Origin of the sequence: Providencia xihuensis (genome assembly GCF_041953405.1) — a bacterium.
Taxonomy (GTDB): Bacteria; Pseudomonadota; Gammaproteobacteria; order Enterobacterales; family Enterobacteriaceae; genus Providencia; species Providencia vermicola.
In genome coordinates this window covers 3,228,496-3,286,166 of the sequence record NZ_CP169565.1, presented here as the reverse complement: position 1 = coordinate 3,286,166, position 57,671 = coordinate 3,228,496, and the positions used below count along the sequence as shown (strand labels likewise).

The following is a 57,671-nucleotide window of genomic DNA, read 5'->3' as shown; positions in this document are numbered from 1 at the left end:
AAGCTATTGGTGAAATTCGCCATCGATTATCAATTCCAGTAATAGCGAATGGTGAAATCTGGGATTATGACAGTGCTCAGCGTTGTCTTGAAGTAACAGGCTGCGATGCTGTTATGATTGGCCGAGGTGCACTTAATACCCCAAACCTTAGCCGTGTCATTAAATATAATGAAATTAAGATGCCTTGGGAGCAGGTTGAATCTCTACTACTGAAATACACGGAACTCGAAAAGTTAGGTGATACAGGTCATTACCATGCTGCTCGGATTAAACAATGGTTGGGTTACTTACGCAAAGAATACCAAGAAGCCGATGAATTATTTTCACAGGTTAGGGCGTTGAAAAATGCAGAACAAATTGCAGCGGTAATTATGCGAGTTGTTAACCATTAATTGTAAACAATCCTGTTTAGTTACTATTTTTATTTGCGAATTTCGCTTATAAGGTCTTTACTTAAACTATATGGTAGGTATATCTAATGCCTATGATTGCATGCTTTTTTAGCTACTGTTAAATAAAACCTAGTCTTGGGAGGCTTTAAATGGGCGTGATTGCGTGGATTATTTTTGGTTTGATAGCTGGTGTTTTAGCTAAGTGGTTGATGCCTGGCACTTATCATATGGGGTTCATTATGACGACGGTGCTAGGGATTGTTGGGGCAGTCGTTGGTGGTTATATCAGCACGTTTTTTGGCAAAGGTAAGGTTGATGGTTTTAACTTTGGTAGCTTTGTCGTTGCGGTGATTGGTGCCATTGTTGTGCTATTTTTAGCAGGGATATTTGCAAAATAGTCCTTATAGACCAAAAAACTTTCTTAAATAAGCCACTTAAGTATGAGTGGCTTATTTATTATATAAGCTAAAAAATCAAGGTTCTATTGGTAAGCCATTATCTTGGCCCCATTCTGCCCATGAGCCGTCATATAGACGTATATTATCGTTACCTAATAGTGTTAACGCCATAAGAACGACCGCGGCTGTCATTCCTGATCCACAAGTAGTTATTGATGGAGCTTGAATGTCTACGCCTTGCTCTGTAAAGATAGCTTTTAGGTCTTCAGGGGATTTAAATTCGCCATTCGCAACTAACAAGTCCCATGGAACATTTTTACTTCCTGGAATGTGCCCCATGCGTAAACCTGGGCGAGGTTCTGGTGCCTGTGCTAAGAAGCGGGGGGCTGCTCGAGCATCAATAATTTGTATTTGACCTTCGTTAACAACATCAAGAACTTGCTGTTGGTTTAACGCGTTTGTATCTTTACGGGATGCTTTAAATTGCTTGCGTGTAGGAGGTGTCACTTCACCCGATTGTGTTGCAAAGCCTTCAGCTTTCCAAGCTTCGATGCCTCCAGCAAGGATTTTTACGTTTTTGCATCCCATTGTTGTAAATGTCCACCAAGCGCGTGGTGATGAAAATAAATTATTCTGTGAATAAATAATAACTTGAGTGTCATTATCAATTCCCATTGAACCAACTGCTTGGCTAAAGACTTCTGAACTTGGCAGCATATGCGGTAGGTCGCAAGTTTTATCGGCGATTTCATCTTGGTGGAAAAATTGCGCGTTTGGAATATGCTCTTCTAAATAGTGCTGTCGGCAATCATAAGGGGCAGTTGGTGGTGGAGATGAAGCATCAAGTACAATGATATTGCCATCAGATAGGTGTGTATTAAGCCATTGAGGGGTTACAAAATAATCGTTGTACATAAGTTATCTCCGTCCTGGGTTGATAAACCACTTTATACTATTGAACTTGGTTTGGTGCAGGCAGTAATGATGGTGATTGTGGTTGCCCCTGTTCTATCGGGGTTGTGGAGCGAGTGTAGATATTCATCCCTGCAAGGACGATGCCGCCTACGGAACCAAAAGCGCATAATGCGCAAAGTGCGATAACAACCTTTTTCATTTTTTATAGCCTGCGTAGAAATAAGAACCCAAAGTATAACTGGATGAGTGTTGCAAACAAGTTAAAAGCGATTTTTTCTGCCTCTGAGTTGGTGTTTTGCAAAAGGCTTCCCAATTTTTATGTATAATGGGTTTTAATACAGTAGTTTTGCGAAGCGGTTGGCAAAAGTTATTTTTCGTGTTTCCCTGCCGTTGTGGTTTTCGTTACCTTACATCTCACATTTGGTCATCAACGTAATTTATGTCCCTATCAAACAAAATTAAAGAGCAAATAACCCAGTGGTATAAAGGGTTGTCATCACAAATTGATGGGTTTGTTTCCCGAGCGCCGCAGCGCCAAATGATAGCGGAAGTCGCTAAAAACTTAGCGGATGACGGTGGACGTCATTTAGTTATCGAAGCGCCCACTGGGGTAGGAAAAACGCTTTCTTATTTAATTCCAGGTATTGCAGTGGGTAGGGAAGAAGGGAAAACGCTCGTTGTTAGTACAGCGAATGTGGCATTGCAGGATCAAATTTTTAGTAAAGATTTGCCGTTACTGAGCAAAATTATCCCAGATTTAAAATTTACGGGTGCATTTGGGCGTGCACGTTATGTTTGCCCTAGAAATTTAGAGGCTATTTGTGCCGCAGAAGGCGAACAAATTGATTTAATGTTACTGGTGGAAGATAAAACGGAGATAGCCAATAGCGAAGAACGGGCAATTTGTCAGCAATTACGTAATGACTTCAATTCCTTTATATGGGACGGTTTACGGGATCACCACAAACGGGCTTTTCCAGACAGCTTGTGGCGTAAAGTTAGCACGGACAAAATGAATTGCTTAGGTCGTAATTGCCAGTTCTATCAACGATGCCCATTTTTTATTGCAAGGCGTGAAATTGAAGATGCTGATGTCGTCGTGGCTAATCATGCTCTAGTGATGGCTGCGATGGAAAGCGAATCGGTGTTACCTGATCCTAAAAAATTACTATTAGTTTTGGATGAGGGGCACCATGTACCCGATGTAGCACGGGATGCTTTAGAGGTTGAAGGTGAAATCACATTAGTGCAATTGAATGCGCAAGTGGATAATTTTATGAGTCATGTGGGGCAATATTTAGCGCAGTTTCGGCCAGTGAAGCCCCCTAAATTGGCCAACCCAGACAAGTTACAACAGCATGCTGAAAAGCTGCGCGAGGCATTTCGTGATTTTTCTTTATTAGCAAATGCAGTATTGCCTGAAACTTCAAAAGAAAGTGAGTATCTTTTCCCGCTAGGTGTATTGCCTGAGGCGATGCAACAGTGTTGCCAAGACCTTTTTAAGCAAACAGATGCATTAAAAGGTTTAGCGGAATCAATATTGAATGATTTGACGGAGCAAACTGCAAAACAAGACATCGTACGTTTACACCGTTCTATATTAACAACGAGTAGAGCGATGGGCTATTTTGAGAATATGGCAAAACTTTGGCGATTAGCCGCGCTTGAGCAAAGTTCAGGCGCGCCAGTTTCGAAATGGTTAAGTCGCCGCTATGAAAAGAATCAGTCGCGTATTTTTATGCATTGCGCGGGCATTCGAGTGAGTGAACAACTACAACATCTATTATGGCGTAATGTGCCTCATATTGTCATTACATCAGCAACACTTCGCTCCTTAAATAGTTATTCAAGGTTTATGGAATTAACGGGGTTATCGGAAAAAAATGATGACCATTTTGTGACGTTGTCTTCGCCTTTTAATCATGTTGAGCAAGGGAAAATTATTATTCCTCAAATGGAATATGAGCCCACAATAACCACTGAATCGCAACATCTTTCTGAAATGGCAGCATTTTTTCGTGAGCAATTCACCCAAGGTAAGCACCGTGGTGTTTTGGTGTTATTTAGTAGCCAAAGGGCAATGGAAGGGTTTCTTGAACATGTAAAAGACTTGCGCTTGCAATTGTTAGTTCAAGGAGATCAGCCACGTTATCGTTTGGTTGAAACTCACTGTGAAAGAATTAACAAGGGGCAAGCAAGTGCGTTGGTTGGTTTACAGTCCTTCGCAGAAGGGCTTGATTTAAAAGGTGAGTATTTAACACAGGTGCATATTCATAAAATTGCATTTCCGCCTGTGACCAATCCAGTTATCGTGACTGAAGGGGATTGGTTAAAATCGTTAAAACGCTATCCGTTTGAGGTGCAAAGCTTGCCAAGTGCTTCATTTAATTTAATTCAGCAAGCAGGGCGTTTAATCCGTAGTCATGAATGTTACGGTGAAATTATTATCTATGATAAACGCTTACTGACAAAAAATTATGGTAAACGTTTATTAAATGCTTTACCTGTTTTCCCAATAGAACAACCTGAAATGCCTAAGGTAATAAATAAAAAGTAGAAAGCATTAAATATGTATTAGGTTATAAACAGTAAAAGGCCACAATTAAGTGGCCTTCAGGTCAATTATAATTGACTCTATGGTATGACATTACTCAATATTTGCTTCTAAAAACCAAAGGAATTTATCCATATCACGAGATGCAGCGGTAAACATATCTGCAGTATCTTCATCCTCGACTTCATCAATAGCTTTACGAATATCATTTGCGACAACAGCATAACGGTCTGCGAGCGCTTTTAAATGGTCTTGTACGCTGTGGATATTAATTGGGTAAGCTTCTAATGAAGTAAAGCGGTTAACTTCTTGTGTTGTCCCAATCGCGACCCCTCCTAATTGGACAGCACGCTCTGCAAACTCGTCTAAATGTTCAACTAAAGTGGTTCTAAAACCATCTAACATTTCATGGACAGCAATGAAATTGCGACCACGCATATTCCAGTGAGCTTGTTTTGTCATTAAAGAGAGATCCGTAAAGTGAACAACCATAACATTTAAAATGCCAATGGTTTCTAATTTTACGCTATCTTCCAAGTCGTTACGTGTATATAAAAGTTCAGTTGAAGATGTTTTAAATAATTTAGCTGTGCTCATGGTTCATCCTCTTTTTAAATATTGAAACTGGTTGATAACCTCATCTGTTAATAAATATAAAGTAATCGGTTTAATTTGTCATAGTGTAATAAACGATTAATTTAATAGGCCGATTCGATATGGTTTATTCTACTTGATTTTATTGTGGCTGCTAGGGATTTATTATTTTTTGCAATAAGTGCGATAGGTCAAGGTTATATTAATTTAAAACAATTTTAATAAATAAATATGACAAGAAAATGAAATGTTAATGGCAAGATAACAGGTTAATAAACCGAATGAATAAGTTTATTAACCTAATTAATGCTTCAAAAAACAAGATATTATTTGTTTTTTATGAGACTTCTTCAATTTTTGATTTCGGTGAGGCTGTGGATGTTGACCCGATAGAGGCACAAACAATACACAGCAGAGCCAGCCATTGGGTTAATGTCAGGTGCTCTTGCAAGAAAACAATACCGAGGAATGCGCCCATGCATGGCTCTAGGCTCATTAATGTGCCAAACGTTTTTGCTGGTAGGCGTGTTAAGGCAATCATTTCAAGGGTATAAGGAAATGCTGTCGATAAGATGGCAACGGCTAAAGCGAGGGGTAAAATTGCTGGGTCAAACATCACCTCAAAGCCTGTCTGCATAAGTCCGATAGGGAAGAAAATCAGAGCAGATATAAAGGAACCAACTGCCACGGTTGCTGCGCCGTAACCAGCACCTGCACGTTGGCCAAATATAATGTAAATTCCCCAACATACGCCAGCCCCTAGCGCATAAATAGCGCCGAGTGGGTCGATGGAATTAATGTTATCACCGATAGGTAGCAAAAAGAGTAACCCAGCAATAACCAGCCCAATCCACAAAAAATCGATAGGTCTGCGAGAAGAAAACATCGCAACCGCTAATGGGCCTGTAAATTCCAGTGCGACAGCAATCCCAAGAGGGATGCGCTCAAGTGATAGATAAAATAGGTAATTCATTGTTCCGAGAGATAGCCCGTACGTTAACAATGGAACCAATGAGCTTCTTCTAAACTTCAAGCGCCAAGGTTTAAAAATAACAAACAAGATGATGGTGGCCAGCAATAAGCGTAAGCCTGTTACACCTGGAGCGCCGATAAGAGGAAATAGTGTTTTAGCTAAAGAAGCACCACTTTGAATTGAGGTCATTGCTAGCAATAATAACCCTATTGGTAATAGTGGAAATGCGCTCTTTTTGGTATCGGCAGACATAAATAATAAAACCTCAGAAAAACGTCACTAAGTCAGTAAACACGCGATAACAGTGATTCGTGTTAAATAAAAATTAAAATATTACAATGAAAAATAATTTCACAGGATTATCGCATAAAATAAGACTGCTTTATATTTGTTTATTACCTTATAGCACTCGCTGATGGGGGATAAAATGTGATATAGGGAAATCGATATTGGTTTAGTGAAATAGCAATGGTATAAAAAGAGATTAATAGGGTTTTATTATGGCAAATAATCTGGGTTGAGCTTCTTTAACGCTCCCGTATAATCCTTTTTTTACCAAAAAGTCATAATAAAATGAAAAACGAGGACGTAATGGGAACAATTAAAAGTATTGCAGTATATTGTGGTTCTAGCATGGGTAAACATGAAATCTACCAGCAAAAAGCCATTGAGTTTGCTAAAGAGATGGTCAAGCGTGATATTGCATTAGTATATGGTGGTGCCAGTGTCGGTATCATGGGGACAATCGCAGATACTGTTTTATCGTTAGGTGGAAAGGCAATAGGTGTTATACCGTCATTGCTCGAAGAGCGTGAAATTTCACATAAGAACCTGACTGAACTGTATAAAGTTGAAACAATGCATCAGCGAAAAAATAAAATGATTGAGCTGGCGGATGCTTTTGTTGCTTTACCAGGCGGATATGGCACGTTAGAAGAATATGCGGAAGTGTTTACATGGAGTCAAATTGGCCTGCATACCAAGCCTTGTGCGTTGTTTAATATCAATAATTATTGGCAGCCATTAATTGATATGACAAATAAAATGGCGGATGAAGGTTTTTTACACGAAAAGTATCGTCATATGGCGATTGTCAACGATTCACCAGCAGCGTTAATTGATAGTTTTGAATCTTATATTGCACCACCAGTAAAAACATACGATTAAACTGCGTAAAAATAATGGGAAAATGATGATAAGAGAAGCTACACGTGATGATTTAAATGCTGTTTTATCCCTCTATCAAACCTTGTTTACGGAAATGGCCTTACTTGACTCTGAGCGTATGAAGCCTGCAGAACAATCACAAGAATTTATTGAAAATGCTATTGTTGATGATAAGTTTCATCTATTAGTCGCGGAATTTGAAGGCGAAGTTAAAGGGTTTTGTATTGCCGAGCACCAATCTGCGGCTCCTTATAATTGTATGGTTCCACGGGATTTTGCTTACGTTTTTGATTTGATTGTTTCCCCAGATTCTCGTGGTGAGAAAACAGGGCATCAATTACTTGATGGTATGAAAAATTGGGCGAAAAACAAGCAGTTTAGCCACTTGGAGCTATCGGTGTTAGCACAAAACCATAATGCGATTCGTTTTTATGAGCGTGAAGGTCTATCTGAAATTACTCGCACCATGGGCATTAAGTTATAATTTACCTCATATCGGCCGAATACGGCCGATATATCCTATTTTACATATAAATTAGCAATCTATTACTAAGATAATTATATTTCTAATATATTGTTTTATATTAACTTTATTTTTTTTGATATTTTTAAAAAGCCTAATTTAGATTACTTTTATTTTTACATTAAAACTGAAGTGATTAGGAATTATATGGAATATCCTTTTAAAATAAAGCGAGTCTCACCCGCATTAGGCGCTCTCATCAGTGGTATCGATTTATCTCAACATATTGATGATAAACAGTTTACAGCGCTGAACTATGCGTTGCAGGCATATCATGTCCTTTTTTTTAGAAACCAACCTATACAACCTGAACAGCAAAAACAATTAGCTGAGCGGTTTGGTTTATTACACACACATCCCATTTACCCTCATACGCCTGAATGCAAAGAAATAATGGTACTTGATACGGATGAACAGAACCCACCCGATAACGACAATTGGCACACTGATGTTACATTTATTGAAACACCGCCAATGGGGGCGGTATTAGCGGCAAAACATATTCCAGAATTAGGTGGTGACACATTATGGGCCAGTGGTGTGGTGGCTTATAGTGCATTATCTGCTCGGTGGAAACATATGCTAGCGGGTCTTCAGGCAGTACATGATTTTACAAAGTCATTCCCAGAGTATCGTTTTAGCCATTCAGAAGAAATTCATTCGAGATGGTTGAAAGCCAAAGAAAATAGCCCACCCGTATCACACCCTGTCGTTAGAACTCACCCAATTTCAGGGCGAAAAGCGTTGTTTGTTAATGAAGGCTTTACTACCCGTATCATTGGGTTAACGCCAAAAGAGAGCGAAATAACATTAGGTTTTTTGTTCCAACATATTAATAAACCAGAGTTTCAGGTGCGTTGGCAATGGCAAAAAGATGATATGGTGATTTGGGATAATCAAATCACTCAGCATTATGCGACAGCAGATTATTTGCCCGAAAGGCGTATTATGCACAGGGCAACAATCATTGGCGGCGTACCTTATTAGAATGATTGCAGAATGACAATTATCAAAAACAGAACAAGATCTAAGCGCTCGATTATGGCATAATGCGCCGCTATTTATATCCGTCGTATTACATATCATAGAAATCGCTGTTTTCTTTACTGTTTAAAGCAGTGTTGTTGGCTTTTTCTATGATGCGCATTCTTTAAGACAGGTAACTCTACACCGTTTAATTTAAGGCATAGCAGTGTTAACAACCAACAATATCACTATGCAGTTTGGCAGCAAGCCACTGTTTGAAAACATTTCAGTTAAATTTGGTACAGGCAACCGTTACGGTTTGATCGGCGCAAATGGTGCGGGTAAATCGACGTTTATGAAGATCTTAGGTGGCGATTTAACCCCAACAGCGGGTAACGTCAGTACAACAGATCCGAATGAACGTATTGGTAAGCTTCGCCAAGACCAGTTTGCATTCGAAGAATATACGGTTCTGGATACGGTCATTATGGGCCATACTGAACTGTGGAATGTGAAACAAGAGCGTGATCGTATTTACGCACTACCTGAAATGAGCGAAGAAGATGGCTACCGTGTTGCTGACTTGGAAGTCGCATATGGTGAAATGGATGGCTACAGTGCGGAAGCTCGTGCGGGTGAATTATTATTAGGTGTAGGCATTCCTGTTGAGCAACATTATGGCCCAATGAGTGAAGTTGCACCAGGCTGGAAACTACGTGTATTGCTGGCACAAGCCTTGTTTTCTAACCCAGATATTTTGTTACTCGATGAGCCTACGAACAACTTGGATATTGATACTATCCGTTGGTTAGAACAAATCCTGAATGATCGTAACTGTACTATGATCATTATTTCCCATGATAGGCACTTCCTCAACACAGTTTGTACGCACATGGCAGATTTAGACTATGGTGAGTTGCGTTTATTCACGGGTAACTATGATGAATATATGATTGCAGCGACACAAGCGCGTGAGCGCTTACTGTCTGATAATGCGAAGAAAAAAGCGCAAATTGCTGAACTGCAATCTTTCGTTAGCCGCTTTAGCGCTAACGCATCTAAATCAAAGCAAGCGACATCACGTGCACGTCAAATTGATAAAATTCAATTGGATGAGGTTAAAGCGTCTAGTCGTCAAAACCCATTTATTCGTTTTGAACAAGAGAAAAAACTGTTCCGTAATGCCCTTGAATTAGAGGCAGTAGCGAATGGTTACGATCAAGGCCCACTCTTCAAAAACGTTAATTTACTGCTTGAAGTGGGTGAGAAAATGGCGGTTATCGGAGCCAATGGTATTGGTAAAACCACTTTCTTAAAAACCTTAATGGGTGAGCACCCAGCAACAAGTGGGATGGTTAAATGGTCAGAAAATAGTCGTATTGGTTATTATGCACAAGACCACGCAGAAGATTTCGAAACTGATCTAAATGTTTTTGACTGGATGAGCCAGTGGAAAAACGAAGGTGATGATGAGCAAGCGGTGCGTAGTATCTTAGGCCGTTTATTATTTTCACAAGATGATATTAAGAAAAAAGTGAAAGTGTTATCGGGTGGTGAGCAAGGCCGTATGCTATTTGGTAAGTTAATGATGCAACAACCAAACATTTTGATTATGGATGAACCAACCAACCATTTAGATATGGAATCTATCGAGTCATTGAACTTAGCACTGGAGATGTACCAAGGAACGTTGGTGTTTGTTTCCCATGACCGCGAGTTTGTCAGCTCATTAGCAAGTCGTATTTTAGAAATCAAAGAAGATAAAGTGATTGATTTCAAAGGTACTTATGATGAGTACCTGACAAGCCAGGGCGTTGTTCTTTAAATAAGCTTTTCTCTAACATAAAGCCCCAGTAACGTGTATGTTACTGGGGCTTTTGTATTTAAAACAGAATTAGCTTTAACTTAGTTCTTTTTCACAAACTCAGATTTCAGCTTCATTTGGCCAAAACCATCAATTTTACAATCGATATTGTGGTCACCTTCGACTAAGCGAATGCCCTTCACACGGGTACCGATTTTGAGCATGTTAGAACTGCCTTTAACTTTCAGGTCTTTGATTACGGTGACTGTGTCGCCATCCGCTAACAGATTGCCGTTGGCATCTTTAACAATCAGTTCATCAATCTCTGCCACGGGTTCTGCGTCATTCCATTCGTGCGCACATTCAGGGCAAACATACATATCATTATCAGTATAGGTGTATTCAGACTGACATTTCGGGCAAGGAGGGAATTGCATATTCATACTCTCAGTAGCATTATAAAATAATAAAACGTGGTGATATTTATACGTACAGGTACCACAAAAGAGGGATAGTATAAGCTCAAAGGGCCATTAATTTGTTTTTTCGGAATAATCTTAATTTTGTGCTTGGAAAGAGATTAATTAGGCGAAAATATTTTCGCCTAATTAAATAACTAGCTAGTTTGAGTTGCAGACTTCACAGTGCGGGTCTTTGCTCAGTTTAAATTGGCGAAAATCCATCGCCATCGCATCAAACAATAAGACTTTGCCTGAATTCACTTTGCCATAGTTAGCGAGGAGTTTAATGGTTTCCATTGCCTCTAATGTGCCTATAGTCCCAACTAGCGGAGACATCACCCCTGCCTCGACACAGGTTAAGCTATTTTCCCCAAACAAACGGCTTAAACAGCGGTAACAGGGGGTATTATCTTCATAAGTAAAAACAGACAGTTGGCCTTCCATACGAATGGCTGCGCCAGAGACTAACGGTGTTTTCTGCGCTAAACATAAACGGTTAAGTTGTTCACGAATAGCGACGTTATCGGTGCAATCTAAAATCACATCATGGCGAGTGATTAATTCACTAAGCTGCGCATCTTCAAGTTTGGCATTAACCGTATCAATATGGATATGTGGATTAATTGCACAAAGTTGCCACTTTGCAGAATCGACTTTGGGTTCGCCAATTGTGGTATCACGGTGCAAAATTTGTCGCTGTAAGTTAGAAAGCGATACGGTATCAAAATCAACTAATGTTAAATAACCAACACCCGCCGCAGCAAGGTATTGCGTTGCCGCGCAACCTAGCCCACCTAAGCCAATGACCAGTACTTTGCCCGCTTTGAGCTTTTCTTGCCCGTCAAAATCAAAACCGCGAAGAATTATCTGACGGTTATAACGCAGCATTTCGTTATCGCTAAGTTCTTGCACGGTAATTATTCGCTTTTCAATAAGTAGTTAAACATTTCAACATCAACGGTTTCACCTGCTTCTACTCGACCACGTTCTCTTTCTAGCACGATAAAGCAGTTGGCTAAGCTAAAGGAACTAAATACGTGTGAGCCTTGATGGCCTGTTGTGGCAACTTGAAGTTGCCCTTGCTCATTGGTACTTAAAATACCGCGTTGGAAATCCAGACGACCAGGCGTTTTTTTCAAAGGTGTGGTGACGGGTACTTTGAAACGTAGTGGGGCTTGCCATTGGCTATTTCCTGCTAAGCGTGCAATCAATGGCTGAACAAGTTGATAGAACGTGAGTGCAGCAGAAACGGGGTTTCCTGGTAAGCCACAGAACCAAGAATGACTCAGTTTACCAAAGGCAAAAGGTTTTCCTGGTTTGATGGCTAATTTCCAAAAACCAATCGTGCCCAATTCATCAAGGATTTGTTTAGTATAATCGGCTTCACCAACAGAAACGCCGCCACTGCTGATCACTAAATCCGCTTGTTGATCTGCTTCAATAAAGGTTTGTTTTAGTTTTTCAGGGGAGTCAGGGATCACGCCTAAATCTAAGACTTCACAATTGAGCTTTTCTAACATCAAGCGAACAGTAAAGCGGTTGGTATCATAGATTTGCCCATCATTAAGTGGTTGACCCACGGCTTGTAGCTCATCCCCCGTTGAGAACACAGCCACTTTTAAGCGACGATAAACTGTCACATCCGCAATACCAAGTGAGGCAATCAACGGTAATTGGGCGGTTGTAAGTAGGGTTCCTGCAGGGAACACTGAACTGCCTTGGGCTATATCTTCGCCGGCTTTACGGACGTTACTGCCTTTTTTAATTGGTTGAGTAAATAGGATGCCACCATCTGTTTGTTCAGTTGATTCTTGCATAACAACCGTATCTACACCTTGTGGAATAGGCGCACCAGTCATAATACGCACGCAACAGCCAGCTTTTAGTTCGCCTTCCATCGGGTTGCCTGCAAATGATTTACCCGCAACAGGCATTGGCGTTTTTCCATCCCAATCTGCAAAACGCAAACCATATCCATCCATTGCTGAATTATCAAAGGGAGGGACATTGATAGGGGAAATAAGATCAGTGGCAATAATCCGTTGCGCTGATGAAGTCAGTGGAATGATTTCTGTACCTGCCACAGTTTGGGTTTCAGAAAGTAATTTTTCCAATGCAAGATCTAAAGAAATCAAATCGTTAGTATGACACTGATCCATAAATAATGGCCCTCATTATTGTGAAATGCCTTGAGGCTTAAAATGTGTTCGTAATGCACATTATGGCAGAAATCATGAGTTGGGTGAATGAATAGAAATTGATTACAGATAGCTTTTGAGCAGATATTACGGTTATAAAGAACAAATAAATGCACTAAATGATAAAACGGTTTTTGTTGTATTAATGTTAAATAGTAAAAAAGTAAACTATTCTAGGTGCAATGTTTCTAGAACGTAACGAGTGAGAATTGTGTCAATAAAGCCGATTGTAACCTCACCAAGCCGCAGTGCTGCTGCTTTTCATATTGCTTTTACAGGTTTTCTGTCGTTAATTGTGGTAATGGGAATAGGGCGATTTACGTTAACGCCTCAAGTCCCCCTAATGATTGAGGAACACCAATTAACGTTATCGAGTGCCAGTATTGTGGCTGCATGTAACTACCTTGGTTACTTGCTAGGCTCTTTTGACGCGATGCGAGCACGTTCATATGTAGAAAGGCGTATGTGGTTGGGCGTGTGGGGGGCGGTAGTGATCACGTTACTGAGTGCATTGCTTAATGGTCCGATATTACACAGTATTGCCCGTTTTGTGATTGGCTGGGCAAGTGGCATTGCGTTAGTGTTGGTCGCAGCTTGGGCCAATGAAACCTTGGCGAGACTTAACCGACCAGCTCTTAGTGTGGCGGTATTTGCGGGAACGGGAACGGGAATTTTCGTTAGCGGTATGTTAGCGGTAGCGATCCAACGATGGCATTTAACGGCGAGTGAAGCGTGGGTAATTTATGGTGTATTGGCGCTGATTTTGAGCTTGTACATCAGCCGTTATTTACCTCGCTCGGGGCAATGGCAACGGCCTGCGGGGGAAATTAAAAAATTAACCCTAACCCCTGAAATCAAACGCTTGGTTTGGTGTTATGGGCTCGCTGGGTTTGGTTATATTTTGCCAGCTACTTTTTTATCACAAATGGCCGCACAACGTTTTCCTGATAGCTTATTTGCTCAGTTTGTTTGGCCTGTTTTTGGGGCATCTGCGGTAGTCGGTATATTATTTGCGATGTTGCTGCGAAATTTATCAACAACCCGTAATCGGTTAGCGATTAGCTTATGGCTACAAGGGATGGGGATATTGCTTGCAGAAGTGATCCCGAGTATTTCAGGGCTGGTTATCTCTGCAATATTGGTCGGAACAGGGTTTATGTGTACAGTGCAATTAGCATTACAACTTGGCCGCGAGTTGGCGCCTGATCACAATCGTTTTATGGCGGGGCTGCTGACTACCTTTTACGCTATTGGTCAGTTAGTTGGGCCAACACTGTCATTTATTTCCACCGCTTTAACAGGAAAATTAGAGCCTGCGCTGTATGTCGCATTTATCGCATTGGTAGTGGGGGGATTATTGGTTTACTGTCGCGGAAGTAAACCGATTTATTAATAAATATTTAGCTAATCATATTTTATAAATGATAGTGATTTGCCGTAATGGGTTTACCATAGTGAATAATGTTGTTGATGCGAATGCAAATATTTCACACATGTTGTAACGGTTGTACTGGATTATCTGCACCTGCTGTTTTAGAGTACGGCGCACACCTGCATTTTTATAAAAATAGTCACACCATTTGTGGAGGATCACATGTCATCTCTCAGTAAAGAGGCCGAATTAGTTCACGCTGCGTTGGAAGCCAGAGGGTTAGAGACCCCTTTGCGTATTCAGCCAAAATCAGGCGATGAGCGTAAGCAACTGATTGAAGGGCACATGACAGAGATCATGAAGCTGCTCAACCTTGATCTAACTGACGATAGCCTCGCTGACACGCCTCGTCGTATTGCAAAAATGTATGTTGATGAGATCTTTTCAGGATTGGATTACGCCAATTTTCCTAAAATCACATTAATTGAAAATAAAATGAAAGTGGATGAAATGGTGACGGTTCGTGATATCACGCTAACCAGTACCTGTGAACATCACTTTGTGACTATTGACGGTAAAGCGATAGTGGCTTATATCCCAAAAGATAAAGTGATTGGGTTATCGAAAATCAACCGCATAGTGCAGTTTTTCTCCCAACGTCCGCAAGTTCAAGAGCGTTTGACACAGCAAATTTTAGTGGCATTGCAAACATTACTTGGAACCACGAATGTGGCGGTTTCCATTGATGCGGTACATTACTGCGTAAAAGCGCGTGGCATCCGTGATGCAACCAGTGCTACCACCACAACATCGTTAGGTGGGTTGTTTAAGTCGAGCCAAAATACACGGCAAGAGTTTTTACGTGCGGTTCGCCATCTATAATCTATGGCAATCATTACATCATCAAGCCGTATCAAGCAGCTTGATACCGTTCGTGGCATGGCAATTCTTGGTATTTTTTTATTAAATATCTTTGGTTTTGCTTTGCCATTAGCGGCCTATCTAAACCCTTATTACACTGCCAGCACACCACCTTCTGAAGCCTTTGTTTGGATTGTATTTAATCTGTTTTTTCAAGGGAAAGTCCTCGCTATTTTTTCGATTTTATTCGGTGCCACATTAGCGCTATTGCAGCCTCGAACTTTAAGGTGGAACCATCAACGTTTGTCTATTTTAGCCTTATTTGGGGTGATTCACGGCATTGGTCTTTGGGATGGTGACATTCTACTGGCTTATGCATTAACGGGGCTGGTGGCTACGTATTTATTGAATCAATACGATGATAGGGCGTTATTGAAAATAGCGGCATCCATTTATTTCATTGGTTTACTTATTCTGCTTATTTTAGGTTGGGGAGTTGACCCTCAAGGTTTTTGGCAGACCTCAGATGAACAAATATATTTCGAATACAGTGCAAAAACAGTGGGTGGTATTGAGGGCATTATTTATCGCATGAAAGAAATCCAAGCGATGCTTCAAATGCTATTTATTCAGTATGGTTGGCAGCTTATTGCATTGATGATTATTGGAGCATTATTAATCCGAAATGGTTGGCTACGAGGGCAATTTAGTGCCATGCATTATCGCCGTATGGCGCTGTTTTTTATTGTCCCTTCGCTGCTTATTCAAGTGGTTGCGTTATATGGGCAGAGCCAGTTTGGATGGAGTTATTTTTCTACCTCAATTATTGGCTACATCATTAATGAGCTAGTCATTCCTTTTCAGGCGCTGGGTTATATTGCCTTGGTATATGGTTTTTGGGGGCAGATTCAGCATGCTGTGGTTATTTCATGGTTACAAAATATTGGTCGAATGGCGTTGAGTAACTACATTTTACAAACGCTGATTTGCACCACTATTTTTTACCATCTGGGGTATTTTGCGCAATTTACCCGTTTTGAGTTATTGGCTTTTATCCCGCCTGTTTGGTTGGCAAATATTTTGTTTTCGTATTATTGGTTACGATTTTTCAATCAAGGCCCGCTTGAATGGGTATGGCGGAAGTTAACTGAGAAATTAAACCAAGTGAATGGATAAGTTAATTTAATTTGCTGACTTCATCAGGTGATACGGCTGGGTAGCCTTTGATGCCATCTGGCATTTTTATCGGAGCAGGAATGGATTCTTGCTCACCTAAAAACTTCGGTTCACGTTTTAAAATATACACATCAGCGAGAGCGCCTAAACGAGCGAACACTTCACGGACACGAACTTTGAACATCCCAGCAGGTGCTGGAACCGCATAGCACTGTGCATCAATCCCTTTATGTTTAGCGATAAAAACGGCACGCTCACAGTGGAAGCGTTGCGTGATGATCGTGAAGTTATCGGTATCAAACACTTTTTTGGTACGGACAACCGAGTCTAAAGTACGGAACCCCGCAAAATCCATCACAATCTTAGAGGCTGGAACACCCGCTTTAATTAAATCCTTACGCATATTGATGGGTTCATTGTAATTATGAGCGCCATTATCACCACTGAGTAGCAAATATTTTACTTTTCCACTGTGATAGGCTTGTGCCGCGCCATTGATTCGGTTGGTGTAATAGAGGTTAGTGGCGCCAGAGGTGTAGTATTTGGATGTGCCAAGTACCATGCCAACATCACGGGCAGGTAATTGCGCTACATCTTCATAGATATAGGGTGCAGTATCCCAGCTAATCCAGCGATCAAGTAGAATAATGGTCGTAACTGCTATCCCTGCAAGAATAAGAAGACCAATAAGCAGACGTTTCCTCATGTCCTAGCCTTGAAAATAAAAATCATAATAAGAAGGTGTTAGCCTCAGTAGACTCGCTTCTAGGCTACTTGACTTAAATTAGTGACGCAAGTCGCCCAACGTAAAGTCATGTCAATGTTGAGGACAGATTCAAAGTTGACCGCTATTAAACCTAAAAATCGATTTAAAATTAATCAGATATTGGATGAAAAATGGGTGAGTGAAGATTATTCAAACAGTGAGTTGCTTCACAGAGCGAAATTTTTTACCACAGATTGTCTGTTTGTTTTGAAATTTTAATTCTATATTTAATCTAGATGATGAAATTTCATTTCTTTTGGGGTGGAAATCATCAGTCCATAAAACAAATATGAAAATCTGATACGTGAGGGAAATATGAAACTGACCACATTACTTGCCGCTGGTGCGATGTTAGTGACAGCCAGTGTTGCGGCGAAAGAGTACCAAATCAACCATACTGATCAATTAAAATCACTAAATGATGCACAAAACGAAGCCGTATGGCAGCAAGCTGAAGTGTTAACCGACTTTATTTATCCATGGGAAAAAGAAACACCACCAAAAACCGACTTCCGTGCGCTTTGGAGTGATGATGCCCTTTATTTTCGCTTTATCGCGGATGATAAAGACATTCAGCTAGGTGATAACGCCAATAAAGACCAAGCGGTGCTAGATTCTGACCGTGTTGAACTGTTTTTTGCTACCAGCCCTGAGCTTAAACCTTATTATACTGCGGAAATGGACCCAAAAGGCCGCACGTTCGATGCAAAAGCCAACTACTATCGTGAGGTTGACCCAAGTTGGAACTGGGAAACATTGCAAACAGTGGGGGAAATGACACCGAATGGTTATGTATTAACAGGGAAAATCGATTTGGATGAATTCACGCGTCTAAACCTGTGGCAAGACAAAGACAAGCAAACGTTAATGTGTGCTATTTTGCGTGGTGAATTCAGCGCGGGTGAAGAAAAACAAGTTCGCAAATGGATTAGCTGGATTAAACCAGATTCCGTGAAACCAGATTTCCATATCCCATCAGCCTTTGGTACCTGCAAATTTGTGAAGTAACCTGATAGCCGGTCTTTCATGGCCGGCAAACACATCATTTTTCCTTGAATGAACTGTGAGAGCGATCATATTCGCTGACGAAAATATTCATTTGTTGTGATTTTATTTGAAATTAAAGTTCATATATAGTAATTTTTTATGAAATATAATTTCAATGTGAGGGCGTTTTAATGTCTCTAGCGGAAAATACACTGAGCGACTGCCTAAAAAATGAATTCAACCATGAGACATTACAGTTTTCACGGTTGGAAACGTTAGCGATGGCTACTGCGATTAACCAAGCGGATGCGACAGTTGCTGGGGCTATCCAACAAGTTCTACCGAATATTGCGCAAGCGGTTGATGCTATCGCACAGTGCATGAAACAAGGTGGACGGCTATTTTATATTGGCGCAGGTACCTCTGGTCGTCTGGCGGTATTAGACAGTGCGGAGTGCCCCCCAACCTTTGGTACCTCCCCTGAATTAGTCCAATCCATTATTGCAGGTGGCCATAATGCCATGCTAAAAGCAGTTGAAAATATTGAAGATTCAACGGATGCGGCTATTGATGAGTTAAAAAAACGCCACCTCACTGCAAAGGATGTGGTTGTCGGTATCGCGGCGAGCGGGCGAACTCCTTTTACCCTTGCAGGTATTGAGTATGCCAATGAAGTTGGGGCGCTAACTGTCGCGATCACTACGCGGGGTCATGGGTTAATTAGTGATGTGGCGAAATTAGCTATCGCTCCTGACGTTGGGCCTGAAGTGTTATCGGGCTCAACACGAATGAAAAGTGGCACTGCACAAAAAATGATTTTAGGCATGTTAAGCACATGCGTGATGGGGCGTTTAGGACGCATTCACACCAATTTAATGGTTGATGTTGTCGCAAGTAATTATAAGTTATTGCGCCGTGCAGAACGCATTGTCAGTGAAGTTTGCGGTATTGATACCGAAGCCGCAGCACAGTTATTAGAGCAAGTGGACTACCATCCGCGACGCGCAATTTTGATGTTTGAATTACAAATTAATGCACAGCAAGCAACGGAACTCGTTCAACAACATCCAAATACTACATTGGATAGCTTGTTAGAAACTCGCCGTTAATAAATGGGAAAATGCGGGTAAGTTATGGAAATAGCTTTGCCAACATTAGGGGAACGATATGGCTAATAAAATAGAACATCTGGAAGTACTCGCCAGAGAAATAGAAAAATATGCGGGCGGCTTTGAGAACGTGGCAACATTGACTCACTGTATGACTCGCATCCGTTTAGTCTTAAAAGATAATGAAAAATTTGATGCCGAAGCTTTAAAGCAAATTGAAGGGGTAAAAGGCGTTATTTTTAACGGTGAACAACAGCAAGTGATCGTTGGTATGGGAACTGCGGCAAAAGTGTTTTCTGTGATGAATAAACGTATGCAAGGCAGCGGCGCAGCAAGCATAGAAAATACAGAACCTGAAAAGAAAAAAGGTTTCTCAATTCGCCGTACCCTCAATACATTAGCCGCGATTTTCGTACCAACCATTCCTGCACTAATTGGTTGTGGTCTGATTATGGGGCTGATTAATATCGTCCGTTTAGTCGCACCTGAAGTGGTCGATCAGTTCCCTGAGCTGTTCAAGTTATTGAAGTTAATTGGTAGTGCGGTGTTTGCTTACCTATCGATTATGATTGGGGTTAATACCGCAAAAGAGTTAGGGGCATCAACATCGATTGGTGCTGTGATGGCAGGCTTGTTGTCAATGCCAGGGTTAGCGGATATCACTTTATTTGGCTCAAAATTAGTGCCAAATAGCGGCGGTATTTTTGCGGTCTTGATGGTGGTGGTGTTCTCTTCCAAATTTGAAGTGTGGTTTAGAAGCATTATCAAAGAGAGTTTAGATCTGATAGTGACGCCATTTGTGACCATTTTAGTCTCAGCGATGGTGGCAATTGCGGTATTCCAACCTGCGGGTCATTATTTAAACCAAATTTTGGCGCAAGGGGTCTCCGTTGCGTTATTAAATAGTGGTGGCGGTGCGGTCGCAACGGGGGGGATCTTAGGCGGCAGCTTCCTGTTCTTATTGTTAACAGGTTTACACCAAGGCTTAATCCCAATCCACGCAGAAATCTTACAAACTTTTGGTTTAAATTACTTATTCCCTATCTTAGCCATGGGCGGTATGGGGCAAGTGGGTTCTTGTTTCTGGGTATTCTTAAAAACCAAAAACCAACGCCTGAAAAAAACCTTAGTCGGTGCGTTACCTGTGGGGATCTTTGGTGTGGGTGAGCCGCTGTTATTCGGTGTGTCATTGCCACTAGGCAAACCTTTCATTGCGGGTTGTATTGGTGGTGCAGCGGGCGGGGCGTTAATGGCGTTTTTCCATGTGGGTATTATCATTCCATTTGGTACCGCAGGGTTATCGTTAATCCCATTAGTGGGTGATGGCCAAATCCTTGATTTCCTCATTGCTGTTGCAGGTGCATGGATTGTCGGATTCATTGCCAGTATGATAATAGGCTTCACCGATCCTGAAAAATAATTAAATAAGGAATAGCCATGTCGACACTGACGGTAAAACTGGAAAGCTTGCAGACGAGAGGTAAGGGCACTGAACAGCGGATCGCGAAATTTTTACTTGATAATCGCGAAAGCTTAATTGCCATGAATGCTGCTGAGTTAGCTCAAGCGGCAGGGGTTAGTAGCGCGTCTGTTATTCGCTTTTCACGCCAAATGGGTTACCGTGGCTATCCTGAATTTAAGGTGGATTATCTCTCCGATGAGAAGCAACACAAAGCGGAAAGCCTGTATGGTAATTTGAGCCGCAGTGATGATACGTCTCAAATTATTGCAAAAACGGGGCAAATGTTTATTTCAGCGATTGAAAAATCCCTTGAGCTATTAGAACCGTCAACGGTTGATGAGGTCGCTAAGCGTATGGTTAATGCCAAACGTATTGTGTTGTTTGGGATTGGCTCCTCAGCGATTGTGGCGAGTGATATTTTCCATAAACTGATCAGGGTAAACAAGCACACATTATTTAGCTATGACTTGCATGTTCAACTGAGCTATTCTGCAAATTTGAGTGCCGATGATTTTGCAATTGCAGTGACTGCGCGTGGAAATACACAAGAAATCAATAATATGCTGCGTTCCGCTAAAGAGGCTGGCTGTTCTACTGTCGCTTTATGTCGTTTTGGGCAAGATGAAGCGACAAAGCTGGCCGATTTCACTTTACCGTACTTTTATGATGAACAGCACACACAGCTTGGGGTTATTACCCCACAAGTTTTGCAGATGGTGACGTTCGATACGCTGTTTTTTAAATACCTTACTCTCGCAGACAGTGATGCTGATACAGCACTGCAAAAAGGGCGGCGAGCCCTGATACAAGGCAAGAATTAATGATTTTAACGGAGTTAGCCATCGGTGCAGTGATCGGATTGATTATTAGCACTACAGGAGTTGGCGGTGGGGTGATTGTTTTGCCAATACTCACCTACTTTTTCGGCTTAAATGCATTAGCTGCGGTGGCAACAGCGAACTTTTTATCGATGTTGATGAAAATATCCTCCTCATATATGCACTTTCGCCTCGGGAATATCCCATTCAAAGGGGCAATGATTGTTTTAGCAATTATGTTGCCAAGTACGTTTTTAGCCAGTTTGTTGGTGACATGGCTGGGTAGTCTTGAGGGATATGAAAAACAAGTTGAGTGGGGGATTAATCTTCTCGTTGCAGCTGCAATTATTTTTTCCCTTTATTTATTTGTACAGAGAATGTTTTTCGCCGCGCCAGTAAAGATAACTGTAGTGCAGGCCTCCCAATTGAAGTCCATGGCACTTCCTGCAGTATTAGCGGGGATTGTTCTCGGGGCGACAGGGGTTGGCGGTGGCGTGGTCGTCTTGCCCATGTTGTTACGTTACATGCAATTGAATATTAAGCAGGCGATAGGCACCTCGATTTTTGTCACAACGGTATTGTCGGGGTCATCGGCACTGGCTTATGCGCAGGAAGGGTATACTGACTTAAAACTGGCGCTTATTTTATGTGTGGGCGCATTGATTGTCATGCCAGTGGCGAAATATTTGCTGGTTCACCTGTCAGAGCGCACATTTCAATACATTACCCTGTTACTGATCACCTGCAGTGCAGTCATGATGACACTGAATTTATTCTCTTTTTAAACAGATAGCCCTATTATTGATATTGTGAATAATAGGGCAAGTGAGCTAATCTAAATCCCATTTCTTTAAATGATTCAGTTCTTTTTCCATTTCTTGGTAAATAAAAACGCGCTCATCATTTAGGTCTTCATCTTGCGAGGACGAATAGTGCTGCAACGCGAAAATAAGTAATCCTGCTGCAATCACTGAAATCAATAGACTGGAAAGGTGTTTCGACAACGGTGTAGATTGCGGTGCGAGAACAAAGGCTCCACTAATGACTGCCCCTAAAATAGCCCCGCCGATATGGGCTGCGTTATCAATGCCAGACTGCAAACCATTCACTAAAGTTAAAGCAATCATCCCAATGATATTATACAGCGGGCGTTTTAATTGGTTTTTTTCTTCGATGGACAAGTTGGGGTTATTCAGGGCTTTTAAAAGATAAATAACCGAAGCGGCAGCAAGCCCCATAATGGCACCTGACGCACCAATACTCACAGTGATATAAACCGTATTATCAGGTAAATATAAGCTGTTCCATGAATTCATTGATGCACGGCTGGTGGCTTCACGAATACTCTCGCTATATTGCCAATAAGCACTAAAAAAGGCTGCACCAATACCTGAAAATAGGTAGATAGCGAGGTATCTGAATTTGCCGTATGTCCGCTCACATTCAATCCCTATTACAAACAGAGCCAAGGTATTTAAGGCGAGGTGAAAGCCCCCTGAATGCAACACCATACTCATCGGGTAGCGCCACCAATCCCCCGTTAAGGAGAGTTGGTAAACATTTGCACCAAATATTAATAAGTTATTTTCTTGGGAATCAAGGGGCGCTGCATAGGTAAGCTGATAAAAATAAACGGTGATATTTATGGCGACTATCAACAAGGTGAGTGCCATGGCCCAAATGGAAAACTTCGGTTTATGGGGAGTGTGTGTCTCTAAAGGGTCAGCCATTTCAATATCCTATCTTCGCTTTGTATTGATATATTAAATAAGCTAAGCCATTAGCGCAATTTACCATTATCTGAACTCGGGTATTTTCTCTTTTTTCAGACAAATAAGAAAATAAAAAAAGGCACATAAAATATGCGCCTTTCAATTTAATAAACAACAAATTAGAACGAGGTACGTTTATAAGTACGGTATTCTGGTTTCCAGAAATTACGTTCAATGGCTTCATCTAAAGCGCTGTCAGAGGTGACGGTTGCTACACCTTGAATCTGCGCTTCTTTGGCAACTTGTTTGGCAATAACGCGCGAAACATCTTGGATATCCGATAGCAATGGTAATAAAGCACCTTCGCCATTTTTTGCCAGTGGTGAACAGCTTGCTAATGCGCGGCTCGCTGCCATCAACATACCATCAGTCACTCGTTTTGCGCCTGACGCGATAACCCCTAGGCCTATTCCTGGGAAAATATAGGAGTTATTGCACTGGGCAATTGGGAAAACTTGGTCTTTGTAAGACACTGGGCTAAACGGGCTGCCTGTTGCAACTAATGCTTTTCCGTCTGTCCAATTGATGATGTCTTCTGGGCGAGCTTCAACGCGTGAGGTTGGGTTAGACAATGGCATCACAATTGGGCGTTCACAGTGTTTATGCATCTCTTTGATGATTTCTTCAGTGAACAAGCCAGCTTGGCCAGAAACGCCAATCAAAATAGTTGGTTTGGCATTGCGAACCACATCCAGCAGCGAAATTGAATCACTGTCCACATCCCAACTGGCTAAATTAGCGCTATCTTGCGTTAATTTAGCTTGGAAATCGAGCAGGTTAGGGAGTTTATCCGTCAATAAACCAAAGCGGTCAACCATGTAAATGCGTGAGCGAGCTTCTTCGTCGCTTAACCCTTCGGATTTCATTTGGGCAATAATTTGCTCGGCGATACCACAACCAGCTGAGCCTGCACCCAAGAACGTCACACGTTGGTCACTTAATTTACTGCCTGCGGCATTGCTGGCGGCGATGAGGCTACCTAATGCTACGGACGCAGTCCCTTGAATATCATCGTTAAAGCAGCAAAGCTCATCACGGTAACGGGTTAATAACGGCATCGCATTTTTCTGTGCGAAGTCTTCAAATTGCAATAAAACATTTGGCCAACGGCGCTTAACTGCTTGCACAAACTCATCGAGGAATTCGTTATATTCGTCACCGGTAATACGTGGATGACGCCATCCCATATACAGCGGGTCATTCAAGCGTTGTGGGTTATTCGTTCCTACATCAATAACAATTGGTAAGGTATAAGCAGGGCTGATACCGCCACATGCGGTATACAGTGACAGCTTACCAATTGGAATGCCCATGCCGCCGATACCTTGGTCACCAAGGCCTAAAATACGCTCACCATCTGTGACAACGATGACTTTTACATTTTGTTTTGTGGCATTTTGCAGCATGTCGTCAATATGTGCGCGGTTTGGATAAGAAATAAATAACCCACGGGCACGACGATAGATATCAGAGAAATGTTCGCACGCTTCACCCACAGTTGGAGTGTAGATGATTGGCATCACTTCCGTTAAGTGGGCATCAATCAAGCGATAAAATAAGGTTTCGTTGGTATCTTGAATGTTTCTTAAGTAGATGTGTTTATCAATATCTGTTTTAAAATCAATTAATTGACGATAAGCACGCTCAACTTGCTCTTCGATAGTTTCAACTTGTTCAGGCAGTAAGCCATGCAGGTTGAAGTTCGCGCGCTCTTCTTCAGTGAACGCACTGCCTTTATTCAATAAAGGGAATTCAAGTAAAATTGGGCCAGCATAGGGGATATAGAGAGGGCGTTTTGTTTCGTATTCATGTTCCATGAAATATCACTCTTCGGACGATTAATCAACAAAGTCAGGGTAGATCCTAAGCTAAACAGGAAATATGTACAGTAAATAATGATGCAAAATCGTTAAAAATTTTATAGACATAATAAAGAATTTAGTTAAGGAATGAAACTAAAGCGTACTTTTAGGTTGTGATTACGACGGGTAGATCACGGTTAGCAACATAATGGTTTTAATCCATTTTTTAAATTTAAAGGTGTAAATACAGTTTTCTTTATTATTTCTTGAATTTGTTAATTGATGTTTATCTTTTGTCTAATAAATGATCTTTTAACTAAATAGCGGTAAAACTATATTTAAAAATATCATATATTGCTGCATGTTTTTTATTGATTTATTTTTATGTTAATTTTTATCAACATAAAAGGTGGTAAATATGAGGTTTTTATTTTTTACTTTAATTTTATTACTAACAGCATGTAATGGCGGTCAAACGCTAAAGGTAAATAATGAGGATGAAAAGAATATAACATATGGGGAATCTGAATATAAAAAGGTAAAATTACTCGCCGGGTTGAATTTTAGTTATATGTATATCGCAATGAGAATGCCTGAAAATATAACTAAATATAAGCATAACAAGTTAGCTCATGTTAGGGTTATAGCGGATTTTATAAAGCTAGATAAAAAGTGTTTTGATGAAGGAATTGATTATAAAAAAGCAATTGTTTTATATCATGAATCATTAGATAAAAGGAATGTGTCTCGTACTATTTGGTTTTTTGAACATATTTTAAATGTAATAGATGAAAACGAAAGAGATATAGTATGGAAAGCCTATCTTTATACAATAAATAAAGGTGGTAGAAAGGATGAATTAGCATTAATTATGAAAATATGGTACGCGATGTTAATAGAAGCGGCTAAGCCACCATCTGAAAAACAACAAAGAAGTATTGAATGGCTTTCTATTGCAAGACAAATTTCGACAATAAATAAGATGGAGAAACACATTAATAGTATGTGGACTAATAATCTTAAAACTAAATCTATAGGATTTAGAAATGAATAGAGCAAAAAATAATTATAACATTATTATTTTATTTATTACTTTACTGCTTTTTTCATTTCAAACTTTAGGTTTGGAACCAAAAAATAAAAAACAAAGTATATTTATAGAAATTATCCATGAATATATGTATGTCACTATGGATGAATATAAAAGACCTTTATCAAAGGAAAATATGAAGAAGTTCCACTATGAATCAGCATTGGCACATATAGAGTTTTTAAAAAATTGGTTTGATGTAAATAAGGATAAAAAAACTAGAAAAGGGGATATTAATTTCCATGAAGCTGTCATGATAAATAAAAAAGGGTTTAAGGCATCAGATTTACCTTATGATGCATGGTTCTTTGCTGATATTTACGATGTTCTTGATGATGCTGAACGAGATAAATTTTGGCAAGACATTCTTAATGCTATTTCCCACCCAGAAACAAATGCTGAGGTAAACGTATTTATTAAGCTTTGGTCAAAAATGAGGTTCGAGACAGATAGCCAATCTGTTGATAAAAAGAAGCCAAGCCAGCGGTGGTTAAATAGAATGAAAAAGATCCCCTTAGTTATTGAAATGGTAAAAACCATGGAAGCTGTTGAAGATTTATTCATTTATTCTCATCCGGAGCTTATTCAATAATTTTTAAAGTAATATTAAGGTTTAAATAGAATATGCGATTGAATATTTATTTAATATTTCCATTAATACTATTCTCGTGTGTAATTAATGCAAACAACAGACCTGGGTTTGTATGTGGGAAGTTTAATAATACAATAGTTGAGGTGCCGAGTGACTATGTGTATACCTTTGCAGAATATGAAGGCTATAGCTATTTTGACCCAAGATTTATTGAAAATAAAAAAGGGTGTGAAGCTAATTTTAGAATTCTGCCAATGAGGATGTCTTGGTCTGATTTGAAACCATCTAATGAGGTTAGTAATGATGTTAAAATTATAGAGGTTTATGTTGAACCATTAAAGGGAGACCCTGAAAAATATTTGAGTTATAGAAAACACGTGTATTTAGATATGGGCTACCTCAAAAGAAAGGGGGAGTTATATTATGATGAAGAGTTGGATCTTTATTTTACTGAAGTGACTGTAAAAATACGAAGAAGTATTGGTCATAAAGAAGATATGTATTTTAATAAAAAAGGATATTATTGGAAGGAAATTAATAATGAAGTGATTTTTTTAATTGAGTGTGAATGGTTAGCAATTGATGAGAAGTATCATAAGTGTTTTCAATATTTTTTGATTCCAGAAATAGGAACTAAGGTTAAATTTTATTTTGATGCTAAAGAATTATCTAATAGCAATATAATGAGGGAAAAAATACGATTTTTTTTACTCGATCATGTTAAAAATTAGGAGATGATATGAGAAATCAAGAAATTAGAGAGGGTGATTTAGAGTTAACTCGTAGTGATGTTTCTAATGCAATTAAAATTTTATTAGTAACCAAAGAACCAAAGTTGATGTATGAATATTTGGAAAGTAAAGGAGACCGATATGCTAAATTAGCTAATAGTGTGGTTAAAGGTGATTCTCTTTCAGGTGCTTTTGCGCTTAATTATTTAGATGAAGCTATTTTAGAGTATATTGGAGTGCAAGATGAGTTTATAATTGAGCGTATTCGCTATGATATGGCAATAGCCTATGCTCAAACCCTAAAAAATAGATTTGAAGATGGAAAGGATGTAATCTATGGTGATATAAATCACATAGAGGCTAAATTATTTCATAGTAGTGTATTTTCTTATTATAATCTTCCTTCTGATGCATGGACTTTAGAACCTGTATTTTTTGTGTTACCTAGAGAACAAAGAGAGAGTTATTGGCAGAGAGCTTTAAATTCTGTAGGTGATATAGAAAGTGAAACATTATTAAGTATAAATACTAAAGATATAATGTTTAGAGCATTATATGAAGGTCCAGCGCATATGCAGCCTAAAATACATAGTTGGATTAAACGGGTTATGGATATTGATAATGTAGTAGATGGTGTGGTGGTTACAACCAAGAAATCTTATCAAAATATTATATCTCATATAGAAGAAGATAATATGGATAGAATAAATACAATTATTTATAACACAGGAAACCCTTTAATTGATAAAGGAACAGAGCGTTTTTCATTTTGGGATTATCCTTCACAACATTTAGAACCATTTCAAGTACAAACAGATTGGCGTGGCCAAACGGAATTTACACATAAAAATCTATTGTCTGAATATTATTTAGAAAGACCTGACTATATATTACCAGAAACAGGCTTATTTGATTCACCATCAGTTAATTATCAGCCAAATGTTGCTCATTATGATCATATGATTGATGATTTAAGGGGAAATATGCCATCAATAAACAACAAATCAACATCTCCAATTAAGTATTCACATAATATGGTAGATAAATCGATATCGGAAAGCACTTATCCGAAAGCCGAACCGAATAGACAATTAGCACCACGTACAATAAACCTACTTGATGGATTAAAGTTTAAGGATAATGTAACACCAACAAATCATTATCTAGAACGTCCAAGTGTTATTCCTCCGGGAACTCCAGGATTTAAAGACTTCCCTACAGATACAATAAAAAATAATCATCATTTTGAAAATATGGTTGGTCAGCTAAGCGATAATATGTCATCAATGGATTCATTCGATGGTTTTTCTAATAACCATTTTTCAGACAGAACAGCATCAAATATACCATCTCGGTTTTCTGGCTATTCATCAAATTCATTTTTTAGTTAGTTACTAAATTAAAGTTTTATCAATTTATTAAAAATATATGAAACATAAAAAATGGTTATTGCCAATAACTAGTCTATTGACAATAACCATACATAGAGCATGAGAGAGAATTAATCCAAATAAGCTAATTCAATATTTTGGCAACCCAGTGCTTGTAATGTATTTTCGGTAACACACCAATGTTTGATAATCGCATCTTGCTTTTCAACAAATTTAGCTTGGTCGATGGCGTGAATATCTTTACCTGAGAGGTTAATCATAATTAACGCCGCTTGCAGTGGTGGCAAACTTGGGTTGAATGCGGCATTTTCTGCGTAGCGGCCTGTAAATAATGAACCATCTTTTAACTGTAACGCAATACCTGAATGGGATTGGCTATAAGGCGCATGAGATTGGTTTGCTGCCTCGATTGCAGCAGTTAATAACCTGTCACGGCTTTGGTTTTTATAACCATGGTCGACAGGGTCTAGCAGTAAAGTGGTAATATTGAGGTCAGAAGGCCCAAAAGAGTCGGGTAAATAGTGGTGCAGTACCGCAGGTGTGCGGCCAGGTAAATTCACCATAATTTTACCACCTTCGCGTAATTCATTCATAAACTGGCGGCAGTGGCCACATGGGGTGTAATTCACAGTGATCGACGTAATTTGCTTTTCGCCTTTCATCCATGAATGGGTGATCGCACATTGCTCCGCGTGGATCACTTGCCCCATCGAAACATGGCTAAATTCCATATTGGCGCCGAAATATAAATTACCGCTAGCGCCGCAAGCGATTGCACCAACATGGAAATGGGAGATTGGCGTAACGGCATAGGCCGCTGCAAAAGGGAGTAGTGAGAATGCTAATTCTGAGTCGCTAACACCGCTTTGCGCTTTAATGTGCTGCACTTGCTCAGCCGTTAGCATTCCAGGAAAATCGGATTTATCAATGATAGGTCTAAGTACAGACTGTAGCTTCTCTGGAAGCTCGGCCCAAGCGGCCTTAAATCTTGAATGCATGAGTTACCCTCCCTATTTAATTGTTTTCATTCTATTCAATAAAGTACATATTGATATGTGATTTAAATCACTAATTTAAATGAAACATATGAAACAAATTCTTTAATTGAGAGATATATCTCATGTTTTTAGTGTTCAATGATAAGTAAGAGAACATCGTTTTCTCTTACTCATCATACTTAACGGAGTGTTTAACTAATAAGATTAGCTAAAAAGATGCAAAATGACAGGAAATATAAATGGCGCACTTAACGAGGTGATCACCCCACAGGTCATCAATGCGAGCGAACTATAAGCCCCCTCAATGTAATTAACCTCAGCGCAACGTGCGGTGCCTAATGCGTGGGAAGCCGTTCCCATCGCAAGCCCACGAGACGCATGGGTGCGTACACGTAAAGCATCAAATAAACTGTGGCCAAACATGGCGCCTAAAATCCCCACAAACAACACACAAGCGGCACTAATTGCAGGGATCCCACCAATTGAATCGGCAACCGCCATCGCAATTGGCGTCGTAACAGATTTCGGTAATATTGAGGCGGCGATATCCGGCGTTGCCCCGAGCCAAAATGCAATTGCTGCGCCACTGAACATCGCGACGATGCTACCCGCAAAGCAGATACTAAACAAAGATTTCCATTGGGCACGAATTTGGTGCATTTGCTCATACAGGGGGAAAGCCAATGCCACAACGGCGGGTTGCAGTAAATCATTCAGGATTTTACTGCCCGCAAAATAATGCTCATAGGATGTATTGGTGATAACCAGTATGGCAATAAGCACCGCAATGGTTATTAATAATGGGTTTAATATCGGTAATTTAAATTTCACTGATAATTTGCGGGCAAGGTAAAACACCACAATTGTCAGCGGTAACGACCACCAAATGTGCGTTAACATTATTCATTCCCCTTAGTTTTATCATTATTAATCACCGAAGAAATTGGCTCTTCAGGAGGAAGGGGAACTTCATCAGGTTTAGCACCCACGACAGGGCGTTCTTTGTGGATATAGTTGGAACTGATAGCGACGACTATCATTACAATTAAGGTACTGACCACACAAGAAACCACAATCGGGAGCAGCTGTTGACTCAGTAAGTCATAGTAATTCATGATCCCCACACCGATAGGCACAAATAGAATGGTCATATTTTTCAATAAAATACTGCATCCAGGTTGTGCCCAATGTGCAGGGATAACTTGCAGCGCCAGCAGTGCAAATAAAATGAGCATACCGACAATACTGCCAGGGATAGCAAAAGGAAGTAGGGTAGAGATAAGGTTTCCGATAATCAGGCAGAGGTAAAGTATTGCGAAAGCGCGCAAATACTGCCATCCCGTTATCAGTACCTGTTTAAATGACATGAGATCCGTCCTGTAGCTTGATATCTATTCATCATACAATTAACTAGAGAGTTGTGCTATAGATCACAAGAAAATATCTTAACATTCTGCGATGGGAAACTGAAACACACAGACTGCTAATGTACTCACGAAGACAAGGTTTAAGCTAATATCTTTGAGGTATACTTTATTAAATATTTATTACGTATATCACAGTTATTATTTTTTATTTTAAAAGTAGTTGAACTATAGCGTTTAGCCGATAAATTAAATAATTAAAGAGTATTTAAAATGATTGAATAATTGAATAATAAATAAGGAAATAAATGGATTATATAGATCTCAGAAGTGATACATTAACTAAAATTTCACCCAATGATTTAATTAATATGGATTTTAGTAAGATAGGAGACGATTGCTACAATGAGGATGAATATGTTAAAGGGTTAGAATGTTTTGCCGCAACGTTATTTGGAAAAGAATCAGCATTATTTATGCCATCTGGAACAATGAGCAATCAAATAGGTCTTAGGGTACTAGCAAATCCTGGCGATGAGGTAATTACTGAAACAGGTTATCATATTTGTTATTTTGAATCTTCTCCAACATCTGCACTTAGCGGGATTGTTATTAATAATATTAAAACAAGTAGTGGGATATTAACGGTTAAAGATGTCATTGAAGCCATAAATAATAAATCAAGGTGGTCAAATTTATATGCAATTCCTAAGGTCATCTCGATAGAAAGTAGTATTGGAACCTATGGAGGATGTATATTTCCTATTGAAGAAATTAAGGCATTAAGAAAATTATGTGATGATAGAAGCATTTCATTATTCAATGGGGATTTTTAGAAAATAGAAAAATGAAAAATAAAATATTAGCGTCAAGGTTTTTGTCTGGTGTTTCATTTTATAGCTTTTTACCCTTCTACTCTCTTTACTTATTAAACTATAAAGAACTTACAAAAGAAGATATTGCAATTATATTATTTGTGTTCTTATTTGTAAGTAGAGGTTTTTCTTTACTTTCACACTATATTATTTTTTTGTTAGGCTATAAGATTACATTCATTATGAGTTATCTGCTAACATCATTAGCGATAGCTATGACCTACCTTTTAAGTGATGTTAGCTCATTTATTATTTTTTCTGCAATTATAGGTGCTGGGTTCTCAATTGCGAATATATGTACTAGTCTTTTTTTGGCTGAAAACTCTTTGCATTCAAATAGAATGAGAAATTTTTCTATTTTAAATGTCATCGTTAATATATCTTCAGCATTAGGTGGCGTTTTAGGCGAGTTTTTTTACAATAAGTCATATCCTGGTGTTATTTTATTTCCTGCTTTGATTATGCTTTTTTCAGCTATATATTCAATGGGAATAAAAGACAGTGCAATCTCTAATGAGAATAATAATAATACAATAAGAGTATCTGCAAGCTTTAGTGAGTGGTGTGTTTTTGTTTTGTATAGCGCTGTTTCTTTTTTCATGATAGGTGTGATACTAAGGAATCTTGCATATCACTATGAATTATACTCAAAGATGGAAATAAAATATATTTCAGTTTCATTACTTTTCGCTTTAAATGCAGGGATTATTATTACTCTACAAATGAAAGTGACAAACTTTTTAGCGAATAAAAATCTACTTCTTCAAAATATTATCTATAAAATAAGTTTATTATTAACAGTAAGTATTTTGTTTTTTTTGGATTTTAATTCGGCAACCAGTTTGTATTTATTAATTGGTCTATTTTCTTTGTGTGAGTTAGTTTGGAGTCCGTATAATAATAGCCTTTCTATTATCAAATGTCCGTTTGAGAATAAAAAAATGTCATTATCCTTATGTGTTTTTTTCTGGGGTGTTGCAGAATCATGTGGCGCGTATTTTGGCCTTATAGCAGGACTATATCAATTAAATTATGTATTGCCTTTTTTTATTATAATATTACTTATTTTTTTATTTGGGGTTGAGCATTTTTTAACTAAAAGGAATAAATATGAAAACGATAGTTTTTGTTGAATGTAATATATCAGGCACAGGAGTCAGTGCGTTAAAAATTGCCAAGCGTTTAGGTTATCATACAGTATTGTTTACTAAGGAATGTGCATTTTATCGAAAGATACCCGATAACCCAACATTGTATGTTGATGATATTATTGAGTTAAACACAGACTGCATGGTGTCTGTTTTACATAAAGCAATGCAATATAACACAGTTGGAGTTGTGGCATTTGATGACTATCGTTTAGTGACGGCGGCGGCAGTATCTCATGCCTTAGGCTTGCCATCCCCAAGTATTAAAGCTTTAGTTTCATGCCGATATAAAAATATATCGCGGGAAATACTTTCTAATAAAGAAGAAAACATTAAATTTAAAGTCTGCCAGATTGGAGAAAATATAGATTTTTCAGAGTTTACGTTTCCTTTAGTTGTCAAACCTTGTGATGATAGCGGTAGTAGTCAAGTCACGATTTGTTCTAATATTGAAGAGGCTAATATTGCTGTTACAGAGCTAATTAATTTTCGAATTAATAATCGAGGTTATAAATTATCATCGTATTATTTAATTGAAGAGTTTATTCAAGGTAGTGAATACAGCGCTGAAGTATATTGGAATATTGAATTAAATCAATGGGAAGTATTAGGTATAACCGAAAAAATAACTACGCAAGGGAAATACGCTGTAGAAATAGGGCATAATTTTCCTTGTAAATTGGAATTAAAAAATAAAATAGAGGAGACAATTATTGGCTGGTTAAACCGGCTTGGATTGTCACATACAGTTGCTCATGTTGAGTTTAAACTCGATAATAATAAAATCAGGTTAATTGAAGTAAATCCAAGAGTCGCGGGAGGGATGATTGATAATCTTTGTGAAAACGTAACAGGTTTTAGTTTAGTTGAATGTTACTTATCGTTGCATGTGAAGGGGATGTCATATATACCGCAATCTGTTGTTGAAAATCGATTTGCATCAATTCGTTTTATAACACCTACAAAATTAGGAACGATTAAAACGATTTCTACAGCACTTGTGTTATCACCATCATTACTATACAAATTTGTTTCGACCCCTATTGATGCTAAAGCTCTTAAAGATAGTTATAGCCGTCTTGGTTACATTGTAGTTTATGGAACTTGCGCTGAAGAGGTTATTACTTCGGTGGAGAGCAAATTACAGCAAATAAAAATTGAGTATATTGAGTAATATTTGGGGGTAGAAAACAACCCTAATGACTTAGTGTATAAGTATTAGGGTTGTTATAGCGTTTAATTAATAGATACTAATACAGATGTTACTTAACTTGCATACCTGGCTGTGCGCCGCTATCAGGGCTGAGCAGATAAATGTCTTTTCCACCAGGGCCTGCTGCCATGACCATACCTTCGGAAATACCAAAGCGCATTTTACGTGGAGCAAGGTTTGCGACCATCACCGTTAAACGGCCTTCTAATGCTTTCGGGTCTGGGTATGCAGAGCGAATGCCAGAGAACACTTGGCGCGTTTCACCACCAATATCTAACTGTAATTTCAGTAATTTGTCTGAACCCTCAACAAAGTCAGCCTGTTTGATTAGTGCAATTCGCAGGTCGATTTTTGCAAAATCATCAAAGGTGATCGTATCTTGAATTGGGTCATCCGCCAGTGGGCCAGTGACTTGCTGGATTGGCTTGATGCTCTCTTTTGATGCTTCAACCATTGCATCCACTTTTGTCATTTCAATACGGTTAAATAGCGCTTTGAAAGGTGCAACACTGTGACCAAGTAATGGAGTGTTAATCGCATCCCAAGATAACTCAGTATTTAAGAACGCTTCTGCACGTTTGGTCAGACCTGGTAAAACGGGTTTCAGGTAAGTCATCAATATACGGAACAGGTTAATCCCCATTGAGCAGATATCTTGCAGCTCTTGGTCTTTGCCTTCTTGTTTAGCAACTACCCAAGGGGCTTTTTCATCAACATAGCGGTTAGCAATATCCGCTAGTGCCATGATTTCGCGGATCGCTTTGTTGTATTCGCGATTGCTATAATCTTCACCAATGACTTTTGCCGCATCAACAAACTGTTGATATAACTCAGGCTCTGCTAAGTTTGCAGATAACTTGCCATCGAAGCGTTTAGCAATAAAGCCTGCGTTACGCGAAGCTAAGTTAACCACTTTGTTTACAATATCGCTATTGACGCGCTGAACGAAATCTTCAAGGTTTAAATCAATATCATCGATACGAGAAGACAGTTTTGCCGCGTAGTAATAACGTAAGCAGTCCGCGTCTAAATGGTCTAAATATGAACGCGCAGTGATAAAAGTACCACGCGATTTAGACATTTTCGCGCCATTAACCGTGACATAACCATGGACAAATAGGTTAGTTGGTTTACGGAATTGGCTGCCTTCTAACATCGCAGGCCAGAACAGGCTGTGAAAATAGACGATATCTTTACCGATAAAGTGGTAAAGATCTGTTTTCGAGTCTTTATTCCAGAATTCATCGAAACTCAGGTCACCGCGTTTGTCGCACAGGTTTTTAAATGAACCCATGTAACCAATTGGTGCATCTAACCAGACATAGAAATATTTACCTGGCGCATCTGGGATTTCAAAGCCGAAATACGGTGCATCGCGGGTAATATCCCACTGTTGCAGACCTGATTCGAACCATTCTTGCATTTTGTTCGCGACTTGTTCTTGCAGCGCACCCGAGCGAGTCCATGCTTGCAGCATGTCGCTAAATGCAGGTAAATCAAAGAAAAAGTGTTCTGAATCACGCATTACAGGTGTTGCACCAGAGATAACAGAACGCGGGTTGATTAATTCTGTTGGGCTGTAGGTTGCGCTACACACTTCACAGTTATCACCGTATTGGTCTTCTGCTTTACATTTCGGGCAAGTACCTTTAACGAAGCGGTCTGGTAAGAACATGCCTTTTTCTGGGTCGAAAAGCTGAGAAATAGTGCGGTTTTTAATAAAACCGTTATTTTTCAGTTTCCCATAAATCAGTTCTGATAATGCTTTATTTTCTTCACTGTGTGTCGAGTGATAGTTATCATAGCTAATGGAAAAACCTGCAAAATCGTTCTGATGTTCTTGGCTCACTTCAGCAATCATGGCTTCAGGCGTGACACCTAGCTGTTGTGCTTTAAGCATGATTGGGGTTCCGTGCGCATCGTCAGCACAGATAAAATGAACCTCTTTGCCGCGCATTCGCTGATAACGGACCCAAATATCAGCCTGAATGTGCTCCAGGATATGACCAAGATGGATTGAACCGTTAGCATAGGGTAACGCACAGGTTACCAGTAATTTATTCGCGACTTGAGACATAGTAACTTTCTTACTTCCATTATTTGAAAAGGGTCTTTGATGTTAACCGATCAAAACCATCGCTGCTAGGGATATAAAAGATTAATTGGAAATTTGTTGGAAAAAGAAATTTTCGCCTCTTCTTGGCTTTTCCTGCGCTTGGCAATCACTATTTTTTATGTTCTCTGTTATGATTAACCTCAGTCAAAGTATATCCGTCTAATCTCAGGTAGCTTATCGAGTTATATAGGATATCTATAAGTTCAAAAATATAAATAAAGGAGCCGGGATGAACGATAAATCCCCCGAGCAGAACAAACCAGAACTGCTGACTGAACAAGTCTCCAAAGTTTTGGCTTCATTTACACACCCAACGCTGCAACGTAATCTGATTTCCATCAAAGCGTTACATCATTGTGCAATGTTGGACAATGTGCTGCACGTCGAATTAGTCATGCCATTTGTTTGGAAAGGGCCTTTCCAAACGCTGATTAGCGAAAAAACGGCAGAACTGAAGCAGTTAACTGGCGCTCATGCGGTTGAGTGGAAACTGCGTCACGATGTGACGACGCTAAAACGCGCTAACGATTTGCCTGGTATCAAGGGTGTGCGCAATATTCTGGCGGTGAGCTCAGGTAAAGGCGGTGTGGGTAAATCCAGTACTTCTGTCAACCTCGCGCTAGCACTGGCGCAAGAAGGGGCAAAAGTTGGTATCCTTGATGCGGACATTTATGGTCCGTCAATTCCAAATATGCTAGGCACAACACTAGAGCGCCCAACGTCTCCTGATGGCCAGCACATGGCGCCGATTATGGCGTATGGCTTAGCGACTAACTCCATCGGTTATTTAGTCACTGACGATAACGCAATGGTATGGCGTGGCCCAATGGCAAGTAAGGCGTTAATGCAAATGCTGCAAGACACCTTATGGCCTGATTTAGACTATTTAGTGATCGATATGCCACCAGGAACAGGGGATATCCAATTAACTCTGTCACAAAACATCCCTGTAACAGGCGCGGTTGTGGTGACAACGCCACAAGATATCGCACTGGTTGATGCCATGAAAGGTATCGTGATGTTTAAGAAAGTGAATGTGCCAGTGTTAGGCGTAGTAGAAAATATGAGCGCACATATTTGCAGTAACTGTGGCCATGTTGAGCCAATTTTTGGTACTGGTGGTGCAGAAAAACTGGCTGAAAAATACAACACGAAACTGTTAGGCCAAGTTCCGCTGCATATTTCTTTGCGTGAAGATCTCGATCGTGGTCAACCAACTGTTATGCGTGATCCTGAAGGTGAGTTTGCGGATATCTACCGTGAAATTGCATCGGGCATTTCAGCATTAATGTATTGGGAAGGGGATAAAATCCCAACGGAAATTTCATTCCGCGCGGTGTAGTTCACCATAATCTATTAGGGGCTATTTAGTGTTTAACATTAAATAGCCTTTTTTTATTTGTATTGCTTTCCTATCCAACCCACTTTCCCTTTTTCTGATTTATCTGTGGATTGTTTCTATATTGGGAAAGGATAGCGTAGAATAAAGTGATATTGTTGATGAATTCTTTTCCTATGGGCAAGGCCTAAAAGGTGATTATGAAATTTTTAATTTTTATTGTCGTCGTGGTGCTGATCGTTATTTATTTTTATAACCGTATCGTGGCATTACGCGAAGCCGTAGTTTCCAGCGAAACTGAAATTTCAGTTCAATTAGACAGACGCGGAAAAGTGTTTGATAGCTTACTTGCGACGGTGAAAAAATACTTAAGCCATGAAACGGAAGTGTTCAGTAAAATTACAGAGCTACGCACTCAGGCACAAAATTCAACGGGCGATAAAGCACGCGAAGCGGAAGATGCGCTATCCAAAATGGTGAGTAGTGGGGCGATTAATGTCGCAGTTGAAGCCTACCCAGAGCTGAAATCTGATGCAATCATGGCTAACTTGCAAGAGGAAATCGTTTCTTCAGAAAATAAGCTGTCTTTTGCAAAACGCGGTTATAACCGTTCATTAGAAACCTATAATGCGTATATTGCATCCATGCCAGCTGCGCTTATTGTTGGTATTATTCCGAGCTTAAAAATATCAAAAGAATACTGGCGTCTTGACGAAGAGACGATTAAGTCTGAAGAATCACGTCGCATTAATTTTGACTAATTATCGGTTTATCGTCATTTGGACAAATTATCGGGACAGCTTAGGACGTTCCGATAATTATCTGTGATAGAAAGCAGGGTATTTTATGGATTTTCGTAACGTCATACGTAAAAATAATATTCGGACTCGTTTTGTGGTGATGAGCTATATTTTTATTATGCTTATCATTGGGTTATTAGCGGATATTGCCACGCATCCAAATGAGCAATTAGATTTGTTTGATAATGCAATGGAATTTGTGACGTTAAAAGAAATGCCAATTGCGACATTTATCGTTTTAGGTTTGACATTCCTTGGGTTGGTTTATATTCATTTTCGTGGTCATAAAATGATGTTGGCAGGGATGAATGCGAAAGAAATCAACCCAGAAAATGCCACCAGTTCAGAAGAAAAACAGCTGTTTAATATTATTGAAGAGCTGAGTTTAAGTGCAAGTTTAGGCTATATTCCTCGTTTATATATTTTAGAAAGTGATGAGCCAAATGCATTTGCCGCAGGTTGGAATGGCCGTAATGCATTGGTTGGGGTGACGCGCGGTCTGCTTCAAACGCTGAACCGCCAAGAAGTACAAGCCGTTCTGGCACATGAAGTCGGCCATATTATACATGGTGACTCGAAGCTGACTTTGTATGTGGGGATTTTAGCGAACGTGATTTTAACGATAACCAACGTATTTAGTCAGATTTTTATTCGTACCGCAGGGCGAAGCCGTAATAATGCTGCCAATAAAGCCCAAATGATTTTATTGGTGTTGAATTTTGTGTTGCCGTGGATCACACAAATTCTGTATTTTTATTTGTCCCGCACCCGTGAGTATATGGCGGATGCGGCGGCGGTTGATCTTACCTCTGATAACCAAGCCATGATCAGCGCGCTGAAAAAAATATCAGGCAAGCATGCAACCCATGAATATGATCAGAGCAGCACAGGGCAAGCTTATCGAAAAGCGGCTTATATTTTTAATAAGGGGGATTCTGTTTTTTCCACTCACCCGTCTATTGAAAACCGCATTGCCGTTTTAGAAGGGAAAAAGCAGTTTTAGCCACATAAATTAAAGGGCTAATTGGAAATCCCCCCTTTTTCATTAAATATTGGCGTTTTTTTTAGCGAACTTTGCCGAAGGACGCTGGAACAACACGCCATTACCTCCTATAATTCCGCCAACGTAACATTTTGATGTTATGTATTTTCATTTCTAAAATATTTAACCAGGTTATCATTTTATGACTGACATAGCGCATCACTGTACCATTGTAGGTATATCGGGAGCCTCTGCATCTGGCAAAAGCTTAATTGCAAGCACTCTATATCGTGAATTACGAGAAAAGGTCGGTGATCATAATATCGGTGTTATTCCAGAGGACTGTTATTATAAAGATCAAGCAGATGTACCGATGGAAGAACGACTTAAAGTGAACTATGACCATCCTAATTCAATGGATCACAGTTTGCTGTATGAACACCTCAGATCACTAAAAAGTGGTCAAGCAGTAGAAATTCCGCAATACGACTATGTCGCTCACACTCGCAAAGAAAAAACCATTACATTCAAACCTAAAAAAGTCATTATCATTGAAGGCATTTTATTGTTAACCGATAAACGCTTACGTGGTGAGATGGATTTTTCGATTTTTGTTGATACACCACTCGATATTTGCTTGATGCGTCGTATTAAACGTGATGTAAATGAACGAGGCAGAACATTAGATTCCGTGATTGACCAATACAATAAAACGGTTCGCCCAATGTTTTTACAGTTTATTGAGCCATCGAAGCAGTATGCCGATATTATTGTGCCTCGTGGCGGGAAGAACCGTGTGGCAATTGATATCTTAAAAGCGAAGATCGGGGAATTTTGCCAAGAGTAATCAAGGTAAAAACTAACATTATGAAGGGGGAAACAGCCATGCGTCTTTGTGACCGCGATATTATTCAATGGATGGATGATGGCAAATTAGTCATTAGTCCGCGCCCACCTGTTGAACGGATCAATGGTGCGACCGCAGATGTCCGTTTAGGAAATCAGTTTCGTGTTTTTCGTGGACATACCGCGGCATTTATCGATTTAAGTGGCCCAAAAGATGAAGTGAATGCTGCACTGGATCGTGTGATGAGTGATGAGATCGTGCTGAGCGAAGACGAGCCATTTTTCTTACATCCAGGGGAATTAGCACTTGCAGTGACGCTTGAGTCTGTTACGCTCCCAGATAACCTTGTGGGTTGGCTTGATGGTCGCTCATCACTGGCTCGATTAGGCTTGATGGTGCATGTTACCGCGCATCGTATTGACCCTGGCTGGAAGGGGCAAATCGTACTAGAATTTTATAATTCAGGTAAGCTACCATTAGCATTACGCCCTGGCATGGTCATTGGGGCGCTAAGCTTTGAGCCATTATCAGGCAGTGCAGATCGCCCTTATAATAGCCGCCAAGATGCAAAATATAAAAACCAACAAGGGGCTGTTGGTAGCCGTATCAGTGAAGACTGATATTCGCTAAACTTCGCGGAAATTGTGTCATTAATGGATTTTAATGGTGTAATTTTCGCCCATTTTCAGGGAAAGTGATGGTGTGAGTTCACGTTGGTGATGGTCGCAGGTAAAGTTTAAGAGAGGGAAGCATGAAACGTTTTTTAACGACACTGATTATTTTACTTGTCGTCATTGTTGCGGGTCTGACAACATTAGTGATGTTGGTAAATCCGAATGATTTTCGTCATTATATTGTCGAGCAAGTAGAGAAAAAAAGTGGTTATCAGCTTGAATTTAATGGGGATATGCGCTGGCATGTTTGGCCAACGTTGAGCATTATCACCGGTCCCGTCTCTTTAACTGCACCAAATGCATCCAAGCCTGCCTTGAGCGCTGAAAATATGCGTTTAGATGTTGAACTGTGGCCTTTGATTTCCCACCGTTTATCTGTTGAACAAATTGTGATTGATGGTGCAGTGATCCGTAAAACACCAGAAAGTGAGCCTCAAGCACATAGTAGCGACCCGATTGCACCTGGTGGCTCAACTTCTCAGACTCCCACTATTGATAAGAATAACTGGTTGTTAGATATTGAAAAAGTTGATATTTCTAACAGTTTAGTGATTTGGCAAACACCAAAAGATGAATTTAACCTCCGCAATATTAATCTGTCACTGAAAAAAAATAATAATAAGCAGGTGGCGGTAAAATTCAGCGGTAACCTAAATAAAAACCAACAAGAATTTGTGTTCGATACTCGAGCAGATATTGATTTATCAGCGATAAATCAAAAAATCAGTGGTCAATTAACACAGTTTGATTATTCACTTAGTGGTGTAGATTTACCTGAAAATGGCATTTCTGGGCAAATTACTACCGATTTTTTGTATACCAAGGGGCAACAACCTAACGCGAATTTAACTAATCTATCGATTAAAGCCAATGAAAGCCTGCTAACAGGGAATGTTAGTGTAAAATTAGGTGATATCCCACAGCTGGCTGTTGAATTAACGTCTGAAAAATTAGATTTAGATAGTTTATTGGGGACGGTAGTGACCGCTTCGGCTTCTGAGCTGGAAACCAATAATAACCGTGTTGGGGTCAAGCCTGTTATTTCAGGGGCAAATACACAGCGATATGATTTATCAGGTTTAAAATCATTCACGGCTAACGTTGACTTATCGGTAGGGAATTTAATTTACCGTGGAATGACTGTAACTGATGTGGTGATTAGTGCCCAAAATCAAACCCCGCGTTTAACGGTTTCTAAATTACAAGGGAAAGCATTTGGTGGTGAATTTTCATTACCTGTTACTCTAAATTATAGCGCAACCCCCGTTACTGTTTCAGCAAAACCTGACTTTAAAAACATCGATTCAGCACCGTTATTAAAAGCCTTCAATATGCCACAAAAACTGAGTGGTATTATCTCCCTTAATGGTGCGTTATCAGGTGTCGGCTATGATGATTATGCAGTGAAGAACCAATGGCAAGGGCCTGTTAGCTTTGAACTGAGAAATGCGAAATTACATGGGTTGAATATTCCACAACTAATTCAGCAATCAGTTTCCCGTGTGACGAATAAAATTAATGCACCTGTGAATACAGGGAATTATACAGAAGTTGAATTGTTCACAGTTAAAGGCTATTTAAACAAAGGCAATATGAGCATTACATCAATGAATGCGCAGTCTTCTTTAGTGAATATTAATGGGCAAGGCCGTGTAAATATTCCAAATGAAACGATTGATGTGAATTTGGGCGTGAATATTTTTGGGGGATGGGCGGGGGATTCTCGTCTTGTTCAGCAATTGCAAGGAATGACTATTCCGCTGCGTATTTATGGTAATTGGCATAGCTTGCAATATCAGTTGGATGTGGAAAAACTGTTGCGTAATGAGCTACGTACGCAAGCGAAACAAGCCATTGGTAACTTCTTGAAAAAAGAAGAAAACAAAGGGCTGAATGAATTATTGAATGCTTTATAAATAAATGAAGCAACCTAAAAATAGGTTGCTTCATTCTAGGTGGCTATTTATTCGTTGAACTTAGATAGGGGTTTTACACCATTAATGAAGTTGTTCTGTCTTTCAAGGTTATCGTGATATTTTATGTTATTCATTTTTTCTTTATGAATTGCTTTATTTTCAGTTAAATCAACCTTTTTGTTCGCTTCGGATAATTGATTTTTTAATTTTTCGAGCTTTTCTGGTTTTGATTTGTGGTGATTATAGGAAGAGGATTTTAATAGGTCCTGGTACTTGTTAATATCTTTTTCTAATGTCTTTAGTGTTAATTTCATCGTTGCTGGACTGTTACTGAAAAGATTATTTGCACCAATAGCCCCGCTGCTAGCTTTTTTTATGTCTTGCATTATGTTTTCAATAGATTTAGTGATTTTTTTCGTTAATTGACTAATATCTTTTTTATGAACCGTTTTTTCGGAAGTCATCACAGGGCATTTTTGATTATTGTTACTAACGTTATTAGTGTTTCCACTTATACCTTTCAATGACTTATTTGTATTTCCACTAACATGTTGAATCGTTGTCTGTGATATGTTCGAATTATGAATTGGTTTTAGCATGATATTACCGTTATTAAAGTTAATTGTATTTTATTGGTTGAATTATTCAGGGTTTCAATGCTGATTTCTTTAATAAAACGCTACTGTTTTTATTGTTAACAGGTAAAGGGATAATATCTTCGGTTTTTAGACAAAAAAACACCGGCTCTATAGGCCGGTATTTTAGTAAAGAAATAAAACTAATTAGTCATCTTCATATTCATAACCATCCCCTTCACGGGCGGGGGGAGTGATTAAGACTTTATTGACGCGGTGACTATTCACTTCCAATGGTTGGAAAATGCAGCCATTAATGGTGACTTGTTCCCCCACTTCTGGAACACGTTGTAAATGCTCCATTAAAAGACCTGCAATGGTTTCGTATTCACGTTTGTCGTCTAACTCCATTGGTACAAACATGATCAGGTCTTCCAGTGGCATAAAGCCATTGGCAATCCATGTACCATCATCAAGCTTCTGAATATCATGACGTGAATCATTCTCTTCATCGCCAACAGGCAGGTTACCTGCGATGGTTTCCATCACGTCGGTCAATGTCACGATACCTTCAATTGAACCAAACTCATCGACAACAAAAGCAAAGTGGGTATGCGCTTTACGGAACTGTTCGAGGGCTTTGAGCAGTGATAGACCTTCTGGGAAAATCAGCGGTTGAGTGATTAACGCACGTAAATCCAATGGCTTACCATTTAGTTGTTGTTTCACTAAATCCATCACATGTACAACACCGACAGGCTCATCACTAATCGTCTCATCAATCACTACAAGGCGCGAGTGTGGGTTTTTCTCCATTAATTGCAACAAGTCGCTAGAAGACTTATTGATATCAAGATAGTCCACATCGTGGCGTGAGGTCATGATACTTTCAACGTTACGCTGCGCCATCCCTAACACTCGAGCAATCATTAAACGCTCTTGTGGGTCGAAGACTGATTTATTATCTGCGATAAGATCTGAGGTATGAGGGTCTAATTCACCGCGTTCTGAATTACCACTTAAAATACGTAACACGGCCTCTGCTGTACGTTCACGCAGTGGGCGCGTCCCCGTTAGGAACTTACGGCGGTTAAATTGCGCGAACTGGTTTAGCACTTCAATCATAATGGAGAAGCCGATAGCGGCGTACAGATAGCCTTTTGGAATGGCGTAGCCAAAACCTTCAGCCACAAGACTGAAACCAATCATCAACAAGAAGCTTAAACACAGTATGACAATGGTAGGGTGGTTGTTCACAAAGCTGGTCAGTGGTTTACTTGCCCAGATCATCAGCAGCATAGCAATCGTGACCGCCGCAATCATTACGCCGATATGGTCAACCATACCCACTGCAGTGATCACAGAGTCAAGAGAGAACACAGCATCAAGAACAATAATTTGTGCAACAACGGCCCAGAAATTCGATGTTTTTCTTTGGGTATTTGCGTGTTCGTCTTTACCTTCTAATCGCTCGTTTAGTTCCATTGTTGCTTTAAACAACAGGAATAGCCCCCCGATTAACATAATTAAGTCCCGAGCACTAAATGGGTGCTCGAACAGCGTGATTATCGGTTTCGTGAGGGTAATGAGCCATGACAGGCTGAATAGAAGCACAACACGCATAACTAAGGCTAATAAAAGCCCAGTTACACGGGCTCTATCGCGCAGCTTTGGCGGGAGCTTATCTGCCAGAATGGCGATGAAGACGAGGTTATCAATACCAAGAACGATTTCTAGAACGATTAGGGTAGCGAGGCCCGCCCAAATCGAAGGATCTGCGATCCATTCCATACAGTTTGTTTTACCTTCTGATATGACGGCTTATACCGACTGGAGAATAATGCGGTTTGTTGAAAGAAATATCAATAAAAATTCACTTTATCCTCGAAATCCTTCAAGTTGCAGCGGTGTTGACTACGCTACGCTCGCTGGGTCACATCGTTTATCTATGCGCCCCGTCTATCTTCGCTTGTCGCCTACCTGCAACTCGGATTATTTGGGGTATAGTTGGACAATTCTTGACAAAAATGGCGTTGTGTACGTCATCGATTGCATCAATAACTACCATGCTGCACGATCCTAGGTTAATATGTGATCCCGTTAACAGAATGTCAGCACATTGAGGCTGACTTGGTCCTAATCAGACAGGAGTTGTTCATGTCAAAGCAGCAGATTGGTGTTGTCGGAATGGCTGTCATGGGGCGTAACCTTGCGCTCAATATTGAAAGCCGCGGTTACTCAGTGTCTATCTTTAACCGTTCTAAAGATAAAACAGACGAAGTAATTGCCGAAAATCCAGGGAAAAACCTCGTTCCCAACTATACAATTGAAGAGTTTGTTGACTCTCTGGAAAAACCACGCCGCATCTTATTGATGGTTAAAGCGGGTGAAGCAACGGACAAAACAATTGCCTCGCTGACTCCTCATCTGGATAAGGGTGATATCCTTATCGACGGTGGTAACACGTTATTTACGGACACAATCCGTCGTAACCGTGAATTATCTGCACAAGGTTTTAACTTCATCGGAACGGGTGTTTCTGGTGGTGAAGAAGGTGCATTAAAAGGCCCTTCAATTATGCCTGGTGGTCAAAAAGAAGCTTACGAATTGGTTGCGCCAATCTTAAAAGAAATCGCAGCGAAAGCGGAAGGCGAGCCTTGCGTGGCTTACATGGGGCCAGACGGGGCAGGTCACTACGTTAAAATGGTACATAACGGTATCGAATACGGTGATATGCAATTAATCGCTGAAGCTTATTCATTGTTAAAAGGTTCATTAAACCTGAGCAATGAAGAGCTGGCAGGCACCTTTGCAGAGTGGAACAAAGGTGAATTGAGCAGCTACCTGATTGAAATTACAGCAGATATCTTCAAGAAAAAAGATGAAGAAGGTAAGTACCTTGTTGACGTGATTTTAGATGAAGCGGCAAACAAAGGCACTGGTAAATGGACGAGCCAAAGTGCGCTGGATTTAGGCATTCCGCTGACATTAATCACGGAGTCTGTTTTCGCTCGTTATATTTCTTTCTTAAAAGACCAACGTGTTGCAGCGTCTAAAGTCTTAACTGGCCCAGTCTTAAAACCGGTTGAAGGGGATAAGAGCGCGTTTGTTGAGAAAGTACGTCGCGCGCTGTACTTAGGTAAAATCGTCTCTTATGCGCAAGGTTTCCAACAGCTAAAAGCGGCATCAGACGAGTACAATTGGGACCTGAACTACGGTGAGATTGCAAAAATCTTCCGTGCAGGCTGTATCATTCGTGCACAATTCCTGCAAAAAATCACGGATGCCTACAACCAAGATGCGAAAATTGCCAACTTACTGTTAGCGCCATATTTCAAACAAATCGCGGACGAATACCAACAAGCTCTGCGTGACGTTGTGTGCTACGGTGTGCAAAATGGTATCCCAACACCAACCTTCTCTGCGGCGATTTCCTATTACGATAGCTACCGCTCAGCGGTATTGCCTGCAAACTTAATCCAAGCGCAGCGTGACTACTTTGGTGCTCACACCTATAAACGTACGGATAAAGACGGTGTTTTTCATACTGAGTGGATGGAATAATTCCAATATCATCCTTTACCGATGATACAAAAGGCGCTAACTTTGGCGCCTCAGACTGCTGACAAACCGATTAGGTTTGGCTGCAGGTTGGATAGATTTTGAAAATAGACGAGGAAAATCAAAGAATTGATTTTCGGCTGATAACACAAAGCAGGAAAAACCACGCTTTTATCCTGCTTTGTTAACAACCTAAGGCGCTAACTTTAGCGCCTTTTTTGCCTTTCACAAATCGTCAAATTGCCTAAAGAAATGATAAGGTTATTTATTTTTACGTTTCTTTTTTGATAGCTAGATGAATAGGTTCCGCTACATTATTCATCAATTGTTGAATGACATAACTTTTATTACGGTATCTGAGCATAGTTTTATGCGTAACTTTCTTATTTTATTACTTTTATTAGTATTGCTTGGCCCATTGGGTATTGATTTATACCTGCCGACTATCCCTGATATTGCGAAGGATTTAGGTAGCAGTGAATCCGTGATTCAATCGACCATTGCACTATTTATTTTAGTCCTAGGCTTAGGGCAATTGATTTCTGGGCCACTGGTCGACCGATACGGGCGAAAGCCCATCGCGATAGTTGGTATGGTGCTCTACATTATTGGGGCTGGTGTTGCCATTTCAGCCACGACGCCAACGGTATTTATTGCCTCGCGTTTACTGCAAGGGGTTGCAGTCTGTTGCACTTCTGTGGTGGCATTTAGCTGTGTTCGTGACCGCATGAATGGCACTGAAGCGGCTCGTGCATTTGGTTTTCTTAATGGCACATTGAATATTGTGCCTGCACTCGCGCCGTTATTAGGCGGTTTGCTGGCAGAAGCATGGGGTTGGCGTGCACCGTTTTGGTTCCTTGCATTATATGCCGTCATCATATTGGTATTAATTGCGGTATTTTTACCTGAGACACGACCGACAAATTTGCCTAAAGTGAAAATTATTCCTTTGGGAACCTATTGCCGTATTTTAGGTCATCGCCAATTTATCATTTTTGCTCTCGTCAATGCAGGTACGATGGGGATGGCATTAACCTATGTTTCCCTTGCACCAACGGTGTTGATGGGGGAGGCTCAGTTGAGCCCGTTAGCGTTTTCCATTGTGTTTGGGATTAACGGTTTTTGGATTATGTTTGCCAGTTATATTGCTAACCATTTTATTCATAAAATCGGGCGTCCTGCCTGCTTGTTGGTTGGTAGCTCAATGATGGCGATCGGTTGTTTAGGGTTGATATTAGGTTTTGTTGTGTTGCCAGAAGCTATTCAAAGTCATTGGGTTGTTTATATGTTGCCTGTGGCTTGTGCGTGTACAGGCCTTGCCTTTATGATGGGAACTGCAACCAGTTATGCTCTTGAGCCTTTTGGTAATGAAGCGGGGACGGCATCTGCGTTGGTAGGGTTTGTGCAAATGGCTGGCGGTGCAGCACTGGGTCTTTTAGCTATAGCATTACCGATCGCGCCAAAGTTATCGTTAGCGATTGTGATGCTAGTCGGCTGTATTTTTGGTTTAGTGGCAAGAAAGGCCAGTTTAAAATTAAATTTGAGTCCCCCCACGAGTGATTAATAAGATTTAAGACTCTATTGATTATATTTTCATAGAGTCTTAAATCGACTTAATGATTAAATGACATAGCCATTAACTGTGGTAGCAAGCTTATTTGGTTTAATATCAATATGCTGTGTATGAACAAGTTTGTTATGCACATAAATATTGGCTTTTATTGGATTAAGCGCTTTTTCAATATTTATATGAAATTTGTTCATGACGTCTTTTGATTTTCTAACGTCGCTTAATTGGTATTTGTGTATTTTACCATTTTGTAAAATGACTTCTATGTAGGGAGCATAAGCCCCAATTTGCGTATCAGGTTGATAAACCATCCCGTATGACCCATAAATAGGAATGCAGCTTTGTTTCTCAATTTTACCTTCAGGGTCATAAAAACCAGTTAAGCTCACGATGGGAACACCTTGTTTATATGGTTTTTTAGTTATTATATGGGAAGCTGATTTTACCCACTTATAGCCATCTGAAATATAGGTGTTTGTTTCATTATTGCTTATCAATTCTATATCATCATTGACATGTATTTTGCTTTGCCAAAGTGCCAATGAACTGATTTTTATAACAGCACCATTATTTTCTTGACTGGCAGCTGGAATATAAAGGTTAGGGCTATGATAGCCATTTCCGCTATTGATATGAATATATTTATGTTTGTTTATCAATTTATTAAATTTTTCGATAGTGAATGTTTCACCATTATGTACTTGGTAATTAAAGAAATAAAAGGCGGAAAGGTCTAAGGGAACATCCTCCATTTTTTGAGTAATAGGGTCCCATTTTTGATATCCTGTTTTGGATTTAGCAGAGAAAACATAACTATTTTCAAGCCGTTTTTGGATAGCTGCCAGTGAATTTGGTGTGTACATGGTGTATGCGTTATATCTATCATCATAAGGGCTTCCTCCTGACATCGCATCGGTGTTGAATTTGCCTTCTTTTGTCAGATTGGGAATGAAAAAGTTATAATCAGCATCCCATAACCATGAAGAGTTTTTTTTGTCTGCTGGGGCATGTGTTCCCCCCTCAGTTCCCCCATAATAGTCGCCTAACCCAAAATTATGTCCTAGCTCATGACTGAGTTCGTTACCTCTTGAATTATACAGTGTAACTTTCCCTGCACCTCCTGACCAGCCATGCACTTGCTCACCATTTTCATATACCCCTATAGAATTATGTACAGTGACTTGGAAAGATGGAATAAACGAAAATTCTGCGGCAGTGCTATTAATACCATAGTTGGCTAAATTAATACCGTCAGAGATAAGGTCTTTTCCTATTTGATGGCGCATAGTTCCACTGTGCCCACCACCATTTCCTGTCGCTTTTTCAGTGAAAACATCGCCATTAGGCATGACGACCTCAGTTAAGTGAACAGGCTCATACTGAGCAACAATCAGCTTTTCTGCAGGGATAGTTTGAAAATATTGGCGATGTAACTCTGGGTGAGATTGGAAATCAAACTCATTTCTTGGTGGTGTTAGCATACCGATATCAATTGTATTAATTAAAATTTTATTGGGAGCACCAATGGGAATATTGGATAAGGCCCCTTTAGTATCTGAGGTATTAAAAATAAACTGAATACCTGGTTTTATGTGCTCTTGTGAAATACTCGCGGACCATGTGTTCTTCGTATAACTTAAGTTTGCAACGGGCTCAGGTGAAGCTTGTTCCGTAATCGGGAGCCATTTTTTGTTCGGGTCATAGACAAAGGTAATACTTACCCCTTTGGTTAATTTGTACTGTTTATTACCATAGCGAATATAGCTATCAAGAGTTGCTTTCGAGTTAAACGTCATTTTTTTTTTATAAAAATGGTTGTTGGCTCTCAAAGTGAAAAATCTTGCCCAGTTTCCATCACTTGTTTCAATTTTTATTGAGTTATTTTCTTTAATTAACTTGCTTAAGTATCCATTTTCTTTTGCTATTTTAGATATTTCATCATTTTTATTGATGGTCAGGTCGTACCGCATAGGAACACTAAGAGCGGGTGTAAGCACAGAGTTTTTTTGTTTTATAAATAATTCTGACTTTTTAGGTTTTAAGGAATAATACTTGGAAATTAAAGCATCACTTTTAGTTACCCAATGGCCATTTTCATCACAAATTAGTTTAATACTACTACCCTTATTTAATGTTATAGAATTTTTGCTATAGTATATTTTTATGTCTCTATTCATTCTGTTTTTGACTTTAATGTGCATATTTGCCAATTTTTTATTACTGGCTAATATCAAGGGAGTTATATTTGATTCATTATTAAATTCTAACTGTATATAATTTTTATTATTAAATTTTTTTTCTAGCGGGTTAAACATATTCACAAATTGAGCTGTTTCATTTTTAATCTTTAAATTTAAATTCCATGGGCCAGAAAAGTCTTTAGGTCGTATATTGGTCTTTTGAATAGCATCATTGGCGAGTTGGGGAAGCTCGGAAGGTGGGTGCATTTCCTGAGTGACTAACAGATTTTTGTCCTTATCATAAATACTTAATGTCATTTTTGAATCATAGTCCAAGTACATTTGGGGTTTGAACATGAGTAATGTTTTTCGTCCCGAAACTAGCCTTGGTTGGGTATCACCTTCAATTCGGTTAATTGCGGGGAACAGTGAGCTTTGAGCTAAATAAACAGTGCCTTTTAAGTCTCCTGTTGTATCACTTAACTCTTGGTTAGTTGTGGCATCAAAATATTTATTTTTATTATAAATATTCATATCAGGAATATCTTCATAGATGGCCTGAGGTGATGAGGACTCATTAGATAATGTCTCATTCATTATGATAGAGGAATACCTGATCTCATTAAGTTGGTGATGTTGAGTTTTAAAATCATTAAAATATTCAATGGAATAATTTTCTATTATGTTAGGTAAGTTAGTGAGGTTTTTAATCAACGATAAGGGGGAATAATCCATTAACATAATTTTCCTTTTTGTTTTCTTTACTAGTTTCATTATTTTAATTTAATTCATTTTCTTTTAAATTATAAGATTTGAAATTAGAAGTTTTTCTTAAAAATCAATGTGATTATGTTTATAAATAAATTATTAATTTTCAATTAAATGAAAATTAAATTATTCTATTTTTGATTAAAGTGATATTATTAAAGTTATTGGCTAAGACAGTACTATAGTGATTGATATGAGAAACCCATTATTAAATCAGCCTAGAGTGGCTAAAGGTGATGTATTTTGAGCGCGAATACATCACCATAGAAAGCGTTCTATGGTAATCATAAACAAATAAAATAGGTTTATTACCATGAATAAGAAACATTGGTCAAAATACCAATTACTTCACGAAGTTGTGCAAAATCCCAATATTCATATCAAAGGAAAACACAGTTATTACAGTGATTGCTACGATAATGGCTTTGAAGACTCCGTTGTGCGTTATTTACAAGGGGATGCGCAAAGTCGAGATTGGCAACTGGCATGGGATGTGGACCAACTGTATATCGGCGATTATGTCTGCATTGGCAGTGAAGCGGTGATTTTGATGGGGGGAAATCATACTCATCGAATGGACTGGTTTTGCTTGTATCCTTTTCTTGAATATATTGAGGAAGCTTATATCGGGAAAGGGGATACCATCATTGGTGACGGTGTGTGGATTGGCATGCGGGCGTTTATTATGCCTGGCGTCAAAATCGGTGAGGGTGCCGTCATTGCAACTAACAGTGTGGTGGTTAAGGATGTTGAACCTTATTGTATTGTGGGGGGAAATCCTGCGAAGCCTGTTAAATACCGGTTTTCACCTGAAGTGATTGCCGAGCTATTGGCGCTGAAAATCTATGATTGGCCAGAAGCAAAATTCACCGCATTAAAGCGTGTTATTTGTGGTTCTGATTTTCAGGCGCTAAAACAAGCCAGTATCGAATACGACCAACAACGTTATTCGTAATTGTTATAAGGGGGTTCTGCGGAATCCCCTTTTTACTATTAGACAGTTAGCTTTCTTCCGTGCGAATAAATTCAACCAATGTAGGCTGTGCAATGCGTTGGTAATCTTGAGTATTTAAAATAATTGATCGCTCTAACGTCCCTGCATTGAATGCCAGTTCATCAAAACGTGCAAACAATAACGGATCGGCAATAAGCCGTAAATTGGGGTGAAAGCTAAACGGGGGGATCGCACCAAATACACACTGAGTCAGCTCATCCACTTCTTTTGGGCTTGCCAGTGATGCACGAGTTCCACCAATGGCGATGGCTATTTTGCTTAAATCGGCTTGCTTGTCCGCAGGTAAAATGGCTAGAACATGTTGCTTCACCCCATTTCCTTTTACATGACAGACTAAACCCTTAGCACCTTGCCCTAATTGCGTTCCACGAATTTTTGCCACTTCCTCGGATTTCCCCGCGGTGGAGTGTTCCATTACACGGTATTTGGCATGATTGTCATCTAATAGCTGAGTTAATTGCCTAAAAATTACGTTCTCTGACACCGTTTTTTCCCTTTAAAACCCGATCAATATCAGGGAATGATAACAAGTTCATTGGGAGATACAACCGCAAAACGTAAGAGCCAATAACGGGGTAAATTTGGGAAATAGTATAAATTGCATATCAGATGCGGTTTTTACCTGTTTTATCCATCCGTTCACGGATTTTATTATGGTATGTCCTGAAGTGTTTTTATTATCTAATAAATTCAATTAATTATAAATCACGATTACATGTTAGTAATGCGAATGTTTATTGTTAAGAATTGAGCTTGATCATTTACGCTCTGTTTTATTCTCGGTAATATAATTTTTTATATAACGAAAATAGATAACATGAAACGTAAAACCCACTTATATGTCATCACGTCATTGATCGCAGGGATCGCGCCATCCATCGTTGCTGCTCAAGTTTCCGAACAAATCAGCAAACCGAAACAAGATAAAATGCTCGTCACGGCAGCACCGACAGATGTCACCGCTGAAGCCCAAGCTGGCGCAGGTTTCTTTACTTCTCAAATTGACCTTGGGCCATTAGGCGATGTGGAATGGATTGATACCCCTTATTCCACCACCACAATCAGTCGTGAAATGATAGATAACCAGCAAGCGAAAAGTGTCAGCGAGCTGCTGAAATACGCCCCAAGCGCACAGATGCAAGCACGCGGTGGGATGGATGTCGGCCGTCCTCAAAGCCGTGGTATGCAAGGTAGTGTTGTTGCCAATAGCCGTTTGGATGGACTCTATATGGTGTCGACAACAGCATTCCCTGTGGAAATGCTCGACCGCTTAGATGTCATTAACAGTTTAACAGGAGCACTGTATGGCCCAGCGAGCCCAGCAGGGCAGTTTAACTTCACCGCCAAACGCCCTGAAGATATTCAACGTTTATCATTAGGTTACCAAAGCCGTAATGCTTACAGCGGGCACGTTGACCTTGGAGGGTATTTCGATACCGATAAACGCTTTGGTTACCGTTTGAATTTAATGGATGAAGAAGGGACGGGTAACTTAAAAGATAGCACCTTACGCCGCAAGCTAGCATCGGTTGCTTTTGATTGGAATATTCAACCAGGCACACAATTGCAACTGAACGCCAGTCACTACAATTTTGTGCAAAAAGGCTATGTTGGCAGCTTTAGTTATGGTCCTGACATTAAATTACCCAAAGCACCAAACCCACAAGATAAAAACTTAGCTCTGCATACCGCGGGGAATGATTTAACCACCGATACCTTTAGTACACGTTTAATTCATGATTTCAATGAAGACTGGAAATTGACAGCGGGTGTTGGCTTCCAACAAGCGGACAGGGCGATGCGCACAGTTTCAAGTCAAATTGTTGATAACCAAGGTGGGATAAAACGCTCATTGTCAGACTCCCCCGCATCAGGGCGTTTTCGCGTCCTGAGTAACTCAGCGGTACTTAATGGCCATGTGGACACGGGCTCAATTGGCCATGATTTATCATTCGCCACTAACGGCTATGTTTGGTCAATTTACAGTGCAAAAGATGGCAGCATTAAACGAGATTTAGGCTCAACCAATATGTTCAACCCTTCACCGATGGAAGAGCCATCTGATGGACGAATTCATACGGGGGGCTCTCGTTATAAAGCTAGCGAAAACCGCCAACAAAGTATCACGGTAGGTGACACCATGACCTTTGACTCGCAGTGGGCAGTGATGTTTTATTTGAGCCAAAGTTGGATTGAAAGCCAAAGCTTTGACAAACAACATCATAAAACTAGCCAAACTAATGATAACGGGCTAAGTCCACAGGCGGCGGTGATGTATAAAATTAGCCCACAAGTGATGACTTACGTGAGCTATGCGGATTCTCTGGAAGAGGGGGATACCGCGCCATTGAATCAAAACATTAAAAATGAAGGGCAAACGCTTGATGCCTATCGCAGTAAGCAATATGAAATTGGGATTAAAGCGGATGTGGCTGATTTAAACCTCGGCGCGGCACTGTTTCAGTTAGAGCGCCCATTTGCTTATGTCGATAATAATGATGTATTTCGCAAACAAGGGGAACAAGTCAACAGGGGGCTTGAACTCACGGCTACAGGCCATGTTTGGCAAGGGTTGAATGTTTATAGTGGTATTACTTTCTTAGACCCGAAATTGAAAGACACGAAAAAAATCGAAGCGCGTGATAAACGTGTTGTGGGGGTGCCTAAAGTTCAAGCGAATATGTTAGTGGAATATGCTCTGCCATCTATGCCTGAATTGGTGTATAGCGCCAATGTGCATTACACCGGTAAACGTGCCGCTAATGACACCAATACCAGTTGGGCGGGAAGTTACACGACGTTGGATCTTGGCACTCGCTACAGCACAAAAATCAATCAAACCCCAACAACGGTTCGTTTATCGGTGAATAACGTCACTGACGAGCGTTACTGGGCATCCATTTTCCCATCAGGGATCAATGGTGAAGGCCGTGGTGGGAGTGCCTTCTTAGGTGCAGGCCGTGAAGTTCGTGCAACGGTTACGTTTGATTTCTAATGATAAAAGTTTAGGAGCTCGCCGTTTTATATCAAGGTAAAGCGGCGTGATAAATATGAGAAAAACTATTTTTTTGCAATCGGTCATTTTACTATTTGGGCTGCTAATGGGCAGTGCAATACAGGCGAAGACAGATAACCCGCAATTACGCATCGCAACACCTTGGCCTGCACAAAATACCATTATTATGATGCTCGGTTATGGCGAGCAAATTGTCGGCACTTCGGTGATTGCGAAAAAAATTCCGTTGTTTCGCCAAATGCTGCCAAATATTGATGATGTCCCAGTGATCAGTATTAGCAACCAACTGAGCCCAGAACAGATCATTTCATTACGTACGGAATTACTGTTTGTCGCCAAAGGAATGGAGGTTCCACAGCGTGATTTATTAGAAAATGCAGGGGTAAAAGTGGTTGAATACCCCGCTAATTCTTTAAAATCGTTACAAGAAAGGGTACAGGCAACCGCAAAAGAGCTGGGCCCAGATGCACAAAGTAAAGCGATTGAATACCAACGTTATTTCGACCGTAATGTGGCATTGGTTAATGCACGGCTGGCGGACTTAACGGAAGCGGAAAAACGCACGGTTTACCACAGTATGGGGAGTACATTGTTTACCTCGGGGCGACCATCGTTAAATCAAGATTGGATGGATTTAGCTGGGGCAAAAAATGTGGCAGAAACATGGTTTGCAGATAAAAAAAATAACTCAGGTGAGGTATTACTGGAAACCATCATCGCAGCGAATCCAGATGTGATTGTGGCGATGAATAAGGAAGATGCCAAGATCATCAAATCATCTTCCCAATGGCAAGAGATGGACGCGGTTAAAAACCAGCAAGTGTATGTGAATCCAAAAGGCATGTTTTGGTGGTGTCGTGAAACGTCTGAAGAAGCGTTGCAGTTTTTATGGTTAGCTCAAACACTGTACCCAGAGCGTTTTGCGGATATCAATATGCAGCAAGAAACGGCGGATTTTTACCTGAAATTCTTTGGCATTTCACTGAGTGAGGTGCAAATCGATAATATTTTGCACCCATAAAATAACTCTGCCTGCTAAACAGGCAGTTTATCAACTACTGATGACGCTCTTTTAAGCGTTTGATAATCGTGCTTAAATCGAGGTCTTGGTCTTGCAGTAACACCATTAAATGGTACATCAAATCCGCAGCTTCGTTTGTCAATTCAGCACGGTCATTAACGGTTGCGGCCAGTGCGGTTTCAACGCCTTCCTCACCCACTTTTTGTGCGATACGTTTTGTGCCGCTGGCATACAGGCGGGCGGTATAAGAGCTCTCTGGCGATGCCGTTTTACGCTCTTTTAATAGCGTTTCCAGCTCAAACAAAAAGCCCCAGTCACTTTGTGCGGGTGCAAAACAGCTTTGTGTGCCGTTATGACATGTTGGGCCATCTGGCAGGGCGAGGGCTAATAAGGTGTCGCTATCGCAATCAGGGTAAATATCTAATAAATTCAAAAAATTATTGGAGGTTTCCCCTTTTGTCCACAAACGCTGTTTGGTTCTTGAATAAAAGGTCACTTTGCGGCTCTCTAAGGTGACTTGCAGTGCTTCAGGGTTCATGTACCCCAGCATCAGCACATCCCCTGAAACCGCGTGTTGTACGATAACTGGCATCAGATTATCGACTTTTTGCCATGCTAGTTGGCTACATTGTTCTGTGGTTAACATACTCTAATTTGAACTCCATTTTCGGCTAGGTATTGTTTTAATTCACCGATATTAATAATTTGTTTGTGAAAGACGGAAGCGGCTAAGGCACCATCAACACCAGCATCAGCAAAGGCATCAAGGAAGTGAGCTTTTTCACCTGCGCCCCCTGAAGCAATTAACGGCACTTGGCA

At 39.9% G+C, this 57,671-nt stretch carries 53 protein-coding genes (2 of these 53 only partly in view); 33 read left to right on the top strand and 20 right to left on the bottom strand.

Annotated features, from left to right (window positions below):
• Both dusC and ACE2AL_RS14765 read left to right on the top strand, forming a co-directional pair.
• Positions 1 to 392 carry the 3' portion of a tRNA dihydrouridine(16) synthase DusC gene (gene dusC, locus ACE2AL_RS14770; RefSeq protein ID WP_206085358.1) on the top strand. It extends 550 nt beyond the left edge of the window, so 392 of the gene's 942 nt are visible here — the last part of the coding sequence; its start codon lies off the left edge, out of view; its stop codon occupies positions 390 to 392.
• Positions 393 to 541: 149 nt separating this feature from the next.
• A complete protein-coding gene (locus tag ACE2AL_RS14765) occupies positions 542 to 790 on the top strand; it encodes a GlsB/YeaQ/YmgE family stress response membrane protein (protein WP_004256598.1) in 249 nt (82 codons plus the stop codon).
• 75 nt (positions 791 to 865) lie between these two features.
• Here ACE2AL_RS14765 and sseA read toward each other — a convergent pair whose 3' ends face one another.
• Positions 866 to 1,705 carry a 3-mercaptopyruvate sulfurtransferase gene (sseA, locus tag ACE2AL_RS14760; RefSeq protein WP_272680623.1) on the bottom strand — a complete coding sequence of 280 codons (840 nt, stop codon included), beginning with the start codon at positions 1,703 to 1,705 and terminating at the stop codon, positions 866 to 868.
• 37 nt (positions 1,706 to 1,742) lie between these two features.
• Positions 1,743 to 1,904, bottom strand: a complete 162-nt coding sequence (locus ACE2AL_RS14755; RefSeq protein ID WP_206085360.1) for a hypothetical protein — start codon at positions 1,902 to 1,904, stop codon at positions 1,743 to 1,745.
• Positions 1,905 to 2,144: 240 nt separating this feature from the next.
• On the opposite strand from ACE2AL_RS14755, the gene dinG reads away from it, so the two are divergent.
• On the top strand, positions 2,145 to 4,262 hold the full coding sequence (gene dinG, locus ACE2AL_RS14750) for an ATP-dependent DNA helicase DinG (RefSeq protein ID WP_353167236.1): 2,118 nt from the start codon (positions 2,145 to 2,147) through the stop codon (positions 4,260 to 4,262).
• Between the two features lie 90 nt (positions 4,263 to 4,352).
• On the opposite strand, the gene dps is transcribed toward dinG, so the two are convergent.
• Together dps and rhtA are read right to left on the bottom strand one after the other, a co-directional pair.
• Complete coding sequence (gene dps, locus ACE2AL_RS14745) at positions 4,353 to 4,856, bottom strand: DNA starvation/stationary phase protection protein Dps (protein ID WP_206085362.1); 504 nt, start codon at positions 4,854 to 4,856, stop codon at positions 4,353 to 4,355.
• Positions 4,857 to 5,190: 334 nt separating this feature from the next.
• Complete coding sequence (gene rhtA, locus ACE2AL_RS14740) at positions 5,191 to 6,078, bottom strand: threonine/homoserine exporter RhtA (protein ID WP_206085363.1); 888 nt, start codon at positions 6,076 to 6,078, stop codon at positions 5,191 to 5,193.
• Positions 6,079 to 6,417: 339 nt separating this feature from the next.
• Between rhtA and ACE2AL_RS14735 the strand changes: the two genes are divergently transcribed.
• The 4 genes from ACE2AL_RS14735 to ACE2AL_RS14720 all read left to right on the top strand — a co-directional run bounded on the left by ACE2AL_RS14735 (position 6,418) and on the right by ACE2AL_RS14720 (position 10,307).
• Positions 6,418 to 6,993: a TIGR00730 family Rossman fold protein gene (locus ACE2AL_RS14735; RefSeq protein ID WP_206085364.1), complete on the top strand. Its 576-nt coding sequence runs from the start codon at positions 6,418 to 6,420 to the stop codon at positions 6,991 to 6,993.
• 25 nt (positions 6,994 to 7,018) lie between these two features.
• Positions 7,019 to 7,477 carry a GNAT family N-acetyltransferase gene (locus ACE2AL_RS14730; protein ID WP_206085365.1) on the top strand — a complete coding sequence of 153 codons (459 nt, stop codon included), beginning with the start codon at positions 7,019 to 7,021 and terminating at the stop codon, positions 7,475 to 7,477.
• Between the two features lie 186 nt (positions 7,478 to 7,663).
• Positions 7,664 to 8,503, top strand: coding sequence for a taurine dioxygenase (tauD, locus tag ACE2AL_RS14725; protein WP_206085366.1), 840 nt, complete (start codon positions 7,664 to 7,666; stop codon positions 8,501 to 8,503).
• 229 nt (positions 8,504 to 8,732) lie between these two features.
• Positions 8,733 to 10,307 (top strand): ABC-F family ATPase, encoded by a 1,575-nt coding sequence (locus ACE2AL_RS14720; protein ID WP_375084315.1) that lies wholly within the window; start codon positions 8,733 to 8,735, stop codon positions 10,305 to 10,307.
• An 80-nt stretch (positions 10,308 to 10,387) separates the two neighbouring features.
• On the opposite strand, the gene ACE2AL_RS14715 is transcribed toward ACE2AL_RS14720, so the two are convergent.
• From ACE2AL_RS14715 to moeA, 3 genes are all read right to left on the bottom strand, one after another.
• Positions 10,388 to 10,723 carry a zinc ribbon domain-containing protein YjdM gene (locus ACE2AL_RS14715; protein ID WP_206085368.1) on the bottom strand — a complete coding sequence of 112 codons (336 nt, stop codon included), beginning with the start codon at positions 10,721 to 10,723 and terminating at the stop codon, positions 10,388 to 10,390.
• A gap of 183 nt (positions 10,724 to 10,906) precedes the next feature.
• Positions 10,907 to 11,635 carry a molybdopterin-synthase adenylyltransferase MoeB gene (gene moeB / locus ACE2AL_RS14710; protein ID WP_375084314.1) on the bottom strand — a complete coding sequence of 243 codons (729 nt, stop codon included), beginning with the start codon at positions 11,633 to 11,635 and terminating at the stop codon, positions 10,907 to 10,909.
• A gap of 29 nt (positions 11,636 to 11,664) precedes the next feature.
• Positions 11,665 to 12,906: a molybdopterin molybdotransferase MoeA gene (moeA, locus tag ACE2AL_RS14705; RefSeq protein ID WP_375083643.1), complete on the bottom strand. Its 1,242-nt coding sequence runs from the start codon at positions 12,904 to 12,906 to the stop codon at positions 11,665 to 11,667.
• A 340-nt stretch (positions 12,907 to 13,246) separates the two neighbouring features.
• On the opposite strand from moeA, the gene ACE2AL_RS14700 reads away from it, so the two are divergent.
• The 3 genes from ACE2AL_RS14700 (at position 13,247) to yeiB (ending at position 16,354) form a co-directional block, all read left to right on the top strand.
• Complete coding sequence (locus ACE2AL_RS14700) at positions 13,247 to 14,338, top strand: YbfB/YjiJ family MFS transporter (RefSeq protein WP_375084313.1); 1,092 nt, start codon at positions 13,247 to 13,249, stop codon at positions 14,336 to 14,338.
• 201 nt (positions 14,339 to 14,539) lie between these two features.
• Positions 14,540 to 15,199, top strand: a complete 660-nt coding sequence (gene folE, locus ACE2AL_RS14695) for a GTP cyclohydrolase I FolE (protein WP_206085371.1) — start codon at positions 14,540 to 14,542, stop codon at positions 15,197 to 15,199.
• A 3-nt stretch (positions 15,200 to 15,202) separates the two neighbouring features.
• Positions 15,203 to 16,354 (top strand): DUF418 domain-containing protein YeiB, encoded by a 1,152-nt coding sequence (gene yeiB, locus ACE2AL_RS14690; protein ID WP_206085372.1) that lies wholly within the window; start codon positions 15,203 to 15,205, stop codon positions 16,352 to 16,354.
• Position 16,355: 1 nt separating this feature from the next.
• Here the strand turns inward: yeiB and sanA are convergent, their stop codons facing one another.
• Positions 16,356 to 17,060: an outer membrane permeability protein SanA gene (gene sanA / locus ACE2AL_RS14685; protein ID WP_206085373.1), complete on the bottom strand. Its 705-nt coding sequence runs from the start codon at positions 17,058 to 17,060 to the stop codon at positions 16,356 to 16,358.
• Positions 17,061 to 17,435: 375 nt separating this feature from the next.
• Here sanA and ACE2AL_RS14680 point away from each other — a divergent pair, with 375 nt between their 5' ends.
• The 5 genes from ACE2AL_RS14680 (at position 17,436) to ACE2AL_RS14660 (ending at position 22,281) form a co-directional block, all read left to right on the top strand.
• Entirely contained in the window at positions 17,436 to 18,128 is a 693-nt protein-coding gene (locus ACE2AL_RS14680; RefSeq protein WP_375083642.1) for a carbohydrate-binding family 9-like protein, read from the top strand.
• Between the two features lie 170 nt (positions 18,129 to 18,298).
• Positions 18,299 to 19,216, top strand: coding sequence for an N-acetylmuramic acid 6-phosphate etherase (gene murQ / locus ACE2AL_RS14675; protein ID WP_206085375.1), 918 nt, complete (start codon positions 18,299 to 18,301; stop codon positions 19,214 to 19,216).
• A 58-nt stretch (positions 19,217 to 19,274) separates the two neighbouring features.
• A complete protein-coding gene (locus ACE2AL_RS14670; protein ID WP_206085376.1) occupies positions 19,275 to 20,636 on the top strand; it encodes a PTS transporter subunit EIIC in 1,362 nt (453 codons plus the stop codon).
• A 17-nt stretch (positions 20,637 to 20,653) separates the two neighbouring features.
• Positions 20,654 to 21,499, top strand: a complete 846-nt coding sequence (locus tag ACE2AL_RS14665) for a MurR/RpiR family transcriptional regulator (protein ID WP_206085377.1) — start codon at positions 20,654 to 20,656, stop codon at positions 21,497 to 21,499.
• Positions 21,499 to 22,281, top strand: a complete 783-nt coding sequence (locus ACE2AL_RS14660) for a sulfite exporter TauE/SafE family protein (protein ID WP_375083641.1) — start codon at positions 21,499 to 21,501, stop codon at positions 22,279 to 22,281. Before ACE2AL_RS14665 ends, ACE2AL_RS14660 begins: the two co-directional genes overlap by 1 nt.
• A 45-nt stretch (positions 22,282 to 22,326) precedes the next feature.
• On the opposite strand, the gene ACE2AL_RS14655 is transcribed toward ACE2AL_RS14660, so the two are convergent.
• Together ACE2AL_RS14655 and ACE2AL_RS14650 are read right to left on the bottom strand one after the other, a co-directional pair.
• A complete protein-coding gene (locus ACE2AL_RS14655) occupies positions 22,327 to 23,226 on the bottom strand; it encodes a rhomboid family intramembrane serine protease (protein WP_272680627.1) in 900 nt (299 codons plus the stop codon).
• Between the two features lie 161 nt (positions 23,227 to 23,387).
• Positions 23,388 to 25,085, bottom strand: a complete 1,698-nt coding sequence (locus ACE2AL_RS14650; protein ID WP_206085380.1) for an NAD-dependent malic enzyme — start codon at positions 25,083 to 25,085, stop codon at positions 23,388 to 23,390.
• Positions 25,086 to 25,488: 403 nt separating this feature from the next.
• On the opposite strand from ACE2AL_RS14650, the gene ACE2AL_RS14645 reads away from it, so the two are divergent.
• The 4 genes from ACE2AL_RS14645 to ACE2AL_RS14630 are packed head-to-tail and all read left to right on the top strand — an operon-like array spanning position 25,489 to position 28,874.
• The gene (locus ACE2AL_RS14645; protein ID WP_272680628.1) at positions 25,489 to 26,124 is read left to right on the top strand and encodes a hypothetical protein; all 636 of its coding nucleotides are present in this window, start codon (positions 25,489 to 25,491) and stop codon (positions 26,122 to 26,124) included.
• A complete protein-coding gene (locus ACE2AL_RS14640) occupies positions 26,117 to 26,752 on the top strand; it encodes a hypothetical protein (protein ID WP_272538809.1) in 636 nt (211 codons plus the stop codon). The genes ACE2AL_RS14645 and ACE2AL_RS14640 overlap by 8 nt, the downstream gene beginning before the upstream one ends.
• A gap of 32 nt (positions 26,753 to 26,784) precedes the next feature.
• Entirely contained in the window at positions 26,785 to 27,483 is a 699-nt protein-coding gene (locus tag ACE2AL_RS14635) for a hypothetical protein (RefSeq protein WP_375083640.1), read from the top strand.
• 8 nt (positions 27,484 to 27,491) lie between these two features.
• Positions 27,492 to 28,874, top strand: coding sequence for a serine protease (locus tag ACE2AL_RS14630; protein WP_375083639.1), 1,383 nt, complete (start codon positions 27,492 to 27,494; stop codon positions 28,872 to 28,874).
• A 110-nt stretch (positions 28,875 to 28,984) separates the two neighbouring features.
• Here ACE2AL_RS14630 and cdd read toward each other — a convergent pair whose 3' ends face one another.
• The 3 genes from cdd to ACE2AL_RS14615 all read right to left on the bottom strand — a co-directional run bounded on the left by cdd (position 28,985) and on the right by ACE2AL_RS14615 (position 31,239).
• Entirely contained in the window at positions 28,985 to 29,872 is an 888-nt protein-coding gene (gene cdd, locus ACE2AL_RS14625) for a cytidine deaminase (protein ID WP_272538806.1), read from the bottom strand.
• Between the two features lie 204 nt (positions 29,873 to 30,076).
• Complete coding sequence (locus ACE2AL_RS14620; protein WP_206085389.1) at positions 30,077 to 30,772, bottom strand: CidB/LrgB family autolysis modulator; 696 nt, start codon at positions 30,770 to 30,772, stop codon at positions 30,077 to 30,079.
• Positions 30,772 to 31,239: a CidA/LrgA family protein gene (locus ACE2AL_RS14615; protein WP_272538805.1), complete on the bottom strand. Its 468-nt coding sequence runs from the start codon at positions 31,237 to 31,239 to the stop codon at positions 30,772 to 30,774. The genes ACE2AL_RS14620 and ACE2AL_RS14615 overlap by 1 nt, the downstream gene beginning before the upstream one ends.
• Positions 31,240 to 31,544: 305 nt before the next feature.
• Here ACE2AL_RS14615 and ACE2AL_RS14610 point away from each other — a divergent pair, with 305 nt between their 5' ends.
• The 3 genes from ACE2AL_RS14610 to ACE2AL_RS14600 are packed head-to-tail and all read left to right on the top strand — an operon-like array spanning position 31,545 to position 34,433.
• Positions 31,545 to 32,072, top strand: a complete 528-nt coding sequence (locus ACE2AL_RS14610; RefSeq protein ID WP_375083638.1) for a threonine aldolase family protein — start codon at positions 31,545 to 31,547, stop codon at positions 32,070 to 32,072.
• A gap of 11 nt (positions 32,073 to 32,083) precedes the next feature.
• Entirely contained in the window at positions 32,084 to 33,244 is a 1,161-nt protein-coding gene (locus ACE2AL_RS14605) for an MFS transporter (protein ID WP_375083637.1), read from the top strand.
• Positions 33,222 to 34,433 carry an ATP-grasp domain-containing protein gene (locus ACE2AL_RS14600; protein WP_272538801.1) on the top strand — a complete coding sequence of 404 codons (1,212 nt, stop codon included), beginning with the start codon at positions 33,222 to 33,224 and terminating at the stop codon, positions 34,431 to 34,433. Before ACE2AL_RS14605 ends, ACE2AL_RS14600 begins: the two co-directional genes overlap by 23 nt.
• Before the next feature lie 88 nt (positions 34,434 to 34,521).
• On the opposite strand, the gene metG is transcribed toward ACE2AL_RS14600, so the two are convergent.
• A complete protein-coding gene (gene metG, locus ACE2AL_RS14595; protein ID WP_272538800.1) occupies positions 34,522 to 36,549 on the bottom strand; it encodes a methionine--tRNA ligase in 2,028 nt (675 codons plus the stop codon).
• Between the two features lie 268 nt (positions 36,550 to 36,817).
• Between metG and apbC the strand changes: the two genes are divergently transcribed.
• From apbC to asmA, 6 genes are all read left to right on the top strand, one after another.
• The gene (gene apbC / locus ACE2AL_RS14590) at positions 36,818 to 37,930 is read left to right on the top strand and encodes an iron-sulfur cluster carrier protein ApbC (protein WP_206085392.1); all 1,113 of its coding nucleotides are present in this window, start codon (positions 36,818 to 36,820) and stop codon (positions 37,928 to 37,930) included.
• A gap of 197 nt (positions 37,931 to 38,127) precedes the next feature.
• Positions 38,128 to 38,688, top strand: a complete 561-nt coding sequence (locus ACE2AL_RS14585; protein WP_206085393.1) for a LemA family protein — start codon at positions 38,128 to 38,130, stop codon at positions 38,686 to 38,688.
• 85 nt (positions 38,689 to 38,773) lie between these two features.
• Positions 38,774 to 39,730: a zinc metalloprotease HtpX gene (gene htpX, locus ACE2AL_RS14580; RefSeq protein WP_272538799.1), complete on the top strand. Its 957-nt coding sequence runs from the start codon at positions 38,774 to 38,776 to the stop codon at positions 39,728 to 39,730.
• A 181-nt stretch (positions 39,731 to 39,911) separates the two neighbouring features.
• Entirely contained in the window at positions 39,912 to 40,556 is a 645-nt protein-coding gene (udk, locus tag ACE2AL_RS14575; protein WP_206085395.1) for a uridine kinase, read from the top strand.
• Between the two features lie 38 nt (positions 40,557 to 40,594).
• Complete coding sequence (gene dcd / locus ACE2AL_RS14570; protein WP_206085396.1) at positions 40,595 to 41,176, top strand: dCTP deaminase; 582 nt, start codon at positions 40,595 to 40,597, stop codon at positions 41,174 to 41,176.
• Positions 41,177 to 41,307: 131 nt separating this feature from the next.
• Positions 41,308 to 43,146: an outer membrane assembly protein AsmA gene (asmA, locus tag ACE2AL_RS14565; RefSeq protein ID WP_349415422.1), complete on the top strand. Its 1,839-nt coding sequence runs from the start codon at positions 41,308 to 41,310 to the stop codon at positions 43,144 to 43,146.
• A gap of 47 nt (positions 43,147 to 43,193) precedes the next feature.
• Here the strand turns inward: asmA and ACE2AL_RS14560 are convergent, their stop codons facing one another.
• Together ACE2AL_RS14560 and ACE2AL_RS14555 are read right to left on the bottom strand one after the other, a co-directional pair.
• Positions 43,194 to 43,745, bottom strand: a complete 552-nt coding sequence (locus ACE2AL_RS14560; RefSeq protein ID WP_375083636.1) for a hypothetical protein — start codon at positions 43,743 to 43,745, stop codon at positions 43,194 to 43,196.
• A 183-nt stretch (positions 43,746 to 43,928) separates the two neighbouring features.
• Positions 43,929 to 45,512, bottom strand: a complete 1,584-nt coding sequence (locus ACE2AL_RS14555; RefSeq protein ID WP_206085399.1) for a TerC family protein — start codon at positions 45,510 to 45,512, stop codon at positions 43,929 to 43,931.
• Between the two features lie 366 nt (positions 45,513 to 45,878).
• On the opposite strand from ACE2AL_RS14555, the gene gndA reads away from it, so the two are divergent.
• On the top strand, positions 45,879 to 47,285 hold the full coding sequence (gene gndA / locus ACE2AL_RS14550; protein ID WP_206085400.1) for an NADP-dependent phosphogluconate dehydrogenase: 1,407 nt from the start codon (positions 45,879 to 45,881) through the stop codon (positions 47,283 to 47,285).
• 367 nt (positions 47,286 to 47,652) lie between these two features.
• Positions 47,653 to 48,846, top strand: a complete 1,194-nt coding sequence (locus ACE2AL_RS14545; protein ID WP_272538796.1) for a multidrug effflux MFS transporter — start codon at positions 47,653 to 47,655, stop codon at positions 48,844 to 48,846.
• A 56-nt stretch (positions 48,847 to 48,902) separates the two neighbouring features.
• On the opposite strand, the gene ACE2AL_RS14540 is transcribed toward ACE2AL_RS14545, so the two are convergent.
• A complete protein-coding gene (locus ACE2AL_RS14540; protein ID WP_375083635.1) occupies positions 48,903 to 51,773 on the bottom strand; it encodes a M66 family metalloprotease in 2,871 nt (956 codons plus the stop codon).
• A gap of 340 nt (positions 51,774 to 52,113) precedes the next feature.
• Here ACE2AL_RS14540 and ACE2AL_RS14535 point away from each other — a divergent pair, with 340 nt between their 5' ends.
• A complete protein-coding gene (locus tag ACE2AL_RS14535; protein ID WP_272538793.1) occupies positions 52,114 to 52,755 on the top strand; it encodes a CatB-related O-acetyltransferase in 642 nt (213 codons plus the stop codon).
• A 46-nt stretch (positions 52,756 to 52,801) separates the two neighbouring features.
• On the opposite strand, the gene ACE2AL_RS14530 is transcribed toward ACE2AL_RS14535, so the two are convergent.
• Complete coding sequence (locus ACE2AL_RS14530) at positions 52,802 to 53,299, bottom strand: YbaK/prolyl-tRNA synthetase associated domain-containing protein (protein ID WP_206085404.1); 498 nt, start codon at positions 53,297 to 53,299, stop codon at positions 52,802 to 52,804.
• Between the two features lie 333 nt (positions 53,300 to 53,632).
• On the opposite strand from ACE2AL_RS14530, the gene ACE2AL_RS14525 reads away from it, so the two are divergent.
• Both ACE2AL_RS14525 and ACE2AL_RS14520 read left to right on the top strand, forming a co-directional pair.
• Positions 53,633 to 55,810 (top strand): TonB-dependent receptor, encoded by a 2,178-nt coding sequence (locus tag ACE2AL_RS14525; RefSeq protein WP_375083634.1) that lies wholly within the window; start codon positions 53,633 to 53,635, stop codon positions 55,808 to 55,810.
• 55 nt (positions 55,811 to 55,865) lie between these two features.
• Entirely contained in the window at positions 55,866 to 56,852 is a 987-nt protein-coding gene (locus ACE2AL_RS14520; RefSeq protein ID WP_272538792.1) for an ABC transporter substrate-binding protein, read from the top strand.
• 34 nt (positions 56,853 to 56,886) lie between these two features.
• On the opposite strand, the gene hisIE is transcribed toward ACE2AL_RS14520, so the two are convergent.
• Positions 56,887 to 57,498 carry a bifunctional phosphoribosyl-AMP cyclohydrolase/phosphoribosyl-ATP diphosphatase HisIE gene (gene hisIE, locus ACE2AL_RS14515; RefSeq protein ID WP_206085407.1) on the bottom strand — a complete coding sequence of 204 codons (612 nt, stop codon included), beginning with the start codon at positions 57,496 to 57,498 and terminating at the stop codon, positions 56,887 to 56,889.
• A protein-coding gene (hisF, locus tag ACE2AL_RS14510; protein WP_206085408.1) for an imidazole glycerol phosphate synthase subunit HisF crosses the window boundary here: on the bottom strand, positions 57,492 to 57,671 show its 3' end. The gene runs 597 nt beyond the window's last position; the window shows 180 of its 777 coding nt (coding positions 598–777); its start codon lies off the right edge, out of view; it ends in the stop codon at positions 57,492 to 57,494. The genes hisIE and hisF overlap by 7 nt, the downstream gene beginning before the upstream one ends.

Bases quoted from the DNA above. Each gene is read 5' to 3' on its own strand.
- ACE2AL_RS14585 (WP_206085393.1), top strand. From the start codon at position 38,128: ATGAAATTTTTAATTTTTATTGTCGTCGTGGTGCTGATCGTTATTTAT.
- ACE2AL_RS14700 (WP_375084313.1), top strand. From the start codon at position 13,247: ATGGGAATAGGGCGATTTACGTTAACGCCTCAAGTCCCCCTAATGATT.
- ACE2AL_RS14560 (WP_375083636.1), bottom strand. From the start codon at position 43,745: ATGCTAAAACCAATTCATAATTCGAACATATCACAGACAACGATTCAA.
- ACE2AL_RS14720 (WP_375084315.1), top strand. From the start codon at position 8,733: ATGCAGTTTGGCAGCAAGCCACTGTTTGAAAACATTTCAGTTAAATTT.
- gndA (WP_206085400.1), top strand. From the start codon at position 45,879: ATGTCAAAGCAGCAGATTGGTGTTGTCGGAATGGCTGTCATGGGGCGT.
- ACE2AL_RS14620 (WP_206085389.1), bottom strand. From the start codon at position 30,772: ATGTTAACGCACATTTGGTGGTCGTTACCGCTGACAATTGTGGTGTTT.
- ACE2AL_RS14730 (WP_206085365.1), top strand. From the start codon at position 7,019: ATGATAAGAGAAGCTACACGTGATGATTTAAATGCTGTTTTATCCCTC.
- ACE2AL_RS14655 (WP_272680627.1), bottom strand. From the start codon at position 23,226: ATGGCTGACCCTTTAGAGACACACACTCCCCATAAACCGAAGTTTTCC.
- ACE2AL_RS14540 (WP_375083635.1), bottom strand. From the start codon at position 51,773: ATGTTAATGGATTATTCCCCCTTATCGTTGATTAAAAACCTCACTAAC.
- ACE2AL_RS14670 (WP_206085376.1), top strand. From the start codon at position 19,275: ATGGCTAATAAAATAGAACATCTGGAAGTACTCGCCAGAGAAATAGAA.
- ACE2AL_RS14545 (WP_272538796.1), top strand. From the start codon at position 47,653: ATGCGTAACTTTCTTATTTTATTACTTTTATTAGTATTGCTTGGCCCA.
- htpX (WP_272538799.1), top strand. From the start codon at position 38,774: ATGGATTTTCGTAACGTCATACGTAAAAATAATATTCGGACTCGTTTT.
- ACE2AL_RS14615 (WP_272538805.1), bottom strand. From the start codon at position 31,239: ATGTCATTTAAACAGGTACTGATAACGGGATGGCAGTATTTGCGCGCT.
- ACE2AL_RS14755 (WP_206085360.1), bottom strand. From the start codon at position 1,904: ATGAAAAAGGTTGTTATCGCACTTTGCGCATTATGCGCTTTTGGTTCC.
- udk (WP_206085395.1), top strand. From the start codon at position 39,912: ATGACTGACATAGCGCATCACTGTACCATTGTAGGTATATCGGGAGCC.
- ACE2AL_RS14650 (WP_206085380.1), bottom strand. From the start codon at position 25,085: ATGGAACATGAATACGAAACAAAACGCCCTCTCTATATCCCCTATGCT.
- ACE2AL_RS14660 (WP_375083641.1), top strand. From the start codon at position 21,499: ATGATTTTAACGGAGTTAGCCATCGGTGCAGTGATCGGATTGATTATT.
- yeiB (WP_206085372.1), top strand. From the start codon at position 15,203: ATGGCAATCATTACATCATCAAGCCGTATCAAGCAGCTTGATACCGTT.
- metG (WP_272538800.1), bottom strand. From the start codon at position 36,549: ATGTCTCAAGTCGCGAATAAATTACTGGTAACCTGTGCGTTACCCTAT.
- rhtA (WP_206085363.1), bottom strand. From the start codon at position 6,078: ATGTCTGCCGATACCAAAAAGAGCGCATTTCCACTATTACCAATAGGG.
- apbC (WP_206085392.1), top strand. From the start codon at position 36,818: ATGAACGATAAATCCCCCGAGCAGAACAAACCAGAACTGCTGACTGAA.
- moeA (WP_375083643.1), bottom strand. From the start codon at position 12,906: ATGGATCAGTGTCATACTAACGATTTGATTTCTTTAGATCTTGCATTG.
- moeB (WP_375084314.1), bottom strand. From the start codon at position 11,635: ATGCTGCGTTATAACCGTCAGATAATTCTTCGCGGTTTTGATTTTGAC.
- ACE2AL_RS14605 (WP_375083637.1), top strand. From the start codon at position 32,084: ATGAAAAATAAAATATTAGCGTCAAGGTTTTTGTCTGGTGTTTCATTT.
- ACE2AL_RS14715 (WP_206085368.1), bottom strand. From the start codon at position 10,723: ATGCAATTCCCTCCTTGCCCGAAATGTCAGTCTGAATACACCTATACT.
- cdd (WP_272538806.1), bottom strand. From the start codon at position 29,872: ATGCATTCAAGATTTAAGGCCGCTTGGGCCGAGCTTCCAGAGAAGCTA.
- sanA (WP_206085373.1), bottom strand. From the start codon at position 17,060: ATGAGGAAACGTCTGCTTATTGGTCTTCTTATTCTTGCAGGGATAGCA.
- ACE2AL_RS14665 (WP_206085377.1), top strand. From the start codon at position 20,654: ATGTCGACACTGACGGTAAAACTGGAAAGCTTGCAGACGAGAGGTAAG.
- hisIE (WP_206085407.1), bottom strand. From the start codon at position 57,498: ATGTTAACCACAGAACAATGTAGCCAACTAGCATGGCAAAAAGTCGAT.
- ACE2AL_RS14765 (WP_004256598.1), top strand. From the start codon at position 542: ATGGGCGTGATTGCGTGGATTATTTTTGGTTTGATAGCTGGTGTTTTA.
- ACE2AL_RS14640 (WP_272538809.1), top strand. From the start codon at position 26,117: ATGAATAGAGCAAAAAATAATTATAACATTATTATTTTATTTATTACT.
- asmA (WP_349415422.1), top strand. From the start codon at position 41,308: ATGAAACGTTTTTTAACGACACTGATTATTTTACTTGTCGTCATTGTT.
- ACE2AL_RS14555 (WP_206085399.1), bottom strand. From the start codon at position 45,512: ATGGAATGGATCGCAGATCCTTCGATTTGGGCGGGCCTCGCTACCCTA.
- sseA (WP_272680623.1), bottom strand. From the start codon at position 1,705: ATGTACAACGATTATTTTGTAACCCCTCAATGGCTTAATACACACCTA.
- ACE2AL_RS14645 (WP_272680628.1), top strand. From the start codon at position 25,489: ATGAGGTTTTTATTTTTTACTTTAATTTTATTACTAACAGCATGTAAT.
- ACE2AL_RS14535 (WP_272538793.1), top strand. From the start codon at position 52,114: ATGAATAAGAAACATTGGTCAAAATACCAATTACTTCACGAAGTTGTG.
- dinG (WP_353167236.1), top strand. From the start codon at position 2,145: ATGTCCCTATCAAACAAAATTAAAGAGCAAATAACCCAGTGGTATAAA.
- ACE2AL_RS14610 (WP_375083638.1), top strand. From the start codon at position 31,545: ATGGATTATATAGATCTCAGAAGTGATACATTAACTAAAATTTCACCC.
- ACE2AL_RS14680 (WP_375083642.1), top strand. From the start codon at position 17,436: ATGAAACTGACCACATTACTTGCCGCTGGTGCGATGTTAGTGACAGCC.
- ACE2AL_RS14630 (WP_375083639.1), top strand. From the start codon at position 27,492: ATGAGAAATCAAGAAATTAGAGAGGGTGATTTAGAGTTAACTCGTAGT.
- tauD (WP_206085366.1), top strand. From the start codon at position 7,664: ATGGAATATCCTTTTAAAATAAAGCGAGTCTCACCCGCATTAGGCGCT.
- ACE2AL_RS14520 (WP_272538792.1), top strand. From the start codon at position 55,866: ATGAGAAAAACTATTTTTTTGCAATCGGTCATTTTACTATTTGGGCTG.
- ACE2AL_RS14600 (WP_272538801.1), top strand. From the start codon at position 33,222: ATGAAAACGATAGTTTTTGTTGAATGTAATATATCAGGCACAGGAGTC.
- ACE2AL_RS14735 (WP_206085364.1), top strand. From the start codon at position 6,418: ATGGGAACAATTAAAAGTATTGCAGTATATTGTGGTTCTAGCATGGGT.
- dcd (WP_206085396.1), top strand. From the start codon at position 40,595: ATGCGTCTTTGTGACCGCGATATTATTCAATGGATGGATGATGGCAAA.
- folE (WP_206085371.1), top strand. From the start codon at position 14,540: ATGTCATCTCTCAGTAAAGAGGCCGAATTAGTTCACGCTGCGTTGGAA.
- ACE2AL_RS14525 (WP_375083634.1), top strand. From the start codon at position 53,633: ATGAAACGTAAAACCCACTTATATGTCATCACGTCATTGATCGCAGGG.
- murQ (WP_206085375.1), top strand. From the start codon at position 18,299: ATGTCTCTAGCGGAAAATACACTGAGCGACTGCCTAAAAAATGAATTC.
- ACE2AL_RS14635 (WP_375083640.1), top strand. From the start codon at position 26,785: ATGCGATTGAATATTTATTTAATATTTCCATTAATACTATTCTCGTGT.
- dps (WP_206085362.1), bottom strand. From the start codon at position 4,856: ATGAGCACAGCTAAATTATTTAAAACATCTTCAACTGAACTTTTATAT.